The 57,671-nt window shown below is 60.2% G+C and carries 51 protein-coding genes (1 of these 51 running past the window's edge); 35 read left to right on the top strand and 16 right to left on the bottom strand.

Features of this window, described 5'->3' with window-relative positions; translation table 11 throughout:
* The 3 genes in view from araD1 to AC07V8_RS06400 are tightly spaced (at most 31 nt apart) and all read left to right on the top strand, a layout consistent with a single transcriptional unit that may run on beyond the window.
* Positions 1-79, top strand: the final stretch of a protein-coding gene (gene araD1, locus AC07V8_RS06410) for an AraD1 family protein (RefSeq protein ID WP_494679496.1). Its footprint begins 917 nt before the window's first position; only the last 79 of its 996 coding nucleotides appear in the window; its start codon lies beyond the left edge, outside the window; its stop codon occupies positions 77-79.
* Positions 80-103: 24 nt separating this feature from the next.
* Positions 104-1,684 carry an aldehyde dehydrogenase (NADP(+)) gene (locus AC07V8_RS06405; RefSeq protein WP_494679495.1) on the top strand — a complete coding sequence of 527 codons (1,581 nt, stop codon included), beginning with the start codon at positions 104-106 and terminating at the stop codon, positions 1,682-1,684.
* 31 nt (positions 1,685-1,715) lie between these two features.
* A complete protein-coding gene (locus AC07V8_RS06400; RefSeq protein ID WP_494679494.1) occupies positions 1,716-2,507 on the top strand; it encodes an SDR family NAD(P)-dependent oxidoreductase in 792 nt (263 codons plus the stop codon).
* Positions 2,508-2,523: 16 nt separating this feature from the next.
* Here AC07V8_RS06400 and AC07V8_RS06395 read toward each other — a convergent pair whose 3' ends face one another.
* Entirely contained in the window at positions 2,524-4,038 is a 1,515-nt protein-coding gene (locus AC07V8_RS06395) for an aminotransferase-like domain-containing protein (protein ID WP_494679493.1), read from the bottom strand.
* A 56-nt stretch (positions 4,039-4,094) separates the two neighbouring features.
* Between AC07V8_RS06395 and glyA the strand changes: the two genes are divergently transcribed.
* On the top strand, positions 4,095-5,471 hold the full coding sequence (glyA, locus tag AC07V8_RS06390; RefSeq protein WP_494679492.1) for a serine hydroxymethyltransferase: 1,377 nt from the start codon (positions 4,095-4,097) through the stop codon (positions 5,469-5,471).
* Positions 5,472-5,473: 2 nt separating this feature from the next.
* Here the strand turns inward: glyA and AC07V8_RS06385 are convergent, their stop codons facing one another.
* A complete protein-coding gene (locus tag AC07V8_RS06385; protein WP_494679491.1) occupies positions 5,474-6,415 on the bottom strand; it encodes a LysR family transcriptional regulator in 942 nt (313 codons plus the stop codon).
* Positions 6,416-6,604: 189 nt separating this feature from the next.
* Between AC07V8_RS06385 and AC07V8_RS06380 the strand changes: the two genes are divergently transcribed.
* The gene (locus AC07V8_RS06380) at positions 6,605-7,699 is read left to right on the top strand and encodes a porin (protein WP_494679490.1); all 1,095 of its coding nucleotides are present in this window, start codon (positions 6,605-6,607) and stop codon (positions 7,697-7,699) included.
* Positions 7,700-7,774: 75 nt separating this feature from the next.
* Positions 7,775-8,674, top strand: coding sequence for an SMP-30/gluconolactonase/LRE family protein (locus AC07V8_RS06375; protein WP_494679489.1), 900 nt, complete (start codon positions 7,775-7,777; stop codon positions 8,672-8,674).
* A gap of 28 nt (positions 8,675-8,702) precedes the next feature.
* Here the strand turns inward: AC07V8_RS06375 and AC07V8_RS06370 are convergent, their stop codons facing one another.
* On the bottom strand, positions 8,703-9,092 hold the full coding sequence (locus tag AC07V8_RS06370) for a hypothetical protein (protein ID WP_494679488.1): 390 nt from the start codon (positions 9,090-9,092) through the stop codon (positions 8,703-8,705).
* A 171-nt stretch (positions 9,093-9,263) separates the two neighbouring features.
* A complete protein-coding gene (locus AC07V8_RS06365) occupies positions 9,264-11,447 on the bottom strand; it encodes an FUSC family membrane protein (protein WP_494679487.1) in 2,184 nt (727 codons plus the stop codon).
* 341 nt (positions 11,448-11,788) lie between these two features.
* On the opposite strand from AC07V8_RS06365, the gene kdpF reads away from it, so the two are divergent.
* From kdpF to AC07V8_RS06315, 10 genes are all read left to right on the top strand, one after another.
* Entirely contained in the window at positions 11,789-11,878 is a 90-nt protein-coding gene (kdpF, locus tag AC07V8_RS06360; protein WP_038491105.1) for a K(+)-transporting ATPase subunit F, read from the top strand.
* A gap of 1 nt (position 11,879) precedes the next feature.
* Positions 11,880-13,706: a potassium-transporting ATPase subunit KdpA gene (gene kdpA / locus AC07V8_RS06355; RefSeq protein WP_494679486.1), complete on the top strand. Its 1,827-nt coding sequence runs from the start codon at positions 11,880-11,882 to the stop codon at positions 13,704-13,706.
* A gap of 70 nt (positions 13,707-13,776) precedes the next feature.
* On the top strand, positions 13,777-15,867 hold the full coding sequence (kdpB, locus tag AC07V8_RS06350; RefSeq protein ID WP_494679485.1) for a potassium-transporting ATPase subunit KdpB: 2,091 nt from the start codon (positions 13,777-13,779) through the stop codon (positions 15,865-15,867).
* 14 nt (positions 15,868-15,881) lie between these two features.
* The gene (kdpC, locus tag AC07V8_RS06345; RefSeq protein WP_494679484.1) at positions 15,882-16,541 is read left to right on the top strand and encodes a potassium-transporting ATPase subunit KdpC; all 660 of its coding nucleotides are present in this window, start codon (positions 15,882-15,884) and stop codon (positions 16,539-16,541) included.
* Between the two features lie 138 nt (positions 16,542-16,679).
* On the top strand, positions 16,680-17,432 hold the full coding sequence (locus AC07V8_RS06340) for a TorF family putative porin (RefSeq protein WP_494679483.1): 753 nt from the start codon (positions 16,680-16,682) through the stop codon (positions 17,430-17,432).
* Positions 17,433-17,631: 199 nt separating this feature from the next.
* Entirely contained in the window at positions 17,632-20,421 is a 2,790-nt protein-coding gene (gene kdpD / locus AC07V8_RS06335) for a two-component system sensor histidine kinase KdpD (RefSeq protein ID WP_494679482.1), read from the top strand.
* Positions 20,418-21,119, top strand: coding sequence for a two-component system response regulator KdpE (kdpE, locus tag AC07V8_RS06330; protein WP_211443657.1), 702 nt, complete (start codon positions 20,418-20,420; stop codon positions 21,117-21,119). The genes kdpD and kdpE overlap by 4 nt, the downstream gene beginning before the upstream one ends.
* Before the next feature lie 27 nt (positions 21,120-21,146).
* Positions 21,147-21,659 carry a cupin domain-containing protein gene (locus AC07V8_RS06325; protein ID WP_494679481.1) on the top strand — a complete coding sequence of 171 codons (513 nt, stop codon included), beginning with the start codon at positions 21,147-21,149 and terminating at the stop codon, positions 21,657-21,659.
* 59 nt (positions 21,660-21,718) lie between these two features.
* A complete protein-coding gene (locus AC07V8_RS06320; protein ID WP_494679480.1) occupies positions 21,719-22,087 on the top strand; it encodes a nuclear transport factor 2 family protein in 369 nt (122 codons plus the stop codon).
* A 102-nt stretch (positions 22,088-22,189) separates the two neighbouring features.
* The gene (locus tag AC07V8_RS06315) at positions 22,190-23,578 is read left to right on the top strand and encodes an MFS transporter (protein ID WP_494679479.1); all 1,389 of its coding nucleotides are present in this window, start codon (positions 22,190-22,192) and stop codon (positions 23,576-23,578) included.
* 266 nt (positions 23,579-23,844) lie between these two features.
* On the opposite strand, the gene cphA is transcribed toward AC07V8_RS06315, so the two are convergent.
* Entirely contained in the window at positions 23,845-26,415 is a 2,571-nt protein-coding gene (cphA, locus tag AC07V8_RS06310) for a cyanophycin synthetase (protein WP_494679478.1), read from the bottom strand.
* 117 nt (positions 26,416-26,532) lie between these two features.
* Positions 26,533-28,689 carry a cyanophycin synthetase gene (locus tag AC07V8_RS06305; RefSeq protein WP_494679477.1) on the bottom strand — a complete coding sequence of 719 codons (2,157 nt, stop codon included), beginning with the start codon at positions 28,687-28,689 and terminating at the stop codon, positions 26,533-26,535.
* A 418-nt stretch (positions 28,690-29,107) separates the two neighbouring features.
* On the opposite strand from AC07V8_RS06305, the gene AC07V8_RS06300 reads away from it, so the two are divergent.
* Positions 29,108-31,426: a cyanophycin metabolism-associated ABC transporter gene (locus AC07V8_RS06300; protein WP_494679476.1), complete on the top strand. Its 2,319-nt coding sequence runs from the start codon at positions 29,108-29,110 to the stop codon at positions 31,424-31,426.
* Positions 31,423-31,893 carry a cyanophycin metabolism-associated DUF1854 family protein gene (locus tag AC07V8_RS06295; RefSeq protein ID WP_494679475.1) on the top strand — a complete coding sequence of 157 codons (471 nt, stop codon included), beginning with the start codon at positions 31,423-31,425 and terminating at the stop codon, positions 31,891-31,893. The genes AC07V8_RS06300 and AC07V8_RS06295 overlap by 4 nt, the downstream gene beginning before the upstream one ends.
* A 136-nt stretch (positions 31,894-32,029) precedes the next feature.
* Here AC07V8_RS06295 and AC07V8_RS06290 read toward each other — a convergent pair whose 3' ends face one another.
* The 3 genes from AC07V8_RS06290 to map are packed head-to-tail and all read right to left on the bottom strand — an operon-like array spanning position 32,030 to position 36,376.
* The gene (locus tag AC07V8_RS06290) at positions 32,030-32,776 is read right to left on the bottom strand and encodes a pseudouridine synthase (protein ID WP_211463904.1); all 747 of its coding nucleotides are present in this window, start codon (positions 32,774-32,776) and stop codon (positions 32,030-32,032) included.
* A 60-nt stretch (positions 32,777-32,836) separates the two neighbouring features.
* Positions 32,837-35,389: a [protein-PII] uridylyltransferase gene (locus AC07V8_RS06285; protein WP_494679474.1), complete on the bottom strand. Its 2,553-nt coding sequence runs from the start codon at positions 35,387-35,389 to the stop codon at positions 32,837-32,839.
* A gap of 39 nt (positions 35,390-35,428) precedes the next feature.
* On the bottom strand, positions 35,429-36,376 hold the full coding sequence (map, locus tag AC07V8_RS06280) for a type I methionyl aminopeptidase (protein ID WP_494679473.1): 948 nt from the start codon (positions 36,374-36,376) through the stop codon (positions 35,429-35,431).
* Positions 36,377-36,604: 228 nt separating this feature from the next.
* Here map and rpsB point away from each other — a divergent pair, with 228 nt between their 5' ends.
* The 16 genes from rpsB (at position 36,605) to AC07V8_RS06200 (ending at position 52,480) form a co-directional block, all read left to right on the top strand.
* Positions 36,605-37,357: a 30S ribosomal protein S2 gene (rpsB, locus tag AC07V8_RS06275; RefSeq protein ID WP_014005317.1), complete on the top strand. Its 753-nt coding sequence runs from the start codon at positions 36,605-36,607 to the stop codon at positions 37,355-37,357.
* 220 nt (positions 37,358-37,577) lie between these two features.
* Positions 37,578-38,459: a translation elongation factor Ts gene (tsf, locus tag AC07V8_RS06270; protein ID WP_211443668.1), complete on the top strand. Its 882-nt coding sequence runs from the start codon at positions 37,578-37,580 to the stop codon at positions 38,457-38,459.
* A gap of 241 nt (positions 38,460-38,700) precedes the next feature.
* On the top strand, positions 38,701-39,417 hold the full coding sequence (gene pyrH, locus AC07V8_RS06265; RefSeq protein WP_038491057.1) for a UMP kinase: 717 nt from the start codon (positions 38,701-38,703) through the stop codon (positions 39,415-39,417).
* Between the two features lie 118 nt (positions 39,418-39,535).
* A complete protein-coding gene (frr, locus tag AC07V8_RS06260; protein WP_098493353.1) occupies positions 39,536-40,096 on the top strand; it encodes a ribosome recycling factor in 561 nt (186 codons plus the stop codon).
* Positions 40,097-40,210: 114 nt separating this feature from the next.
* A complete protein-coding gene (uppS, locus tag AC07V8_RS06255) occupies positions 40,211-40,975 on the top strand; it encodes a polyprenyl diphosphate synthase (protein ID WP_494679472.1) in 765 nt (254 codons plus the stop codon).
* Positions 40,975-41,799 carry a phosphatidate cytidylyltransferase gene (locus AC07V8_RS06250; RefSeq protein ID WP_494679471.1) on the top strand — a complete coding sequence of 275 codons (825 nt, stop codon included), beginning with the start codon at positions 40,975-40,977 and terminating at the stop codon, positions 41,797-41,799. The genes uppS and AC07V8_RS06250 overlap by 1 nt, the downstream gene beginning before the upstream one ends.
* Before the next feature lie 7 nt (positions 41,800-41,806).
* Positions 41,807-42,973, top strand: a complete 1,167-nt coding sequence (gene ispC / locus AC07V8_RS06245; protein ID WP_494679470.1) for a 1-deoxy-D-xylulose-5-phosphate reductoisomerase — start codon at positions 41,807-41,809, stop codon at positions 42,971-42,973.
* A gap of 29 nt (positions 42,974-43,002) precedes the next feature.
* The gene (gene rseP / locus AC07V8_RS06240; protein ID WP_494679469.1) at positions 43,003-44,376 is read left to right on the top strand and encodes an RIP metalloprotease RseP; all 1,374 of its coding nucleotides are present in this window, start codon (positions 43,003-43,005) and stop codon (positions 44,374-44,376) included.
* Positions 44,377-44,446: 70 nt separating this feature from the next.
* Positions 44,447-46,843 (top strand): outer membrane protein assembly factor BamA, encoded by a 2,397-nt coding sequence (gene bamA, locus AC07V8_RS06235; RefSeq protein WP_494679468.1) that lies wholly within the window; start codon positions 44,447-44,449, stop codon positions 46,841-46,843.
* 83 nt (positions 46,844-46,926) lie between these two features.
* On the top strand, positions 46,927-47,454 hold the full coding sequence (locus tag AC07V8_RS06230) for an OmpH/Skp family outer membrane protein (RefSeq protein WP_494679467.1): 528 nt from the start codon (positions 46,927-46,929) through the stop codon (positions 47,452-47,454).
* A 25-nt stretch (positions 47,455-47,479) separates the two neighbouring features.
* Positions 47,480-48,547, top strand: coding sequence for a UDP-3-O-(3-hydroxymyristoyl)glucosamine N-acyltransferase (lpxD, locus tag AC07V8_RS06225; protein WP_494679466.1), 1,068 nt, complete (start codon positions 47,480-47,482; stop codon positions 48,545-48,547).
* Positions 48,540-49,055, top strand: coding sequence for a 3-hydroxyacyl-ACP dehydratase FabZ (gene fabZ / locus AC07V8_RS06220; RefSeq protein ID WP_494679465.1), 516 nt, complete (start codon positions 48,540-48,542; stop codon positions 49,053-49,055). Before lpxD ends, fabZ begins: the two co-directional genes overlap by 8 nt.
* 4 nt (positions 49,056-49,059) lie before the next feature.
* Positions 49,060-49,848 (top strand): acyl-ACP--UDP-N-acetylglucosamine O-acyltransferase, encoded by a 789-nt coding sequence (gene lpxA / locus AC07V8_RS06215; RefSeq protein ID WP_211443678.1) that lies wholly within the window; start codon positions 49,060-49,062, stop codon positions 49,846-49,848.
* A gap of 1 nt (position 49,849) precedes the next feature.
* A complete protein-coding gene (gene lpxB, locus AC07V8_RS06210) occupies positions 49,850-51,016 on the top strand; it encodes a lipid-A-disaccharide synthase (protein ID WP_494679464.1) in 1,167 nt (388 codons plus the stop codon).
* A gap of 49 nt (positions 51,017-51,065) precedes the next feature.
* Positions 51,066-51,689, top strand: a complete 624-nt coding sequence (gene rnhB, locus AC07V8_RS06205; RefSeq protein ID WP_494679463.1) for a ribonuclease HII — start codon at positions 51,066-51,068, stop codon at positions 51,687-51,689.
* A gap of 5 nt (positions 51,690-51,694) precedes the next feature.
* The gene (locus tag AC07V8_RS06200) at positions 51,695-52,480 is read left to right on the top strand and encodes a TrmH family RNA methyltransferase (protein WP_494679574.1); all 786 of its coding nucleotides are present in this window, start codon (positions 51,695-51,697) and stop codon (positions 52,478-52,480) included.
* Positions 52,481-52,501: 21 nt separating this feature from the next.
* Here the strand turns inward: AC07V8_RS06200 and ppsR are convergent, their stop codons facing one another.
* The 5 genes from ppsR to AC07V8_RS06175 form a co-directional block, all read right to left on the bottom strand.
* Positions 52,502-53,350: a posphoenolpyruvate synthetase regulatory kinase/phosphorylase PpsR gene (gene ppsR, locus AC07V8_RS06195; protein WP_494679462.1), complete on the bottom strand. Its 849-nt coding sequence runs from the start codon at positions 53,348-53,350 to the stop codon at positions 52,502-52,504.
* A gap of 356 nt (positions 53,351-53,706) precedes the next feature.
* Positions 53,707-54,735 carry a tyrosine-type recombinase/integrase gene (locus tag AC07V8_RS06190; protein ID WP_494679461.1) on the bottom strand — a complete coding sequence of 343 codons (1,029 nt, stop codon included), beginning with the start codon at positions 54,733-54,735 and terminating at the stop codon, positions 53,707-53,709.
* Between the two features lies 1 nt (position 54,736).
* Positions 54,737-54,946, bottom strand: a complete 210-nt coding sequence (locus AC07V8_RS06185; RefSeq protein ID WP_098497284.1) for a DUF4224 domain-containing protein — start codon at positions 54,944-54,946, stop codon at positions 54,737-54,739.
* 49 nt (positions 54,947-54,995) lie between these two features.
* On the bottom strand, positions 54,996-55,391 hold the full coding sequence (locus AC07V8_RS06180) for a hypothetical protein (RefSeq protein ID WP_494679460.1): 396 nt from the start codon (positions 55,389-55,391) through the stop codon (positions 54,996-54,998).
* Positions 55,372-56,298 carry a ParB/RepB/Spo0J family partition protein gene (locus AC07V8_RS06175; protein ID WP_494679459.1) on the bottom strand — a complete coding sequence of 309 codons (927 nt, stop codon included), beginning with the start codon at positions 56,296-56,298 and terminating at the stop codon, positions 55,372-55,374. The genes AC07V8_RS06180 and AC07V8_RS06175 overlap by 20 nt, the downstream gene beginning before the upstream one ends.
* Positions 56,299-56,434: 136 nt before the next feature.
* Here AC07V8_RS06175 and AC07V8_RS06170 point away from each other — a divergent pair, with 136 nt between their 5' ends.
* Positions 56,435-56,710, top strand: coding sequence for a hypothetical protein (locus tag AC07V8_RS06170; protein WP_494679458.1), 276 nt, complete (start codon positions 56,435-56,437; stop codon positions 56,708-56,710).
* Positions 56,711-56,982: 272 nt separating this feature from the next.
* On the opposite strand, the gene AC07V8_RS06165 is transcribed toward AC07V8_RS06170, so the two are convergent.
* Both AC07V8_RS06165 and AC07V8_RS06160 read right to left on the bottom strand, forming a co-directional pair.
* Positions 56,983-57,396 carry a hypothetical protein gene (locus tag AC07V8_RS06165; RefSeq protein WP_494679457.1) on the bottom strand — a complete coding sequence of 138 codons (414 nt, stop codon included), beginning with the start codon at positions 57,394-57,396 and terminating at the stop codon, positions 56,983-56,985.
* An 8-nt stretch (positions 57,397-57,404) separates the two neighbouring features.
* Positions 57,405-57,635, bottom strand: coding sequence for a hypothetical protein (locus AC07V8_RS06160; protein WP_494679456.1), 231 nt, complete (start codon positions 57,633-57,635; stop codon positions 57,405-57,407).
* Positions 57,636-57,671 lie beyond the last annotated feature (36 nt).

The raw sequence follows: 57,671 nt of genomic DNA, 5'->3' as shown, positions 1-57,671 counted from the left end.
CGTCGCCGCTTTCGGTCCGCCCTTGCGCAACCGGCTGGCGCTGGAGACGGCGCCGGCGCCGCAGATCCATCAGCTGTAAGTCTTTTACATTGCCAGGAAAACCATGAATATCACAGGCGAGTCGCTGATCGGCGCCTCCAGCATCAAGGGCGGCGGCGCGGATTTTTTTGCCTTCGATCCGGCTGCCGGCAAGAATCTTGAACCGGCGTTTCATACTGCCGGCAAAGCCGAAATAGACTGCGCCTGCGAGCTGGCGCGGATCGCTTTCGATCCTTACCGCGCCACCGGTCCGGAAACCCGCGCGCGCTTCCTTGAAAGCATTGCCCACAATATTATCGGGCTGGGCGACCAGTTGATCGAACGCTCCATGCAGGAAAGCGGCCTGCCGAGGGCAAGGCTGGAAGGCGAGCGCGGCCGCACCGTAGGCCAGCTCAGGTTGTTTGCGGAAGTGCTGCGCGAAGGTTCATGGCAGGAGGCACGCATCGATCCCGCCTTGCCCGAACGCCAGCCACTGCCACGCGTCGATTTGCGCTTGCGCATGATCGGCCTGGGGCCGGTGGCGGTATTCGGCGCCAGCAATTTTCCCCTGGCGTTTTCGGTAGCCGGCGGCGATACCGCGGCGGCGCTGGCGGCGGGGTGCCCGGTAGTGGTCAAGGCGCATCCTGCTCATCCGGGCACCTCGGAATTGGTGGGCAGGGCGATTCAACGCGCGGTGGCCGAGGCCGGCTTGCCGGAAGGCGTATTTTCTTTGCTGACCGGCGTCGGCAACCAGCTTGGCGCGGAACTGGTGCGCCATCCGGAGATCCAGGCAGTCGGCTTTACCGGTTCGCGCCAGGGCGGGCTGGCGCTGATGGCGGTGGCTGCCGCACGTCCGCAGCCGATTCCGGTGTATGCGGAAATGAGCAGCATCAACCCGGTCTTCCTGCTGCCGCATGCGTTGGCGGAAAAGGCCGAGGCGCTTGCGACCGGCTTTGTCGATTCGCTGCTGCTCGGGGTCGGCCAGTTCTGCACCAATCCCGGCCTGGTGCTGGCGCTGGGAGGACCGGACCTGGAACGTTTCAGCGCAACGGCCGCCGAACAACTGGCGCAACGGCATGCCGGCACCATGCTGTCGGCGGGCATCCAGCGTGCTTATGAACAAGGTGTCGGCCGCCTGGCAGGCAATCCGCATGCACGCCAGCTGAGCCATGGCATCGCCAGCGATACCGGCACGGCCGGTGGCGTGCCGGCCTTGTTCGCCGCTAGCGCCGAGGATTTCCTGGCCGATCCGCAATTATCGGAAGAAGTGTTCGGTCCGGCTTCCTTGCTGATCGCCTGCAAGGATATGGCGCAGATGCATGAGGTGGCTGAGCGCCTGGAAGGGCAGCTGACCGCGACCCTGCAGATGAGCGACGGCGACCACGCGACGGCGCGCGAACTGCTGCCGGTGCTGGAGCGCAAGGTCGGTCGGATCCTGGCTAACGGTTTTCCGACCGGCGTTGAAGTCTCGTATTCGATGGTGCACGGCGGCCCTTTTCCGGCGACCTCGGACAGCCGCAGCACCTCGGTCGGCACTGCCGCCATCCAGCGCTTCCTGCGGCCGGTGTCCTACCAGAACCTGCCGCAGGCGCTGTTGCCGGCGGCAGTACAGGATGGCAATCCGCTGGCGATCTGGCAGCGTATCAACGGACAACTGAAAAAATAAGCGGATCTATCTGCATCACACGGGAGCACACATGTCGGCGGTAAACAATGTTGGAAGCGATAAGCTGGCGCATTTCCCCAGCTTGAAAGACAAGAGCGTATTCGTCACCGGCGGCGGCAGCGGCATCGGCGAGGCGATTGTCAGCGCCTTTGCGGAGCAAGGCGCGCGGGTGGCGTTTGTCGATATCGAGACGGCCGCCAGCGAAGCGTTGTGCCAGCGGCTGGCCGATGCCGGCTTCAGCAAGCCTTTGTTCCGTCATTGCGATATCCGCGACATCCCGGCCTTGCAAGCCACCATGCAAGCCATGGCGCAGGAACTGGGCGATTTCGATGTGCTGGTCAACAACGCCGCCAACGACCAGCGCCATCAGTGGCAGGACGTCACCGTCGACTATTGGAACGACCGCATCGCCATCAACCAGCGGCCCATGTTTTTCACATGCCAGGCGGTTGCGCCGGGCATGCAGAAAAAGGGCGGCGGTTCCATCATCAATCTGAGTTCCATCAGCTGGCACCTGTCCAACGGCGGCTATCCGGTCTACACCACGGCGAAGGCGGCGGTGGTCGGCCTCACCCGCGGCCTGGCGCGCGATCTCGGTCCGCACAATATCCGCGTCAATACGGTCTCGCCCGGCTGGGTGATGACGGAACGGCAGGTCGCCTTGTGGCTGGATGCCGCGGGCGAGGAAGACATCAAGCGCAACCAGTGCCTGCCCGGCAAGCTGCAACCCTGGCACCTGGCGCGCATGGTGCTGTTCCTGGCGGCCGACGACAGCGCCATGTGCACCGCGCAGGAATTCATCGTCGACGCCGGCTGGGCCTGATCGGCGCCGTTTGCCGTCACACCGTGGCCAGCCAGGCGCGTAATCCGGGCGTATCGTAAGCCACGTTGAAGCGCAGCCAGGCGCTGGGCCGGTGCGCGGGATCGAAGGCGCTGCTCGGCGCGAACCAGAAGCCGGCGGCGGCCGCTTCCTGCGCCAGCAGCAGGGAATCCTTGCCGGCCGGATGACGGCACCAGATGAACATGCCTTGCGCCGTCGCTGAATACATTTGCCAGCCGATATCCGACAGCAGCTGATGCAAGCCGCTCCGGCCCTTTTGCAGGCGCGCGCGCAGCTGCGCCAGGTGGCGCTCGTAATGGCCGTGCGTCAGCACCTGGTAGATCGCCTGTTCGACGAACTCCGAGGTGGTGATGCTGATCATCAGCTTGATCCTGGCCAGCGTTTGCAGCAGCGGCGGCGCCGCCGCGATATAGCCGACCCGCAGGTCGGAAGAGACGGTCTTGCTGAAACCCGAGAGGTAGACCACCCGCTGCAAGCCGTCCAGGCTGGCCAGCCTGGGCGCCTGGTCGGCGGCGAAATCGCTGTAGATGTCGTCGTCGACTATCGTGAAATCGTAATCCTCCGCCAGCCGCAGCAGGCGATGCGCCTTGGCCCAGCTGATGGAACTGCCGGTCGGATTATGCAGCAGCGATTGCATGAAAAACAGCCGTGGCCGCAGGCCGCCGCGCAGCATGTTTTCCAGCGCGTCCAGGTCAGGCCCGTCAGCCTGGCGCGGCACTGCCTGCATCGCCATCCCTGACAGATGCAGCAGGCTGAACAGATTGTAGTAGCCGGGCGCTTCCACCAGCACCGTATCGCCTGCCGCGCAGCAGCAGCGGATCAGCAGCTCCAGGCTGTGCGTGCCGCCGGCCGTCAGCAGGATCTGCTCGGCGCTGCAGTCTATCCCGCGCCGCGCCAGTCTTTGCCGCAGCACCTCGCGCAGCGGCGCATAACCCAGCGCAGAGCCGTAGCAATACACATTGGCGGCGGGGCGCGCCGCGACGCTGCGCAAGTGCCGGTGCAAATCCAGTCCTTGCAGCCATTCCTTGGGCAATGCGCCGCTGCCGCACTTCAGCAAGGTGTTGGGTTCCACCAGGCCGCGGATCAGCAGCGCCACATCCAATACCTGTTCCAGGTGCGGCGGCCTGGCCTGGCGCGGCGCCGTGGCGCTGAGCCGCACGTAGTAGCCGGAACCATGGCGCGGATTGAGCAAGCCCATCCCTGCCAGTTCTTCATACGCCGCCAGCACCGCATAGCGGCTGACGCCGAGCTGCGCCGCTTGTGCGCGTATCGACGGCATCTTGCTGCCGGCCGCGAGCCGGCCTTGTTCTATGGCCTGTTTCAGCAACCGGCACAGTTGCTGTTGCGGCGGCAGGGGAGAGTGGCGGTCTAGCGCGATCGGCAGCATGCGGCGGTCCATGGCGAGGCAGGAGATGCCTTGATTATCGAACACTTGCGCATACTGTGCGAACTGTTCGATAACAATTTGCGCAAGTGTTTGACGCCAGTGTCGGCGCCAGCGATATATTTCCATGCAGGCCGCCATGTCGTGGCGATTCCATCCACTTGAAGCACATCGAGGAGATCAGCATGCACGCCGAACAGCAAGGTCGTTTTTCCAAAGCCGAACCGACTTACCAGGTCCACGACGCCGCCACCTTGAAAAGCGCGGCGCAAGTTCTCGATGCTTGTAAAAATGTCAGGGAAATGGCGCAGGAAGTTTCGGCGGCGGTAAAACGCAACGAGATCTGGCGCGGCCAGCAGTGCCTCAACCTGCTGGCGCCGGAAGCGCCCACCAGTCCTACCGTGCGCAGCCTGTTGTCGTCCGAAATCGGCACGCGCGCGGCGGAGGGCCATATCGGGCCGGTCAACCGCTGGTTTGCCGGCACCCGCTATATCGACGAGGTCGAATCCTTGTGCATGGAGCTGCTCAAGCGTGCGCTGCGTGCCGAGTATGCCGACCACCGCCTGTGCGCCAGCATGATCGGCAACCTGGCGGTATATACCGCGCTGACCCAGCCCGGCGACACCGTGATGACGGCGCCGCAGCCGTTCGGCGGCCATTCCAGCAACCGTGCCGACGGCCCGGCCGGAGTGCGCGGCCTGAACATCGTCGATATTCCATTTACGCCGGAGCTGGAGATCGATCTCGATGCTTTCCGCCGCGTGGCGCAACAGCACCAGCCGAAGCTGGTCACGCTGGGCATGTCGATGACGCTGTTTGCGCTGCCGGCCAGGGAGATCAGCGAGATCATCGCGCCTTGGGGCGGCAAGCTGTTTTTCGATGGAGCCCATCAGCTCGGGCTGATCGCCGGCGGCCAGTTCCAGGATCCGCTGCGCGAGGGGGCGGCGGTGCTCACGGGTTCCGCCGGCAAGACCTGGAGCGGTCCGCAAAGCGGCATCATGGCCTGGAACGATCCGGCCATCACCGAGCGGCTGGCGTGGGCAGTGTTTCCGGTGCTGGCCGCAACCCACCAGGTGAACCGGGTGGCGGCGCTGGCGGTGTCGGCGGCGGAGATGATCGAGTTCGGCCAGGTCTACATGGCGCAGATCGTCAGGAATTCACAGGCGCTGGGACGCGCGCTGGAGCAGCGCGGCATCCCGGTGATCGGCGCCAGCCGCGGCTATAGCCAGACCCATCAGGTGATTGCCGACGTCCGCCAGTTCGGCGGCGGCCTGGAAGTGGCGCACCAGCTGGCGCGCGCCAACCTGATCACCAACAAGAACCTGATTCCGGGCGATGCCGCGGCCGACTGGGACCACCCGAGCGGCTTGCGCATCGGCAGCATCGAGGTGACGCGGCTCGGCATGCGGGAAGCGCAGATGGACGACATCGCGGAATTCTTTGCGCGCGTGCTGCTGCGCAACGAGCCAGTAGAACGGGTGCAGCAGGACGTGATTGATTATCGCCGTCGGTACCAGACCTTGTACTACTGCTTTGAGAACGGCTTGCCGCCAGCAGCTTAGCCTCAATAAATCTGCGCGGCGACGTCGCGTATGGTCTGCTGCAGGATGGTCGCGCCCGGCGACAGGATCTGCAGGCGCCGGGTGATGATGCCGAAGCCGTCCATCTTGCACGGCAGTTCGATCGGCAGGATCGCCAGCACATTGACCTGCACATAGAAACGCGCCACTTCGGCCGGCATCACATGCAGGAAATCGGTCTGCTGCAGCAGGCTGCTGATCACCAGGATCGCGGTGGTGTCGACCACATTGGCGGGCGGCGCCAGGCCTTCCTTGTGGAACATCATGTCGACCCGGTGGCGCAGGATGCTGCCTTTCGGCGGCAGGATCCAGCCGCTGTCGGCGATATCTTTCAACTGCAGGTTGGAGACATGGCGCAGCGGATGATCGACCCGCGCCACCACGCATACCGGCTCGTCCGACAGTTCTTCGTATTCGAGATTGCGGTTGTCGTCCTGGTCCATGATGCGCGCCACCAGGAAATCCAGCGAACCGCGCTGCAAGCGCTCCAGCAGGATGTTGCTGCTCTCCACCTCGACGCCGATGCGCAGCATGGGCGCCTGCTGCTTGAGGCGCGCAATGGCCGGCGGCAGCAGCACCATGCCGGGCGACAGGATGGCGCCGACATTGACCTGTCCGGACAGGCCGGATTTCAGCGCCGTGATGTCGTCATGCGCGTGCGACAGGCTGGTCAGCGCCATGCGCGAGTGGCGGATCATCGCTTCGCCGTAGATGGTCGGCCGCATGCCGCGCGGCAGTCGCTCGAACAGCTGCACGTCCAGCATGTCTTCCAGGTCCTTGAGCTGCTTGGACGCCGCCGGCTGGGTCATGTTGAGCGCTTCGGCGGCGCGGTGGATATTGCGTTCCTCGTCCAGCGCTATCAGCAAGAGCAGCTGGCGGGTTTTCAGGCGGGCGCGCAGGAACCAGTTGGTGTCGTTGGTGGACATGGTCGTCTCTTCAGTTGATGTTTTTATATGCCGCCGGATCGCTCTTGCCGCAAGGCAGCGCTCAAAATGATACCAAACATAGTATCGATGTGGCGCAAAAATTCATTGGATGGATATCAATCGAATCCTTACTATGAGGCCAGCCTGATCATCAGGCGCATATAAAACAAAATAAATTCAAGGAGACGTATGATGCTTTTCACTACCACCTCGGGCGCGCCTCTCAAGGCGCTGACGGCTACCGCTGCATTCGGCCTGCTAGGCCTGGCTGTCGCGCAGGCGCAGGCGCAAACCAATGTCACCATCTACGGCCGGGTCGACGCCGGCGTCGATTACCAAAGCAGCGTCGCGCTGAAAGACGCCAACGGCAACCTGACTGGCCAGACCGGCAGCAAGCTGGCGGCTTCCGGCAACCAGTGGGGCACCAGCATGATCGGCTTCAAGGGCACCGAGGACTTGGGCGGCGGTCTGGGCGCCTTCTTCCTGCTGGAATCCGGCTTCGACGCCACCAAGGGCACCACCAACGGCAGCGCCTTGTTCAATCGGCGCTCGTACGTCGGCCTGAACGGCGGCGCCGGTTCGATCAAGTTCGGCAAGAACCTGTTCATCGTCAACGACGTCTGGTATCTCGATCCGACCGGCCAGCAATTCATGGGCACGGCCAGCCTGGTCAAGGGCCGCAACTGGCCGGGCGCCAACAACGTCATCGAATACCAGACGCCGACCTGGAGCGGCTTCAACGCCACTGCCCAGACCAGCCTGGGCGAAAAAGCCGGTTCCACCAAGAATGGCCGCAGCGACGGCATCTCCCTGGTGTACACCAACGGCGGCCTGGAGCTGCGCGGCATCTATGACGTGATCCGCGACGCCAATGGCCGCTATACCGATGTCTACACGGCGTCCAAGGATCTGATCGTGGGCGGCACCTATACGATAGACGCGCTGAAGCTGTTTGCCGGCTACGAGAATATTTCTGCGCCGGACACCGCCGCGCCGACTGCGCCCGACAAGCTGAATCACTACTGGATAGGCGCCAACTACGCGGTGACGCCGGCCCTGACCCTGATCGGCGGCGCCTTCCACGCCAAGCTCAATCATGACGCCGGCAGCGCCAGCCTGTTCATGGTCGGCGCCAACTACAACCTGTCGAAAAGGACCTTGCTGTATGCGGCCGTCGGCACGGTGCGCAACAAGGGCAATGCCGACTTTGGCACCGAGTTCGACAATCCTTTGCCGGGACATGCGCAGAATGGCGGCTATGCCGGCATCAGCCATTCGTTCTGATTTTTTGCTTTAAACTGATGGGTAATGCAATAACGAGGTCGCAAGGCCTCGTTATTATTTTTTTGAGGATCTGCAATGACAACTGCCGCAGCCACCGCAAGCCTGGTATTCGACGGTCAACATCAGCTGGGGGAGGGCGTGCTGTGGTGCCGGCGCACGCAGCGCTTGCTGTGGACCGATATTCTCGGCGCCGCCTTGTGGTGCCTGACGCCGGCCACAGGCGTGACGCAGAGCTGGCCCATGCCGGAGCGGCTGGCGACTTTTGCCTTGAGCGAGGACGACGACCGGCTGCTGCTGGGGCTGGCCTCGCAACTGGCCTGGTTCCGTTTTTCCGATCGGCAGATAACGCCGATTTGCGCGGTCGAGGCCGAGCTGCCGCATACCCGGGTCAACGACGGCCGCTGCGACCGATTCGGCCGTTTCGTCTTCGGCACCAAGAACGACGCCGCCGACATGGCTGCCTGCGCTTCGTTCTACCGGCTCAATGCCGACCTGACGCTGGAGCGCCTGGCGCTGCCGCCGGTGGCGATCAGCAACAGCATCTGCTTCAGCCCGGACGGCCACACCATGTATTACTGCGATTCGCTCGCCAAGAAGATTCACTGCTGCGACTACGACACCGCAGCCGGCACGATCGGCAAGCAGCGCCTGTTTGCCGACTTGTCGGCGCAGCCGGGCGAACCGGACGGCTCTGCCATCGACAGCCAGGGTTATCTGTGGAATGCCCAGTGGGGCGGTCATCGCGTGCTGCGCCTGGCGCCGGACGGCAGCATCGAGCGCGTGCTCAAGGTGCCGGTGGCGCAACCCAGCTGCGTGGCGTTCGGCGGTGCTGAGCTGGATGATTTATATATCACCAGCGCGCGTGAATCGCTGTCGCCGGCAGCCTTGCTGGCCGAGCCTGCCGCCGGCGGCCTGTTCTTGCATCACGTGGCGGATGTGCGCGGTTTGCCGGAAGCGCGTTTCGGCGGGGCCTGATGGCCGCCGCCCGCCGTCTGTTGGCCGCTTACAGATAGCTGATGGTCATGATGACGGGGCGCGTATCGGCATCGGTAGCCGCGTTTTTGACTGACAGTCCCAGCTGCGTATTGCCCTGCACGGCCATGCGGTAGGCGCTGGCTTCCTTGTCGCCCAGCGGCTTGCCGTCGCGCGTCAAGGTGACCGTTGTCTTGGCGAAGCCGGCGTTGGAGCCGATGCGCTGGAACGAGACGTCGAAGGCGCTGCGCTGGTCGCAATGGATGTCGATCTGGCCGGCCTCGAAGCTGCCGGTGCTGCAAGGCGGTTCGACGATGCTGCCGACGAAATGGATGATGCCGCCGTTGGCGCTGGCCATGGCGCCGGAGGCTAGGGACAGCAAGGCCGAGGCGGCAGCGAGTTTTAAGACGGCGATGTTCATTGTTACCCTTTCTAAGATCGTAAAACCCGCAAATGCGTTTCCACATAGAAATAGTACTATATGGAAACTACGTATGCCAGTGTTTCGCTGTGCTTAGTCGGGGAAACGGTTTGCTTTTATTTTGAGAAAAAAACCTTTTCTTTTGAGGGTATCCCCTCTGTGATGACCTTCTTATGCCGCCAGGATGCGCCCGATCGCGGCGCTGTTGACGGCAATCTTTTCACTGTCCTGATAGAGCAATTCAGTGCGTTGTTGCAGCGCATGCCAGGCCGGCCAGTTCTCTGCTTCGGCCAGCGGCTCCGCCGCCTGCTGTGTTGCCGTCAGCGGTGCGGCGGGCGCATCGGCTGGCGCCAACGGCGCATCAGGGTTGAGGACATGCTCCGCCACTCCCAAGGTCTTGCAGACGCGCGCTGTGGCGGCATCCAGTTCCAGATTGACCGCGGCCTGCGGCATGCCTTCGGCATTCCGCCGCAGCAGCATGCGCAGCGCGGCGACATGCGCCATCACCAGGTAATTCTGGACGATGAACTGGTTCAGGTTTTCCACCGCGCGATGCTTGCTGACCGGTTCGTCGAGCATGCGCACCAGGGTCGACGCCAGCTCTGACATGCTGTCGAGGAAACGCTTGCGGCAGACGCGGTAGATGAAATCGTCCAGCGCCTTGCCCTGCATCAGCTTGTTGCTGGCGTCGAGAAAGCGCTGGTTGTTCTTGAGGACATTCTTGATCAGCTGCGGCAGCGTGCGGTATTCCCAGCTCGGCAGCACGAAACTGAAAGCGGTGGCGATGACCGCGCCGATCAGGGTATCGATCAGGCGCTCGCCGATGACGTGGCCGCTGCTGGGAATCACCAGGTTGATCTGCAGCAGGATCTGCATGCTGGCGGCAATCGCCGTATAGCGGTACTTGACGTAGATGAAGGCGGGCGCCGCCACGGTCGCCATGAACAGGATTCCGAGCAAGGCCACCGGTTCGTGCACGAAACGCAGGATCAGGGCTGTCGCCACGCAGCCGATCAGGGTGCCGATCAGGCGGTCGCCGCGGCGCTGCTTGGTCTGGCTGAAGCTGGGTTTGAGAATGATGGCGATGGTCAGCACGATCCAGTAGCCGTGGCCGGCGTAGGGCAGGGAGTCTGCCGCCAGCAGGCCGCAGGAAATCGCCAGCGCCGCCCGCACGGAAAAGCGGAAAGTCGGTGATTGCCAGCGCAGGTTGGACAGCAGCACCCCCAATTGATATTTTTGCTGGGTCAGGAACGGCGTCATGTCCTTGCCCAGCAATACCGGCAGCGGTCCTTGCACGCTTTGGGTGGCGTGGTGCAGCTGGCTGATCATGTCGATGGCGTCGACGATCTTGCCGTACGCTGCGCGCAGAATGTCGAGCGCTTCTTCCGAGACCTTGCCGGCCAGGCTGTCCTGCTGCAGCTGCTGCAATTCCGCTTCGATCGAACGCATTTCGGCCTTGTAGCTGACGCTGGCGAAAGAGGCGCGCTTGCGCGTGACGGCGTAGGCGATCGCTTCGATATCCTTGGCCGCCTTGTTGACCAGGTCGCGCAGGTAGGTCAGCACTTCGGCGTCGGCCAGGTGCTGGCGCAGGATGGCGTAGTCGGTATGGGTCGAGAGGATGTGCTCGTAGAGGTCGAACATGCCGAAGTGGACCTGCACCAGGATCGCATCCTGCTGGTTGCGCGGATCGCGCAGGATCAGGTCGCGCGAGGCCTGCTGCTTTTCCGCCAGCACGATCTGCTGCCGCACCAGGAGATTGAACTGGCTGCCGAGGTCGACGTGCATATCGTAGAAGTCGGCCTTGATATTGATATAGCGCGCCAGCTCGAACAGCGCTTCCGCCAGCACCTGCTGCTTGATGCGGCTGCGCAGGAACCACGATACCGCCATCGAATAGGCCAGGTAAGCCAGGCCGCCGCCGAGGAACAGGCCGGTGTGGAAAAACGCCTGTTCCACGTTCATGGCGTTTTCCATCGACAAGGTCATCACGAACAAGGCGGAAAACTGCAGGGGCATGGCTTTTTTGCCATACACCACCATCATGCTGGCGAGGAAGGTGACCACCACCAGCATGATGCTCAGCAGCCAGTGGAACGGCGCGCACAGGCTGATGATCAGCGTCACCACGGTGCACAGCAGCACGCTGGACAGCATCTCGTTGAACTTGTGCCGCAGCGTGCTCGGCAAATCCATCAGGCTGGTGGAGAGGGCGCCGATGCAGACCGTCATCGCGGTCGGCAGGTCGCTGAACTGCAGCACCAGCATGGTCAGCCCCACCACGCCGGTGGCGATGCGCAAGCCAGTATAGAAATAGTGACTGAATATAAAGGTGCGCAGGTCCAGGGCGTAATGCATGTAGATGTTTTTCTGCGGTAGCTGGCGAGGCTCAAAGTGTACCGCGTTTGCCTGGATAAATTAAGGCGGATGGTGCAAAAAAGACATGAAAGGAATTCACCTTCAATATGCAGGGCGTTTTCGCCGATTTTTACGGCTTTTTTACACTTTGTTTACACCCCCGTACTTTCTCTTTACGACATTTTTAGGAACTTTTCTATAGCCTGTCATTACCGAAACTAACCTGTAATGAGGGTAATGATGGACCTGGCAATAGATGGAATGTATGTCGGTGCGATCGTGGCGATGTTTGTCGTCACCTGGGCGCTGGCAGTGGGCTGCAAGAAGCTGGAGGATGGTCAATGAATCCGTTTTATGTACTCGGCGCGGTAGTCACCGTCGCGCTGTTGGTGTATCTGGTCGTGGCGTTGATCAAAGCGGAGGAATTCTGAGATGACCTCCCAATCCATCATGTTGCTGATCGCTTTCCTGGGAGTGCTGCTGGTCTTGAGCTACCCGCTGGGGAAGTACATCGTCCAGGTCGCCGCTGGCTCCTCCGACCATGCTCCGGTCACCGGCTTAGGCTGGTTTAACCTGGTCGAAAAATGGTTGTACCGTTGCGCCGGCATCCAGGCCAAGTCCGAGATGAACTGGAAGACCTATGCGCTGGCCCTGCTGCTTTTTAACACCATCGGCGCGCTGGCGACCTACGGCTTGCAGCGCTTTCAGCTTTGGCTGCCGCTGAATCCGCAGCACTTTGCCAATCTTAGCCCCGACTCTGCCTTCAACACAGCTGTCAGTTTTATCAGTAACACCAACTGGCAAGGTTATTCGGGCGAAAGCACGATGAGCTACCTGACCCAGATGCTGGTGCTGGCTGTGCAGAACTTCTTTTCAGCAGCTACCGGCATCGCGGTTGCCTTTGCCTTGATCCGCGGTTTCTCGCGCCATTCGGCACAGTCGATCGGTAATTTCTGGACCGACATCACCCGTTCCACGGCGTACATCCTGTTGCCGCTGGCGGTGATTTTCTCGGTGTTCCTGATCAGCCAGGGCGTGATCCAGAATTTCGATTCCTACAAGGATGCGACCATCGTTCAGCCGCTGACTTATCAGCAGCCGAAGGTCGGCGCAGACGGTCAACCGGTCATGGGTACCGGCGATGCCGCCGGCAAGCCGGTGCTGGAAACCATGAACACCAAGGTCCAGACCCTGGCCATGGGTCCGGTGGCGTCGCAGGAAGCGATCAAGATGATAGGCACCAACGGCGGCGGTTTCTTCAACGCCAACTCGGCCCATCCTTATGAGAATCCGACGCCGCTGTCGAACTTCATGCAGATGCTGGCGATTTTCCTGATTCCGGCGGCGCTGTGCTTCACCTTCGGCTTCATGGTGGGCGATATCCGCCAGGGCTGGGCGGTGCTGGCGGCGATGACCCTGATCTTCGTCGTCATGACCGCGGTCGTGATGTATGCGGAACAGCAGTCGCATCCCGGCCTGACCGCGATGGGCATCGACCAGGCGCATAGCCTGCTGCAGTCCGGCGGCAATATGGAAGGCAAGGAAAGCCGTTTCGGCATCAGCGCTTCGGCCTTGTTTGCAGCAGTCACCACCGCGGCTTCCTGCGGCGCCGTGAACGCCATGCACGATTCCTTCACCGCACTGGGCGGCCTGGTGCCGATGGCCCTGATACAAATGGGCGAAGTGGTGTTCGGCGGCGTCGGTTCCGGCCTGTACGGCATGCTGGTGTTCGCCATCATGGCGGTGTTCATCGCCGGCTTGATGATCGGCCGCACACCGGAATACCTGGGCAAGAAGATCCAGTCGTTTGAAATGAAAATGACCTCGATCGCGATCCTGGCGACGCCGATCCTGGTGCTCGGCGGCACCGCCATCGCCGTCATGGCGACTGCCGGCGTGGCCGGTATCGCCAACCCGGGTGCGCATGGCTTCAGCGAGATCCTGTACGCCTTCTCGTCGGCCGCCAACAACAACGGCAGCGCCTTCGGCGGCCTGTCGGCCAACACGCCGTTCTATAACGTGATGCTGGCGATCGCCATGTGGTTCGGCCGTTTCATCATCATCGTCACGATCCTGGCGATGGCTGGCTCGTTTGCCGCCAAGAAGCGGCTGGAACCGAACTCCGGCACGATGCCGACCCATGGGCCGCTTTTCATCGTGCTGCTGATCGGTGTGGTGGTGCTGGTAGGGGTCTTGAACTATGTACCGGCCCTGGCGCTTGGTCCGGTGGTTGAACATTTGCAGATGTTTGCACATTAAGCCGGATGGGGTGGGTCTCAAGGCCCACCCCGGGTTTACAGAATAATTTCAAACGAAAGTAGAAAAAATCATGTCTCGCACCAATCTGACGCTCTTCGATTCCGCGCTGATGGGCCCGGCCATCGTCGCGTCGTTCAAAAAACTGGCGCCGCAAACGCAATTGCGCAACCCGGTCATGTTCGTGGTCTATGTCGGCAGCATCCTGACCACCCTATTGTATTTCCAGGCCCTGATCGGCAAGGGCGAGGCCAGTGCCGGCTTCATCCTGGCGATCTCGGTGTGGCTTTGGTTCACTGTCTTGTTCGCCAATTTTGCCGAAGCGCTGGCAGAAGGCCGCAGCAAGGCGCAGGCGGAATCGCTGCGCGCCCTGAAGCAAACCGTTTCCGCCAAAAAGCTGGAAGCCGGCAGCAAGTCCAAGGGGCAGCTGAGCAACTGGACCTCGACTCCAGCCAGCAACCTGCGCAAGGGCGACGTCGTGCTGGTGGAAGCCGGCGACGTCATTCCGGTCGACGGCGAAGTCATCGAAGGCGTAGCCTCGGTCGACGAAAGCGCGATCACCGGCGAATCCGCACCTGTGATCCGTGAATCCGGCGGCGACTTTTCCGCTGTCACCGGCGGCACCCGTATCCTGTCCGACTGGCTGGTGGTGCGGGTCAGCGTCAACCCAGGCGAAGCCTTCCTGGACCGCATGATCTCGATGGTGGAAAGCGCCAAGCGTCAAAAGACGCCGAACGAAATCGCCCTGACCATCCTGCTGGTGGCGTTGACTATCGTGTTCCTGCTGGTGACCGTGACACTGCTGCCGTTCTCGCTGTTCAGCGTGGCTGCCGCCAAGTTCGGCACGCCGATCACCATCACGGTATTGGTGGCTCTGCTGGTCTGCCTGATCCCGACCACCATCGGCGCCTTGCTGTCCGCCATCGGCGTGGCCGGCATGAGCCGCATGATGCAAGCCAATGTGATCGCCACTTCCGGCCGCGCAGTGGAAGCTGCCGGCGACGTCGACGTGCTGTTGCTGGACAAGACCGGCACCATCACGCTGGGCAATCGCCAGGCTTCGGCCTTCATACCGGCGCCAGGCATCACCGAGCAGCAACTGGCCGATGTGGCGCAACTGGCCTCGCTGGCCGATGAAACGCCGGAAGGCCGCAGCATCGTAGTGCTGGCCAAACAGCGCTTCAACATCCGCGAACGCGAGATGAATTCCCTGCATGCCACCTTCGTTCCGTTCACCGCGCAAACGCGCATGAGCGGCATCGATATCGGCGACGCCGGCAAAATCCGCGCGATCCGCAAGGGTTCGTCGGAAGCGCTGAAGAACTACATGACCGAGCTAGGCCAGCCGTTTCCGGCCGAAGTGGCGCATAGCGTCGACGACGTCGCCCGCCGCGGCAGCACGCCGCTGGTGGTGGTGGACGAAGGCGTGGTGATGGGCGTGGTTGAGCTGAAGGACATCGTCAAGGGCGGCATCAAGGAGCGTTTCGCCGAGCTGCGCCGGATGGGCATCAAGACTGTCATGATCACCGGCGACAACCGTCTGACGGCTGCCTCGATTGCAGCGGAAGCAGGGGTCGACGACTTCCTGGCGGAAGCGACGCCGGAAGACAAGCTGAAACTGATCCGCAGCTACCAGTCGGAAGGCCGGCTGGTGGCGATGACCGGCGATGGCACCAACGATGCGCCGGCGCTGGCGCAGGCCGACGTGGCGGTGGCGATGAACAGCGGCACCCAGGCGGCGAAGGAGGCCGGCAACATGGTCGACCTCGATTCCAATCCGACCAAGCTGCTGGAGATCGTCGAGATCGGCAAGCAGATGCTGATGACGCGCGGCGCCTTGTCGACCTTCTCGATCGCCAACGATATCGCCAAGTACTTCGCGATCATCCCGGCTGCCTTCATCACCACCTATCCGCAGCTGGCGGCGCTGAACGTGATGCGCCTGGCCAGCCCGTCGTCGGCGATCATGTCGGCGGTGATCTTCAACGCCCTGATCATCGTGGTGCTGATCCCGCTGGCATTGAAGGGCGTGCGCTACCGCGCTGTCGGTGCGGCCTCGCTGCTGCGCCGCAACCTGCTGATCTATGGCCTGGGCGGCATCGTATTGCCCTTTATCGGTATCAAGCTGATTGACATGATCCTGTCAGTCATGCACCTGGTGTAATTAGGAGTATGAAAATGAAATCCGCCGCATCTTCCACATCTTCTACAACGCTGCCGCCGGCAAAACTGGCTGTCAATTCGAAAGCCGCCTCGCAAGGCGTGCTGCGCCCGGCGCTGGTGCTGTTCGTCGGCCTGACCGTCCTGTGCGGCGTGATCTATCCGCTAGCCGTGACCGGCATCGGCAAGGCTGTGTTCCCGGACCAGGCCGCCGGCAGCCTGATCACGCACAATGGCAAGCTGATCGGCTCACGCCTGATCGGCCAGGAGTTTTCAGCGCCTAACTACTTCTGGGGACGCTTGTCGGCCACCAGCCCGATGCCTTACAACGCCCAGTCTTCCGGAGGCTCCAACTTCGGCCCGAGCAATCCTGCCTTGATCGATGCCGTCAAAGGCCGGGTCGACGCCCTCAAGGCGGCTGATCCTGCCAACACGCTGCCGATTCCGGTGGACCTGGTGACGGCCTCCGGCAGCGGCCTCGATCCCGAGATCAGCCTGGCCGCCGCCTACTACCAGGCCGGCCGCGTTGCACGCGAGCGCAAGCTCGACGTCGACACCGTGCGCAGCCTGATCGCCAGCCTGCAACTGCAGCGCAGCCTGGGCTTCCTCGGCGAGCCGCGCGTCAATGTCATGGCATTGAACCTGGCGCTGGATCGCCAGCATCCCGCTGCAAACTAAGTTTCACCCCCGTTTCAACCTAGAGTGATAGTGGCCTGGAGGACTGACCGTGCATAGTACGGTCAGCTTCTGTACGTCTCTATCTCTTGAAAATTGAAATACAACATCGTCACACTACCTTTGTTTCACTTGGAACTCATGAAGAAAATATTCTATTTCGCTGGCCTGATGACTGTCATCGGCGTGACCGCTTTTACCGCAAACTGCTCGCAGGCAGAAGAGGCGGCCGCGGTTCCCGACAACGCGCTGACATTCAACGCCAGCCTGGTATCCGACTATCGCTTCCGCGGCATTTCGCAAACGCGCCTGAAGCCGGCGCTGCAAGGCGGCGCCGACTATAGCAACAACCCGACCGGCATCTATGTCGGCACCTGGCTGTCGACGCTGAAGTGGATCAAGGATAGCGGCGGCAACGGCAATATCGAATGGGATATCTATGCCGGCAAGAAGGGTAACTTCACGCAAGACCTGAGCTACGATTTCGGTGTGCTCACTTATGTCTATCCATCCAACGATTTGCATCCGAACGCCGATACCACCGAACTTTACGGCCAGCTTGGCTACGGCCCGGCCTACATCAAGTATTCGCAGTCGGTGACCAATCTGTTCGGCTTTGCCGACAGCAAGAACAGCGGCTACCTGGATATCGGCGCCAATATCGATGTGACCAACGGCTATACGGTCAACCTGCACGCCGGCCACCAAACCGTGAAGAACAATTCGGCGTCCAGCTATACCGACTGGAAAGTCGGCCTGACCAAGGATTTCGGCTTCCTGTCCGGCGGCGTTGCCGTGATCGGCACCGACACCAAGAATTATGTCGGACCATCGCCTGACCGTAAAAACCTGGGCAAGACTGCATTGGTGATTGCTGCAACAAAGACATTTTAAATATTGTTGATGGGCTGTTCCTGCAGCAGTGGCCGGCAAGGGTAAAACCTTCCGGCCCGTTGCCATTTATGGCAGCTGCGGGACAGGAGTGTGAAATAGCATGCGATAGTGACAATGGCGGATGAATTCAATCTACAATTGGCGTACAACTTCAACCCCTCTTGCAACGGCAGCTCCTACCGGATCCTGAGTTAACTATATGCCCTCACCCAATTCAAGCGGCGACCTGCGTCCCGATCCGGATGCTCTGCTGGCGCAACTGCAGGTGCAGGAGAGCCTGGCCGGACGCGGCAAGCTGCGCATCTATTTCGGCGCCTCCGCCGGCGTCGGCAAAACCTACGCCATGCTCAGCGCGGCGCATAAATTGCATAGCGAGGGGCGCGAGGTATTGGCCGGCGTTATCGAGAGCCATGGCAGGGCGGAAACCGCGGCCTTGCTGAACGGCCTGGAGCTGCTGCCGCTCAAGCAGGTCGAGTATCGCGACAAGCAGCTGCCGGAATTCGACCTGGACGCGGCGCTGCAGCGCAAGCCGTCGCTGATCCTGGTCGACGAGCTGGCGCATTCGAACGCCTCCGGCTCGCGCCATCCGAAGCGCTGGCAGGATGTGGAAGAACTGCTGAACGCCGGCATCGACGTCTTCACCACGCTGAACGTCCAGCATCTGGAAAGCCTGAACGACGTGGTCGGCGGCATCACCGGCATCCGCGTGGCGGAAACCTTGCCCGATACGGTGTTTGATGCGGCCGACGAAGTGGTGCTGGTGGATTTGCCGGCCGATGAGCTGCTCAACCGGCTCAAGCTCGGCAAGGTATACAAGCTGCCGCAGGCCGAACGCGCTTCGCGCAATTTTTTCCGCAAGGGCAATCTGATCGCCTTGCGCGAACTGGCCCTGCGCCGCACCGCCGACCGCCTGCAGGGCGATGTCCAGGCTTATCGCATAGAAAAATCGATAGGAGCGGTGTGGCAAACCGATGCCGCGCTGCTGGCTTGCGTCGGGCCGTCTCCCAACGCGGAACATGTGATACGCAGCACGGCCCGGCTGGCGACCCAGCTGAATGCCGAATGGCATGCGATCTATGTCGAAACGCCGAAATTGCAGCGGCTGCCATCGGCCAGGCGCGAGCGCATCCTGAAGACGCTCAAGCTGGCGCAGGACCTGGGCGCCACTACGGCGGTATTGGCGGGCAACGATGTCGCCGGCGTCATGGCAGGCTATGCGCGCAGCCACAATTTTTCCAAGATCATCATCGGCCGCAGCCAGCGCCAGTTTCCCTGGCAGCCGAATCATGCCGCGCGCATCGCGGCGCAGGCCAGCGATATCGACCTGATCGAAATCGGCGTGCCGCCGGCCAGTGCGGCGGCCAAGGCGGAGGACGCCGTCGGCCGCAGTTTTCCGCGCCATCTGCCCAAGCAAAGCCGGATCGAATGGTGGGGCTACGGCTGGGCGCTCGGCGTATGCGCATTGGTCACCTTGCTGGCGACGCCGATACTGCCGTTTTTCGACCTCGCCAACATCGTCATGCTGTACCTGCTGGCCGAGGTGCTGATCGCCATTCGCTACGGCCGCGGGCCGGCGATTTTCGTGGCGCTGCTGAGCATTGCTTCCTTCGATTTCTTTTTCGTGCCGCCGCGCTTTTCCTTCGCTGTCAGCGATTTCCAGTATTTGCTGACTTTCGGCGTGATGCTGGCGGTGGGCTTGACGATCACCCATCTGACCACAGGCCTGCGCTACCAGGCCCGCATTGCCTCCGATCGCGAGGCCCGTTCGCGCGCCTTGTTCGAGTTCGCCCGCGCCTTGTCCGGCGTCCTGCAAACCGAGCAGATATTTGAAACCAGCCGCCAGTTCCTGCAACGCAGTTTCCAGGCCAAGACCTTGCTGCTGATTCCGGACGATGCCGGCCGCTTGCAACTGCCGGCGGTGATTCCCGAGGACGTCGCCAATGTCGCCGCCGCGCTCGACATGGGCATCGCCCAATGGGCCTTCGACAATGCCAGCAGCGCCGGCATCGGCACCGACACGCTGCCGGCCAGCAATTACCTGTATCTGCCGCTGGTGGCGCCGATGCGTACCCGCGGCGTGCTGGCGATCCTGCCGCACAGCCGGCGCTGGATCCTGATCCCGGAACAGCAGCAACAGCTGTATACCTTCGCCACTTTGACCGCGATTGCGCTGGAGCGGGTGCACTATGTCGAAGTGGCGCAGGACGCGCTGGTGCGGATGGAATCGGAGCGCTTGCGCAATTCCCTGCTGTCGGCGCTGTCGCACGATTTGCGCACGCCTTTGACGGCGCTGATCGGCTTGTCCGAATCGCTGGTGCTGTCGAAGCCGCCGCTGCAGGAAAACCAGCAGCTGCTGGCCGGCGCGTTGCACAGCGAGATGCTGCGCATGAGCGCGCTGGTCACCAATCTGCTGGACATGGCCAGGATCCAGAGCGGCGAAGTCAAACTGAACCTGCAATGGCAGCCGTTTGAAGAGGTGGTCGGCAGCGCGCTGCGCGCCAGCGGCTCGGCACTGCTGGGACACCGGATCGAGATCCGGGTGGCGCATGAGCTGCCGCTGATCCGTTTCGACGCAGTCCTGATCGAACGGGTGCTGTGCAATCTGCTGGAAAACGCCGCCAAGTACACGCCGCCCGGTTCGCACATCGTGCTGGCGGCAGTGGTCAACGGCCGCTACCTGGCGGTCACCGTGTCGGATGACGGCCCCGGCCTGCCGAGCGGCATGGAAGACGCCATCTTCGAAAAATTCACGCGCGGCGAACGCGAATCGGCCAAGCCCGGCGTCGGTCTCGGACTGGCGATCTGCCGCGCCATCGTGGAAGCGCATGGCGGCACCATCAGCGCCCGCAGCGCCGGCGCCGGCGCCGAATTCGTATTTACCATCCCGCTCGGCAGCCCGCCCAGCATGCCCGACCTGGAAGAGCACGAATTCAGAATGGATGCCGCCGGCGGCAGCGCCGGCAATACCGGCAATACGGAGAAAACATGACGACGCAACCAACCCCGATCGCATTACTGGTCGAAGACGAACCGCAGATACGGCGCTTTGTGCGCGCTGCGCTGGAAGATGAAGGCTGGCAGATCTTTGAAGCGCAGACCATGCAGCGCGGCCTGATCGATTGCGGCACCCGCAAGCCAAACCTGGTGATTCTCGACCTCGGCCTGCCGGACGGCGACGGCGTCGATTTCATCCTGGATGTCAGGAAGTGGTCGCGCGTGCCCATCATCGTGCTGTCGGCGCGCGTCAATGAGGCCGACAAGATCAAGGCGCTGGATGCCGGCGCCGACGATTACCTGAGCAAGCCGTTTGGCGTCGGCGAGCTGCTGGCGCGGGTGCGCGCCACGCTGCGCCGGCAGCACCAGCCGCTGGCCGGCGACGACGGCCTGATCCGCTTCGGCGACGTCACGCTGGATTTGCAGGCGCGGCTGGTGACCAAGGCGCAGCAGCCGGTGCACCTGACGCCGACCGAGTACCGTTTGCTGACGGTGCTGGTAGCCAATGCAGGACGGGTGGTGACCAATCCGCAATTGCTGAAAGAAGTGTGGGGGCCGTCGCATTCCGAGAGCGGCCACTACCTGCGGATTTATATGGGACACTTGCGGCAGAAACTGGAAGACGATCCGGCCCAGCCCAAGCACCTGCTGACCGAGACCGCGGTGGGCTACCGCATCCTGCTTTCCCAGTAAGATCGTTGCAGACAAGTGGAGAAGAACATGGCACGACCTGAATGCATCAAGCACTGGCAAGAGATCCAAGGCGCGGACGATTCGCATTATCCCGGCAGCGCCGAGCTGATGACCATCGGTTCGCCGTTCGGCTGCAGCTTCGGCTTGAAAAGGATAGGGATCCACCATGAGGTGCTGCCGCCCGGCCGCCGCACTTCCTGGCCGCACGCCGAGAAGACCGAGGAAGAATTCGCCTACGTGATCGAAGGCACGCCGGACGTCTGGCTGGACGGTCATCTGCACCGGCTGGCGCCGGGCGACGGCGTCGGTTTCGCTACCGGCACCGGCCTCGCGCATACCTTCATCAACAACACCGAAACCGATGTGCGGCTGCTGGTGGTGGGCGAGTGCTTCCGCGCCGACAATCAGGTGATCTATCCTTTGCATCCCGCGCGCAATGCCGCGATCGGCAGCCAGTACTGGAGCGATGCGCCGCAGGATCCGCTGGGTCCGCATGACGGCTTGCCGGATAAATTGCGGCAGTCGAACGGTCCTTTCTGAATTGTGTATAGTGCTTGGGCAACAAGCCCTAGAACCACACACCATCACAGGATCAATTCATGCCAAATCGAGAACGTGTTGAAAGTTTTATAAAACTGGTTGTGCAAGGCAAATACGTGGAAGCGATCGAGGAGTTTTATACCGAGGACGCTTCCATGCAGGAAAACCAGGAACCGCCGCGCAAGGGGATGCAGCTGCTGGTGGCGGGCGAGCAAAAGGCAATGTCGGCGGTCAAGGAAATCCGCACGCTGGCGGTCAAATCCTTCCTGATCGACGGCGACCGCGTCGCCATCAACTGGCTGTTCGAGATCGAACTGCCGGACGGCCGCAGCTTCCGGCAAGATGAAATCGCCTACCAGGTCTGGCGCGGCGACAAGATCGCGGAAGAACAGTTTTACTACGATCCGGGCCAGCGCAAGCCGGCCTGACCCTGCTGTCCTGCCGGTTTTCCGAAATAGGTGTAAACTAGCCGCCAGACAGATGCATCACTGCGTGCATCTGTCTTTTTGTTTACCCTACGGTTATCGGCAGTGCAACGTACTCTCCTCATCCCGCTGATTGTTGCTTGTGCGCTGTTCATGGAAAACATGGACGCGACGGTGATTGCCACCTCCTTGCCGGTGCTGGCGCGCGACCTCGGACAAGATCCGCTTACCCTGAAACTTGCCTTGACCTCGTATGTGGTCGGCCTCGGCGTCTTCATTCCTGTCAGCGGCTGGGTCGCAGACCGCTTCGGCGCGCGCACCGTGTTCCGTTCGGCGATCCTGGTATTCCTGTGCGGTTCGCTGATGTGCGCCGCCTCCAGTTCGCTGGCGGCATTTGTCGCCGCCCGTTTCTTGCAGGGCATAGGCGGCGCCATGATGGTGCCGGTCGGCCGCATCGTGATTTTCCGCGCGGTGCCGCGCACCGAGCTGGTCAAGGCCATCAGCTACCTGACCATTCCATCGCAGCTGGGACCGGTCATCGGGCCGCCGCTGGGCGGCTTCATCACTACTTATTTCCATTGGCGCTGGATCTTCCTGATCAACGTGCCGATCAGCATCCTGGGCATGTACCTGGCCAGCAAATACATCGAGAACTACCGCTCCGACGATTTGCAGCCGCTCGACATGAAGGGCTTCGTGCTGTCGGCGGTCGGCAGTACGCTGCTGATGCTGGGCCTGTCGATGATAGACGGCGAGCTGCTGGCGTCGGAATGGGCGTTTGCCATGTGCGTAGTGGGCGGCCTGACCTTGTATGTGTATCTGCTGCACGCGCGGCGCGAGCCGTTTCCGCTGCTGGACCTGCGCCTGCTGCGGATCCCGACTTTCCGCGCCAGCGTGCTGGGCGGCTCACTGTTCCGCATCGGCCTTGGCGCGGTGCCGTTCCTGCTGCCGCTGGCCTTGCAGGTCGGCTTCGGCATGAACGCCTTCCACGCCGGCACCATCACCTGCGCGTCCGCCTTCGGTGCGATCTTCATGAAAGCCATCGGCACCTCGGTGCTGCGCCGTTACGGCTTCCGTTCGGTGCTGATATGGAATGCGGTGCTAGCCGGACTGGCGCTGGCGTCGTATGGTTTGTTTACGCCGACGACGCCCTATCTGGTGATGATGGCGGTGGTCCTGCTGGGCGGCTTTTTCCCGTCGATGCAGTTCACCTGCCTGAACACCATGGCTTACGCCGACCTGGACAGCGCCGACGTCAGCCGGGCTACCAGCCTGGCCAGCGTGGTGCAGCAGATTTCCTTGGGATTGGGAGTCACGATAGGCGGCCTGGCGGTGCATCTCTCCAGCCGCCTGCAAGGGCACGAGACCATTGTCGCCGGCGATTTCTGGCCGGCCTTCATCGTCATCGGCCTGTTCTCGATGGCTTCGATTCCGGTGACGCGCCGCTTGCCTTTGAATGCCGGTGCGGCGTTGACCGGGCATAAGCCGGCGTAGATCCCCGCCACGCGGCACTCCGCTGACAGAGTCATCTGGGGTCAGAGTCGACTTTCGCGGTGCTTTATCGCGAAACTCGACTCTGACCCCACATGACGGATTCGGAGAAAGACAGAACGCGCTACATGGTTTTGCTTTCTAACGACGCGGCATGCACTCCGTAGCCCGCTAAGTGGGGTCAGAGTGAAGTTTCTGCAAAAAGCGCGCAGAAAGTTCACTCCGACCCCAGTTAGCTAAGCGTGTTCAGCGCGACGAAAGACCGTTGATCAGACTTCCGCAATGCGCTTGGCGATATGCGCCAGCGCTTCCTCAACCTGGTCGACCAGGATCAGGCACAGATCGCCCGGCGACAGGTGCGAGAGGGCGGTGTCGATGGCGATGAATTCGCCGTTGATTTCCTCGGTGGCGGTGGTGCGGCGGGCATTCTTCAAGCCCTCGCGCAACAGGCCCAGCACTTCGCCGTCGGCGCGGCCGCGCTGGCACTGGTCCTGGTACAGAATCACTTCATCGAAGGCGTCGCCGAGGATTTCAGTCTGCTGGCGGATATCGATATCGCGGCGGTCGCCGGCGCCGCTGATGACTACCGAGCGGCGTTTGGCGGGCATGCCGTCGATCGCCTTCACCAGCGCCTGGATGGCGTCCGGATTGTGGCCGTAGTCGGCGATCAGGGTGGCGCCGCGATACTCGAATACATTGAAGCGGCCGGGTGCGGTAGCGGCATCGTTGACGAAGCTGGCCAGGCCGGCGCGTATCACATCCCAGTCCAGGTTCAGGGCCCAGGCGGCGGCGATGGCGGCCATGGCGTTCTCGATCTGGAAGCCGATGCTGCCGTTGCGGGTCAGCGGGATTTCCTGCAGCAGCAGGCGGTGTTCCTGCTTGCCTTTGGCGGCGACGATGGCGTTGCCGTCCTGGTACACCACCCGATGGCCCTGGGCGCGATGGGTGGTCATCAGCGGGTGATGGAAATCGTGGGCGAAGAAGGTGATCGAACCCGGGCAGGCTTTGGCCATGCTGGCCACCATCGGATCGGCGGCGTTCAGGACCGCATGACCGCCAGGCGCGACGTTCTCGACAATGACGCGCTTGACCACGCTCAGGTCTTCCACGGTGCTGATAAAGCTCAGGCCGAGATGGTCGCCCATGCCGATGTTGGTGACCACGGCGACGTCGCAGCGGTCGAAACCCAGGCCTTCGCGCAGGATGCCGCCGCGCGCAGTTTCAAATACCGCGGCGTCGACGTCCGGATGCATCAGGACGTTGCGGGCGCTGCGCGGACCGCTGCAGTCGCCGGTGTCGATGCGTTGCTTTTCGATGTAGACGCCGTCCGAATTGGTCATGCCGACGCGCAGTCCCTTGCGGCCCAGCAGGTGGGCGATCAGGCGCACGGTGGTGGTCTTGCCGTTGGTGCCGGCGACCGCCACCAGCGGGATGCGGCCGTTGTCGCCGTCTTCAAACATGGTCGACATGATGGCGGCGCCGACTGCGCGGCCCTTGCCGTAGGAGGGGCTGATATGCATGCGCAAACCGGGCGCGGCGTTGACTTCGACCACGCCGCCTTCCTGTTCTTCCAGCGGCTGGTGGACGTTGTTGCAGACCACGTCGACGCCGCAGATATCGAGGCCGACCATCTGCGCGGCCGCGACCGCGCGCGCCGCCAGTTCCGGATGCACATCTTCGGTGACGTCGGTGGCGGTGCCGCCGGTGCTCAGGTTGGCATTGTTGCGCAACACCACGCGGGTGCCTTGCGGCGGCACCGAGTCGGCCGCGTAATTCTGTTTCGCCAGCGTCGCCAGGGCGATCGCATCGAAGCGGATCTTGGTCAGCGAGGTGGCATGGCCTTCGCCGCGCAGCGGATCGCTGTTGACATGGTCCACCAGCTGGCCGATGGTGCGCACGCCGTCGCCGATCACTTGCGGCGGATCGCGGCGGGCGGCGGCCACCAGGTGGTTGCCCACCACCAGCAGGCGGAAGTCGTGGCCGGGCAGGTAACGTTCGACGATCACTTCCGAGCAGATTTCGGCAGCAACCTCGAACGCCGCCATGACCTGTTCGCGCGCAGCGATGTTGACTGCCACGCCCTTGCCCTGGTTGCCGTCGCGCGGCTTGAGCACCACCGGACTGGCGATTTCCTGGGCCGCGGCCCAGGCTTCTTCGGCAGTGGAAACCACGCGGCCCATAGGCACCGGCACGCCGGCGGCGTTCAGCAGCTTCTTGGTCAGGTCCTTGTCTTGCGCGATCGATTCGGCGATGGCGCTGGTGTGATTGGTTTCCGCGGCCTGGATGCGGCGCTGGCGGCTGCCCCAGCCGAACTGCACCATGCTGCCGCCGGTCAGGCGGCGGAAGGGAATGCCGCGTGATACCGCGGCTTGCACGATGGAGCCGGTGCTAGGGCCGAGGCGGATGTCTTCATCCAGTTCCTGCAGGCGCGCCAATGCGCTTGCCAGGTCGAAGGGCTGGTCCGCCAGCGCCGCCAGGCACAGCTCCTCCGCCAGCTGGAAAGCCAGCCGGCCGACTTCTTCTTCGCTGTATTCGACGATCACCTGATAGACGCCGGCTTCCAGCGTCGGCACGGTGCGGCTGAAGGTGACCGGGCAGCCGGCTTCGGACTGCAGCCCGAGCGCAGCGATTTCCAGGGCATGCGCCATGGACACCACTTCATTTTTTCCGGTCGCCTCCAGGAAGCCGATTTGTGGAAAGCGTTCACGTAGCCTGGCCTCGAAACCTGCGATGCCGGCAATGGCGCGCTCGACTTCGGTGCAGGACACGATGGCTTCAATAGCGGTATGTCGACTCCACAGATTGGGGCCGCGAAGTACTCGGATACGTGATACGTCCATCAATAATTTCCTATTTATTCCGTAGGGCGGGTACTTGTGCCCACGCGCTATGTTAAATTTTTCACGTTGCCTGTCTCGGCAACGCGTGGGCAAGCAAGCTTGCCCACCCTACATTTTTCAAGCCATCTCGAAAGTTTCAATCCCGGCGCGCATCAAGTCGTGCGAGATGTCCAGCGCCCATGCCGCGGCAACTGCCGCCAGCACGTTTTCAATCTGGAAGCGGTCCTTGCTGCGGGTAATCAGCGGCACGGTGGTGATGTCCGCCAGCAGCAGTTCGCTCTTGCCGGTGGCCAGCATGATCTGGTCGTTATGGATGAACACCGCGCGCTTGTTCTTTTCGAGATGCTCGGCGATCACCGGCAGGGCAGGATCGATGCCGAAGAAAATCACTTCGCCGTCGCACAGCGAAGCCATGTCGGCCACCAGCGCATCGGCCGCGTTCAGCACGGCGACGCCGGTCGGCAGCACGACGTCGACCTGGGTGCGGGTGACTTTCACCATTTCCTCGGCGTCGCCGATGTAGTACTGGGGCAGGCTGTCGTCGGCGGCGATGTTGGTGACCACGCCAACCTGGCAGCGGTCATACACGAGGCCTTCCGACAAGATGGTGTCGTGGCTGTTTTCGAAGACTGCCGCTTGCACCGCGCGGTTGATCAGCACCCGTTGCGCCGATTCCCAGTTGGCGCAGTCGCCTTTTTCAACCTGGCGCTGGGCGAAAAAGAGGCCGTCGCCGCAAGCCAGGCCGACATGGTTGCCGCTCAGGTGCAGCTGCCATGCGATCAGGCGCGAGACGGTGGTTTTGCCATGGGTGCCGGAGACGCCGACGATAGGGATGCGGCCGTTGTCGCCAGCGGCGAACAGATGTTCGATGATGGCCCTGCCGACCGGGCGTGGCCGGCCTTCCGCGGGCTTCAGGTGCATCAGCAGGCCGGGGCCGGCGTTGACTTCGACGATGGCGCCGCGCTGTTCTTCCAGCGGACGGGAAATGTCTTCCGCCACCAGGTCGACGCCGGCAATATCCAGGCCGACTACGCGCGCCGCCAGCGAGGCGGCAGCGGCGACGCTCGGATGCACCAGGTCGGTGACGTCGATAGAGACATTGCCGTTGCGTTGAATCAGGACTTGCTTGCCGGCCGGCGGAATCGAATCGCCGCTGTAGCCCTGGCGTTCCAGTTCAACCCGCACCACCGGTTCCTGGTCCAGCAGCACCAGGCTGAGCGGGCATTCTTCCAGTTCGCCGCGGCGCGGATCGGAATTGATCTGGCTTTCTATCAATTGCAGGATGGTCGAGCTGCCGTCGGCTGTTACCGACAAGGGTTCGCCGCGGGCAGCGGCCGCCAGGCGGCCGCCGACGATCAGCAGGCGGTGTTCGTTGCCGCGGATGAAGCGCTCGACGATCACGCTGCTGCCTTCTTCCAGCGCCAGCGTGTAGGCGGTTTCGATTTCTTCGCGGGTGTTGAGGTCGATGAAGACGCCGCGGCCATGGTTGGCGTCGGAAGGCTTGACCACCACCGGCAAGCCGATGTCTTCGGCGGCTTCCCAGGCTTCCGCCGGGCTTTCCACTACCTGGCCTTCCGGCACCGGCACGCCGCAGGCTTGCAGCAGGGTCTTGGTCAGGTCCTTGTCGCTGGAGATGCTTTCGGCGATGGCGCTGGTCTGGTCGGTTTCGGCGGTCCAGATGCGGCGCTGGCGGATGCCGTGGCCGAGCTGCACCAGGTTGCCGTCAGTCAGGCGGAAAGAGGGGATGCGGCGTTCGTCCGCGGCTTCGACGATGCAGGCGGTGCTGGGACCCAGGCAACGCGAGTCGACCATGGTGCGCAGCGAAGCGATAGTGGCGGGGACGTCGAACGGCTTGTCTTCAATTGCGGCCATCACCAGGTCGCGCGCAGCGTGCAGGGCGGCGCGGGTGACTTCTTCGTGGCGCGCCCGCACCGCTACTTTATAGACGCCGCGCACTGAAGTGCTGCGGGCCTTGCCGAAACCGCCCGGCATGCCGGCCAGGTTTTGCAGTTCCAGGGTGACGTGTTCGAGGATGTGGCCGGGCCAGGTGCCGTCTTGCAGGCGCTGTACAAAACCGCCGCGTTCGCCGTAGCTGCAGCGGTGTTCAATCAGGGATGGCAGCCAGCCGGTCAGGCGCTGGTTGAAGCCGGGCAGGGTATTGGAGGGGAAGTCTTCCAGTTCGCCTATGTCGATCCACGCCTCAAGGGTTGATCTATACGTCCATATATTCGGTCCGCGCAGGGACATGATACGGAGAATTTCAATGTTTTTCATGAGTCAGCAATGAGGCTATAGGCGTGTGCCAAAAAGGGCTGGCCAAATGGCCATTCGTGGATCCGGAACGATTGCGCGTGCCGGTTTCAACACCCTGCAATAACTTGTAACGCGCTAAAGCGCGGTTTGGTTTACATCGGCTTACTAAATAATAATGCCCAAAAAGATAGTGTTATTTAGTAACGAAGAGTAACGTTTCCAGAAAACCCGATAGGATATAATACTTGCGGCAGACGATGTGCGCCATTTTTGGTCTGTTCTCACAATGTGTTGGCAGTGCGAGCGTGCGCTAAGCGACGCCTGCAGTCGCTCCAGAAGGAGCGCTTCAAATAATTGTCATCATGTTCCAAGGCGGTTTCACACAAAATTCCATCCGGTCCGTTAGCCATTATGCGCGCGGACACACCATGCCGTTTAGATGAAAAGCAATCCAATATCCCCAATATCCCGAGCCGGTAATTATTTATCACATAATTTGCCCGCTGCTTTACCTGCCACTTTACGTGCCGAAGTGACAACTCAGCTTGCCCCGGCCGAGGAAATCCTTGCGTCCCTGGCAATCGATCTCAACGCCTCGCTGCATTTTGCGCAAGGGCTGGTGCTGGTCACCAATCAGCGCGTGCTGGCCAAGATGGCCGACGACAGCAGCTGGCGCGACTGGAGCTACCGTTCCGGCCTCAAGCTAGGTCATCACGATCATGCCGGCGTCGGCAGCCTGGAGTTATATGATGAGCAACAGCAGCTGGCAAGCTGGCGCTATACGCTCGGCCTGAATCTCGATGCGCTGCGCCTGATCAAGGTCTTCGAGCAGCAGCGCGACGACCGGCTGGCGGGGCGTTCAGCCTTGCGCGAAGAGCAGGCCACTTGCCCGCAATGCGACGCGCCGCTGCCCGCGGACAGCGAGGAATGCCTGATCTGTCCCGAAAAAGGCGCGGCGCCTTCGTCGACCTGGGCCCTGTTCCGCCTGGCGCGCTTTGCCAAGCCCTACAAGGGCATGCTGCTGCTGGGTTTCGTGCTGATGCTCATTTCCACCGCCGCCACCCTGGTGCCGCCTTATCTGATGGGGCCTCTGATGGATAATGTGCTGATTCCTTATCAGAACGGCAAGCCCATCAATACCGACCTGGTCAAGCTGTATCTGTCCGGACTGCTGGCTTCGGCGCTGGTGGCCTGGAGCCTGGGCTGGGCCCGCACCTATATTCTGGCGCTGGTCAGCGAGCGCATTGGCGCCAATCTGCGCACCACCACCTATGAACACTTGCTGCGCCTGTCGCAGGAGTATTTCGGCGGCAAGCGCACCGGCGACCTGATGGCGCGCATCGGCTCGGAAAGCGACCGCATCTGCGTGTTCCTGTCCCTGCATCTGCTGGATTTCGCCATTGATGTCCTGATGATCATCATGACCGCGGTGATCCTGTTCTCGATCAATCCGTGGCTGGCGCTGGTGACCCTGGTGCCGCTGCCGTTCATCGCCTGGATGATCCATCTGGTGCGCGACCGCCTCAAGCACGGTTTTGAAAAGATCGACCGCATCTGGGCCGAAGTCACCAATGTGCTGGCCGACACGATTCCCGGCATCCGGGTGGTCAAGGCCTTCGCCCAGGAAAAGCGCGAAGCCACGCGTTTCCGCGACGCCAACCAGCACAACCTGCTGGTCAACGACCGCGTCAATAAGATCTGGTCGCTGTTTTCACCGACCGTGACCCTGCTGACCGAAGTCGGTCTGCTGGTGGTCTGGGTATTCGGCATCTGGCAGGTTTCCAAGAACCAGATCACGGTCGGTGTGCTGGCCTCGTTCCTGGCTTACATCAGCCGCTTCTATACCCGCCTCGATTCGATGAGCCGGATTGTCTCGGTGACGCAAAAGGCAGCGGTCGGCGCCAAGCGCATTTTCGAGATTCTCGATCACGTCTCCAGCGTTCCTGAGCCGGCCAACCCGGTCCATCTGGAAAACGTCAAGGGCGCCATCGAATTGCGCGACATCGGTTTCCGCTACGGCAACCGGGCCGTGATGCGCGGCGTCAATCTGGACATCAAGCCGGGCGAGATGATCGGCCTGGTCGGCCACAGCGGATCCGGCAAGAGCACGCTGGTGAACCTGATCTGCCGCTTCTACGACGTCTCCGAAGGATCGATACGCATCGATGGCGTCGATATCCGTTCGATGCCGATCTCGGAATACCGCCGCAATATCGGCCTGGTGCTGCAGGAACCCTTCCTGTTCTTCGGCACCATCGCCGAGAACATCTGCTACGGCAAGCCCGAGGCCACGCGCGAGGAAATCGTCGCCGCCGCCCGTGCCGCCCACGCCCATGAATTCATCCTGCGCCTGCCGCAAGGTTATGACTCGCTGGTCGGCGAGCGCGGCCAGGCGCTGTCGGGCGGCGAACGCCAGCGCATCTCGATCGCGCGCGCGCTGCTGATCGATCCGCGCATCCTGATCATGGACGAGGCCACTTCATCGGTGGACACGACAACCGAGAAAGAAATCCAGAAAGCGCTCGACAACCTGGTCCAGGGCCGCACCACAATTGCGATCGCGCACCGCTTGTCGACCCTGCGCAAGGCCGACCGCCTGGTCGTGCTGGACCGCGGCCAGATCGTCGAAGTCGGCAGCCATGACGAACTGATGCTGCGCGAAGGCGCCTACTACCGCCTGTACCAGGCGCAGTTGCGCAATCCCGAAGGCGAAGGCGAGCCGCAACTGGTCGACGAAGATAGCGAAGAGAACGTATGACGACACATGATTTCAAATTAAGCCGCAACGCTTTCGGCCGCCTGGTGTATACCGCCGCCAATGGCGAGGTGCATGAAGGGGTGGTGCCGGTGCGGGCATTTCCGATTGGCGCGCCGGACGACGGCCTGTCGCTGGTCAGCGCCGACGGCCACGAACTGTCCTGGATCAGCCGCTTGTCGGACCTGCCGGATGAGACCCGGGCGATGGTCGAAAAAGAACTTGCCAGCCGCGAATTCATGCCGGAAATCAAGCGCATCCAGAGGGTGTCCAGCTTTACCGCGCCTAGCATCTGGTATGTGGAAACCAATCGCGGCGATGCTTCTTTCACGCTCAAGGGCGAAGAGGATATCCGCCGTATCGTGGCGACCAGCCTGCTGATCGCCGACAGCCACGGCGTGCAGTTCCTGATCCGCGATACGCAGGCGCTGGACAAGGCCAGCCGCAAGATACTGGATCGTTTCCTTTAATTGTTTTTCCGCGTGGGCACAGGTGCCCACCCTACATGTCTGTAATTCCTGTCACGCGTGGGCACTGGCTCCCACCCTGCGTTTGCAGCGGGGTAGGGTGGGCAGGCTTTTCTGCCCACGCAGTACTTCCAAATTACTAGAACTGCTCGTCGGCGCCCAGGTAGCGCCACTGCCCCTCTGGCAGATTCCCCAGTTTCACGCCGCCGATCCGCACCCGCTTCAAGCCCAGCACCTTCAGGCCGACCATGTCGCACATGCGGCGGATCTGGCGCTTCTTGCCTTCGCGCAGGGTAAAGCTCAGCTGATCCTCGTTCTGCCATTTGACGATGGCCGGCTTGAGCCGCTTGCCGTCCAGCGTCAGGCCGTGGTTGAGGCGGCGCAGCTCGGCGTCGGGCAGCTTGTCGCCCTTGGTGTAGCGCACCCGCACCAGGTACTCCTTGTCGACGCTGGTTTCTTCGCCGATCAAATGCTTGGCGATGCGGCCGTCCTGGGTCAGCACCAGCAGGCCGACCGAGTCGATGTCGAGGCGGCCGGCGGGCACCAGGCTGCGCAGCTGGGTCGGGTGGAACAGGGTGGGCGAGCGGTCTTCGCTCCAGCGGTTGGCTTCCTTGATCAGTGCTACTGCCGGCTGGTAGCCGTCTTCGGCCTGGCCGCTGACGTAGCCGACCGGTTTGTTGATCAGGATGGTGACGCGCTTCGATTGTTCGGCGGCGGCCTGGCGTTCGACGCTGATGCGCTGGCTCGGCAGCACCTTGCTGCCGAGTTCCGAGACGACGACGCCGTCGACCCGCACCCAGCCGCGCGCGATCCATTCGTCGGCCTCGCGGCGCGAGCATAGCCCGAGTTCTGACATGCGTTTGGAAAGGCGTAATGGTTCAGTCATGGCATGCTAAAAAAGAAAATTAAAAAAATATCGTCGGCTATATAAGCCATATCAACCAGGTCAGATATGCAGGGCGTCGAGCAGATCGGTCTCCAGCTGGATCTGCATGCGCGCATGGTTGAGCGCATTGCCGTCCACCAGGAAGACGTCTTCGACGCGCTCGCCGAGGGTCATGATCTTGGCGGTATGCAGGTTGATCTTGTGCTTGGCCAGCACGCTGGCGACCGAAAACAGCAGGCCGGTGCGGTCGTTGGCGGTGATCGACAGCAGGTAGTACTGGCCGCGGTCGTCCGGCCGCAGGTCGACCGTCGGCGTCAGCGGGAAGGTGCGTGAAAGGCGCGACAGGCGCCCGCGCGAGGCCGCCGGCAAGGCGCTGTCGGTTTGCAGCAGGGCGGTGAGTTCATGCTCGATCAGGTTGATGATGTCGCGGTAGTGCTTGGCGAACAGCGGTGCGCTGATCAGGAAGGAGTCGAGCGCATAGCCGTGACGCGTGGTCTGGATCTTGGCGTCCAGGATGCTGAAATTCTTGCTGTCGAAATAGCTGCAGATGCGGATGAACAGGTCGCTGCGGTCCTTGGTGTAGACCGCCACCTGCAAGCCTTCGCCGATCGGCGCCAGGCGGCATTTGACGATAGGCGCCGGGTTGTCGATCTGGTTATAGAAGGAGCGGGTTTGCCAGGCGATATCGGAGGCGTCATGGCGCAGGAAGTAAGCGACGTCGAGCTGCTGCCACAGCGCTTCATGGGCGTCCGGCGGCAAGCCGTACAGGCGCAGGGTTTTCAGCGCTTCTTCCTGGCGGTTCTTCAGCTCGCGGTCGGCCGACGGCGTTTCGCCGCCCAGCACGCGCAAGGTCATGCGGTACAGGTCTTCCAGCAGCTTGCCTTTCCAGGCGTTCCACACCTTGGGACTGGTGCCGCGGATATCGGCCACCGTCAGCAGGTAAAGCGCGGTCAGATGGCGCTCGTCCTTGACCGTGCCGGCAAAGTGCAGGATCACGTCCGGGTCGGACAAGTCCTGCTTTTGCGCCACTTGCGACATGGTCAGGTGATGCTCGACCAGGAAAACCACCAGCGCAGTGTCCTGCGGCGCCAGGCCATGCTGCTGGCAGAAATGCAGGGCGTCGGTCATGCCCAGCTTGGAATGGTCGCCGCCGCGGCCCTTGGCGATATCGTGGAACAGGGCGGCTACATACAGCAGCCAGGGGCGCGGAAAATTGGCGATCAGCTGGCTGCAGAACGGATACTCGTGGGCGTGTTCGCTCATGGTGAAGCGGCGCACGTTGCGCACTACCATCAGGATGTGCTGGTCGACCGTGTAGACGTGGAATAGGTCGTGCTGCATCTGGCCGACGATGCGGCGGAAGTTCGGCAGGTAGCGGCCCAGGATGCTGGTCTGGTTCATGCCGCGCAGCGCATGGGTAATCCCTTGCGGCGCCTGGATGATCTGGATGAACAGCGAGCGGTTGACCGGATCGCGGCGGAAGGCGTTGTCGATCTTCACGCGCGCATGCCACAGGGCGCGCCGGGTGCGCGCGGTCATGTCGCGCAGCTCGCTGTGCTGGGCCAGCAGCAGGAACAGCTCCAGCATGGCCGACGGCGTGGTCTTGAACAGGTCGTCGTGGGCGATGTCGATCAGGCGGTTCAGGTGGTTGAAGCGCTCGTTGATACGCTGCGGCACCATCGGCTGCGGGAACAGCTGCACTTCGATGTTCTGCAGCAGGATGGTGTTGAGCTGGGTCACTGCCTTCGCTGCCCAATAATAACGCTGCATCAGGTATTCGCTGGCGCGCCGCGTTTCGGTGGTCTGGAAGCCGAGCGCTTCGGCGATCGGCGTCTGCACGTCGAACACCAGGCGGTCTTCGCGCCGGTTCGTGTAGATGTGCAAGCGGATGCGGATATCCTTGAAGGCACGCTCCTGGCGCGACAGCTGGCGCGCTTCCGCAGCCGTGATCAGGCCGTGCTTGGCCAGCTTGGGCCAGGACTCGCCCAGTCCGGCAGCCTTGGCCACCCACAGGATTACCTGCAGGTCGCGCAGGCCGCCTGGGCTTTCCTTGCAGTTCGGTTCCAGGCTGTAGGGCGTGTCTTCATATTTGACGTGGCGCTGGCGCATTTCCAGGATTTTTTCCTGGAAAAAGGCGCAGGGATCCATCGCCGCGCTGCAGCGCTCCTGCAACTGGTGGAACAAAGCGTGATTGCCGCTCACCAGGCGCGCTTCCAGCAAGCTGGTCTGCACCGTGATGTCTGCCGCCGATTCGCTCAGGCACTCGTCGACGGTGCGGATGCTATGGCCGATTTCCAGGCCGATGTCCCAGAACAGCTGGACCAGTTGCTCCAGCCGCGGCTTCAGTTCGGCATCGGGGGCCGCGCCGAGCAGGATCAGCACGTCGACGTCGGAGTGCGGGAACAGTTCGCCGCGGCCATAGCCGCCGACCGCCACCAGCGCCGCCGATGCCGGCATGCCGAGCATTTTCCAGGCCTGGGTCAGGGCAAGGTCGACGCTGCGGCGCAGCGCCGTCAACAGTTCGCCGGGTTTGCCCTCTGCCAGGAAGGCAGAGATGATGACTTGCCGCTCGGTTCTAAGCTGCTGTTTCAGGGTCGCGGCAAGTGTCGTCATGTACGGCGTTCAGTGCTTAAGATATAGATGCAGATGTGATCAGGCGGCAGCCGCTGCTTGCTGGACGAATGCCGGCGGCGGCGGCGTGCCGGCCGAGACGGTCAGCACTTCATAGCCGGTTTCGGTCACCAGCACGGTATGTTCCCACTGCGCGGAGAGGCTGCGATCCTTGGTCTTGATGGTCCAGCCGTCGCCCATTTCGCGGATGTCGCGGCGGCCGGCGTTGATCATCGGCTCCACCGTGAAGATCATGCCGGCTTCCAGCCGCTCCAGCGTGCCGGGACGGCCGTAGTGCAAGACTTGCGGTTCTTCGTGGAATACCTTGCCGATGCCGTGGCCGCAGAACTCGCGCACCACGCTGTAGCCGGCTTTCTCGGCGTGCTGCTGGATAACGTGGCCGATATCGCCCAGGTGTGCGCCGGGTTTGATCTTGGCGATGCCCAGCCACATGCACTCATACGTGATATCACCCAGGCGCTTGGCCATGATCGACGGTTCGCCGACATAGAACATGCGGCTGGTGTCGCCGTGGTAGCCGTTCTTGATGATGGTGATGTCGAGATTGACCACATCGCCGTTCTTCAGCACCTTGTCGCCCGGAATGCCGTGGCAGATGACATCGTTGACCGAAGTGCAGATGGCTTTCGGATACGGGGTATAGCCGGGCGGGCAGTAGTTGAGCGGGGCCGGGATCGAATCTTGCACGTTTGTCATGAACTCATGGCACAAGCGGTCCAGCTCGCCGGTGGTCACGCCGGCTTTGACGAAGGGCGTGATGTAGTCGAGCACCTCGGAGGCAAGCTTGCCGGCGATACGCATGCCGGCGATGTCCTCGGCGGTTTTGATGGAGATAGTGGTCATAGGTAAGGAATAATTCTGAGAAATAAGGGCAAATCCGCGTTCAAGTGCACAATAAGCACACAAAACAGCCGTAAAAACAGACGAAAACGGCCGGGATTCATTCAGGTAACGATTATAGACGAGCATCACAAGATGCGCTGAAAGATATGCCTGCCGGGACTTGAAGAAGTCATGGGTTTTGGGTTACAATCTTGGGTTAGCTCAAATTGCTATCGGGCTATACCGTAGTTCTTAGTCTTAATTGTAAGTAGGTTTTTTAAATACGAAACGCGAATCCGCTCGAAAAGGGTGCTGTTTCCGCCGTCAGGCAAAACAGTGACTGAGCAGATTCCAGACCCAACCCTGGAGAAAATTATGTCCGTAACAATGCGTGAAATGCTGGAAGCCGGTGTCCACTTCGGTCACCAAACCCGTTTCTGGAACCCAAAGATGGCGCCGTTCATCTTCGGTCACCGCAACAAGATTCATATCGTCAACCTGGAAAAAACCCTGGGCATGTACCAAGAGGCGATGAAGTACATCCGCCAATTGTCGTCCAACCGCGGCAACATCCTGTTTGTCGGCACCAAGCGCCAGGCGCGCGAAATCGTTGCCGCTGAAGCAGCGCGTTCGGGTTCGCCTTTCGTCGACCAACGTTGGTTGGGCGGCATGCTGACCAACTTCAAGACCATCAAGACATCGATCAAGCGCCTGAAAGAAATGGAAGCTTCGATTGAAGACGGTTCGGTTGAGAAGCTGAGCAAAAAAGAAGGCCTGATGTTCCAGCGCGAGCTGATCAAGCTGCAAAAAGCTATCGGCGGCATCAAGGACATGGGCGGCATTCCTGACGCCATTTTCGTGATCGACGTCGGCTACCACAAGGGCGCCATCACTGAAGCAGCCAAGCTGGGCATCCCGGTGATCGGCGTGGTTGACACCAACCACTCGCCAGACGGCGTGACTTATGTCATTCCTGGCAACGACGACTCGTCCAAGGCTATCGCTTTGTACGCTCGCGGCGTAGCCGATGCGATCCTGGAAGGCCGTGCCAATGCAGTGAACGACGTAGTTGAAGCCATCAAGGGCGCAGCTGGCGACGAATTCGTTGAAGTTAACGATCAGGCTTAAGCCCTGCATCTGAGGTTTTATACTCAGAAGAAAAAGGGGGCGTGGTTGCCCCTTTTTTTGTATCACTTGCTGGTGTTGCATTTGCGTTACACCAGAGTTGAACCGACGAAGTTACACCGAATTTACCTGAATATTTTGAATGACGGCGCACCGGTTGTTGGCCGCACTGCATGGCAGTAGCGGATCGCCGGTACAGCGTCAACTGAGCTAGGAGAATAGTATGGCGGCAATTACAGCAGCACTGGTAGGCGAACTGCGCGCAAAGACTGATGCGCCAATGATGGAATGCAAGAAGGCGCTGACCGAAGCCGGCGGCGACATGGACAAGGCAGAAGAAATCCTGCGCGTCAAGCTGGGCGGCAAGGCTTCCAAGGCTGCGTCCCGCGTGACGGCTGAAGGCGTTGTGGCAGCATACATCGCCGGCGGCGTCGGCGCCCTGGTCGAAGTCAACTGCGAAACCGACTTCGTCACCAAGAACGACGACTTCCTGGCCCTGGCGAACGCCTGCGCCAAGCTGGTTGCCGAAAACAACCCGGCCGACGTGGCTGCCTTGTCGGCCCTGCCGCTCAACGACAGCACTGTCGAAGCAACCCGCGCTGCCCTGATCGGCCGTATCGGCGAAAACATGTCGATCCGCCGTTTCACCCGTTTCGACACTGCCGCCAAGCTGGTTTCCTACCTGCACGGCACACGCATCGGCGTGATGGTTGAATTCGACGGCGCTGACGAACAAGTCGGTAAAGACGTGGCCATGCACATCGCTGCGATGAAGCCGGTTTCGCTGTCGTCCGAGCAAGTGCCGGCCGATCTGATCGAAAAAGAGCGTTCGGTGGCAACCCTGAAGGCAGCCGAGTCCGGCAAGCCTGCAGATATCGCCGCCAAGATGATCGAAGGCTCGGTGCAGAAATTCCTGAAGGAAGTTTCCTTGCTGAACCAGACTTTCGTCAAGAACGACAAGCAGACTGTTGAACAAATGCTGAAAGCTACCAACACCAGCGTGAAAGCGTTCACCATGTTTGTGGTCGGTGAAGGCATCGAGAAGAAACAAGATGACTTCGCTGCAGAAGTTGCAGCGACAGTTGCTGCGGCCAAGCAGGCGTAAGCAAGAATACGGGCCGAAAGGCCCGTTTTTTTGGCTCTGCGGAATTTTCTTCCCAGGCCACGGACTAAGGAATGCCTTGCCGTATCCTTGCTCTCAAGAGGGTGGGGAAGCGGCAGGAACCGGCTCCGATTATCCAAAAAGAGCCTGATAGTGGATTTTGCTGCAGTTTGGCCTGACAATGGCGCTGCAGTGCACTAGATAAAACACAATATCAATCGGAAAGCCACAAGGGGCCCAGACCATGACAAAACCAGCTTACAAGCGTGTTCTCCTGAAACTCTCCGGTGAAGCCCTGATGGGCGATGACGCCTATGGCATCAATCGTGCAACGATTGAGCGCATGGTGGCCGACGTCGCCGAAGTCGCCAAGCTCGGCGTCGAACTGGCGATCGTGATCGGCGGCGGCAATATTTTCCGCGGCGTCGCACCCGGCGCCCAGGGCATGGACCGCGCTACCGCAGACTACATGGGCATGCTGGCGACGGTGATGAATTCGCTGGCGCTGGCGGACGCAATGCGCCAGATCGGCCTCACCGCACGCGTCATGTCGGCCATCAGCATCGAACAGGTAGTAGAGCCATACGTGCGGCCTAAGGCGCTGCAATATCTGGAAGAAGACAAGGTTGTCATTTTTGCAGCAGGCACCGGCAATCCGTTTTTCACCACCGATACTGCAGCGGCGTTGCGTGGTTCGGAAATCGGCGCCGAAATCGTGCTGAAGGCGACCAAGGTCGACGGCGTCTACAGCGCGGATCCAAACAAGGATCCGACCGCGACCCGTTATTCGCACATCACCTTTGACGAAGCGATCACCAAGCACCTGCAGGTCATGGACGCCACGGCGTTTGCCCTGTGCCGCGACCAGAAACTGCCGATCAAGGTGTTTTCCATCATCAAGCCGGGCGCGCTGAAGCGCGTCATCCTGGGTGAGGATGAAGGCACCCTGGTGCACGTATAGGATATTTATCCGATTTGTCGATTTGCAATCAATAATTGCGCACATTCGTTGCGCAATTCTGTTACGCGAATAAGATTCAGCCAATTTAATATAATTTGTTTTCGTAGAGGAGAGCAGCATGAGCATTGCTGACGTCAAGAAGAATACCGATCAAAGAATGCAAAAGTCGCTGGAGACTTTGCGGGCCGATCTGGCCAAGGTACGTACCGGCCGCGCCCACACCGGCATTCTCGATCACATCATGGTCGATTACTACGGTAGCCCCGCCAATTTGAGCCAGGTCGCCAACGTGACGCTGATCGATGCGCGCACCATCGGTGTGCAGCCGTTTGAAAAGAAAATGATTGCGGTGGTGGAGAAAGCCATCCGCGAATCGGACCTGGGCCTGAACCCATCGACCCAGGGCGAACTGGTGCGGGTGCCGACGCCAGCGCTGACGGAAGAGCGCCGCAAGGAAATGGTCAAGCTGGTCAAGGGCGAAGCGGAAGATGCTAAGATTGCAATTCGCAACATCCGCCGCGACGCCAACGAAGGCTTGAAGAAGCTGGTCAAGGACAAGGAATGTTCGGAAGACGACGAGCGCCGCGCGCAGGACGAAATCCAGAAGCTGACTGACAAGTTCGTTGCCGAAATTGACAAGCAAGTGGTCGATAAAGAAAAAGAGATCCTGACGGTTTAAGCCATTCCCTGTGTAGGGTGGGCACAACGTGCCCACGCTGTCTGTACTTCGCTTATCGCGGTAACGCGTGGGCACGCTGTGCCCACCCTACGCATTCTTTCTTACTCATTATTTATGGCCCATTCAAGTTCCACGCAAACCCTGCCTGCCAGCCCGACAGTGCCAAAGCACGTAGCCATCATCATGGACGGCAACGGCCGCTGGGCCACCAGCCGCTTTCTGCCGCGCGTCGCCGGCCACGGCAAAGGTGTCGAAGCGGTGCGCACCGCGGTAGAAGCCTGTGCCGCGCGTGGGGTTGAATACCTGACGCTGTTTGCTTTCAGTTCCGAGAACTGGCGCCGGCCGGCCGATGAAGTATCGCTGCTGATGCGCCTGTTCATGGTGGCGCTGGAACGTGAAGTCGGCAAGATGCACGCCAACGGCATACGCCTGAAAGTGGTGGGCGACCTCAGCCGTTTCGACGACAAGCTGCAGCAGATGATCGATAACGCCGAGCGCAAGACCGCCGGCAATACCGCGATGACGGTCACCATCTGCGCCAACTACGGCGGCCGCTGGGATGTCATGCAGGCGGTGCAAAAGATGCTGGCTGCCCGCGCCGCCAGCGGCGCGCCGGCGGATGCGTTTTCCGAGGACGAACTGGCGCAGCACCTGGCGATGGCCTATGCGCCTGAGCCGGACCTGTTCATCCGCACCGGCGGCGAGCAGCGCATTTCCAATTTCCTGTTGTGGCAACTGGCCTACAGCGAGCTCTACTTTACCGATACCTACTGGCCGGATTTCGGCGCCGACGAGCTGGACAAGGCGATTGCCTCTTACCAGCAGCGTGAGCGGCGCTTCGGGCGCACCAGCGCGCAACTGGTTGAACAGGCTTCCTGATGCTAAGAACACGTGTCATCACGGCGTTACTGTTATTGGCGGTACTGCTGCCAATCTTGTATTTCAATTATTACCCTGCATTTGCCGTGGTCTCGACGCTGTTTTTCGGCGCCGCGATCTGGGAGAGCGCCCGCATATTCGGCGCCTCGGCGAAAGCCGCGCTGGCATGGGGGCTGGCTGCCCTGATCCTGTTCGGCGCCGTGCTGTATGCCGGCAGCGGCCCCAATATACGTCTGCTGTTCGCGCTGTGCGTGGCAATCTGGTGCTTCCGGTTTGTGCCGTCCCTGGCGTTTGGCTTGCCGGCCTTGCCCAGCTTGGCCAACCGGCTGATTGCGGCGACTTACGCCATCGCCATATTTGGCTGTTTCCTCGCAATTGTCGTATTGTTCCATCATTCGCCCATGTATTTGCTGTCGGTGCTGGTGATCGTCTGGGCTGCCGATATCGGTGCTTACTTTTCCGGCAAGGCTTTTGGCCGCCATAAGCTGGCGCCGTCGATTTCCCCCGGCAAGTCCTGGGAAGGCGCCGTCGGCGGCTGGGTCCTGGTGCTGCTGATGACAGCGGGCTTCAGTTTCACGCCGGCGCTGGCCGATACTTTCCCGATGCGCCTGCTGGCGACCTGGGGCTGGGCAGGATTGCTGGCAGCCATGACTGTATTGGTGGCCGCCAGCGTCGCCGGCGATTTGTTCGAGTCCATGCTCAAGCGCCGCGCCGGCATCAAGGACAGCAGCAACCTGCTGCCGGGCCATGGCGGCGTGCTGGACCGGGTCGATGCCCTGATCCCGGTGCTGCCGCTGGCGGCTTTGTTGAGTTTCTGGTTCTAGGTCGGGTATGCAAAATATTACTATTCTCGGCTCCACCGGTTCGATCGGCATGTCGACGCTGGATGTACTGGCGCGCCACCCGGAGCGCTATTCGGTGTATGCACTGACGGCCCACAGCCGGGTGGCACAGCTGGCGCAGCAATGCCTGCAGTTCAAGCCCCAGGTGGCGGTGGTCGGCAGCGCCGCCGCTGCGCAGCAGCTGAGCAATCTGCTAAAAGAAGCGCCGGAGATCGAGGTGATGCACGGGGCCGCGGCTTTATGCCAGGTTGCCAGCGCCTCCGCTTGCGATGCTGTGATGGCTGCAATTGTCGGCGCCGCCGGCCTGGAGCCGACCCTGGCTGCCGCCAAGGCCGGCAAGAAGGTCCTGCTGGCGAACAAGGAAGCTCTGGTCATGTCGGGCCAGCTGTTCATCGACGCCGTCAAGCAGAGCGGGGCAGTGCTGTTGCCTATCGACAGCGAGCACAATGCGATTTTCCAGTGCCTGCCGCATAACTATCAGCGTTCGCCGGCGGCGCTCGGGGTCGAAAAGATCCTGCTGACGGCATCTGGCGGTCCGTTCCTGACGCGGCCGCTGGAGACCATGGATACGGTCACGCCGGCAGAAGCGATTGCCCATCCCAAATGGGTCATGGGCCGCAAGATTTCGGTCGATTCCGCCACCATGATGAACAAGGGCCTGGAAGTGATCGAAGCGCACTGGCTGTTCGGCGCCGCAGCCAGCCAGATCGAAGTGGTGATCCATCCGCAAAGCGTGATCCATTCCATGGTGTCGTATATTGACGGTTCGGTGCTGGCGCAGCTCGGCAATCCCGACATGCGCACGCCAATCGCCCATGCGCTGGCCTATCCTGAGCGCATCGCCTCCGGCGTCAGCCCGCTCGATCTGACAGTGATCGGGCAATTGCAGTTCAGCCGGCCTGACCTGCAGCGCTTTCCCTGTCTGAAACTCGCGTATGATGCATTGCTGGCCGGCGGTTCGGCCGCAACTATATTGAACGCCGCGAATGAAGTCGCGGTCCAAGCTTTTCTGGATGAAAAAATCGGATTCGGCATGATCGCTCAATTAATCGCTCGCACCATGGACAGCCTGCCGCTGTGCGCGGTGACCGATATAGATATGTTGCTTGAGCAAGACCGCCTGGCGCGCCAGACTGTCAATGCCCTGATATCCTGACCATACCTATCGCACACTTATATACGGCAATGGCCTTTCTGCAAACTATCCTCGCATTTGTCGTCGCCCTTGGTTCGCTGGTGATCATCCACGAGCTTGGCCACTATTGGGTTGCGCGCTTGTGCGGCGTCAAGGTGCTGCGCTTTTCGGTTGGCATGGGCAAGATTGTCTGGTCGCGCCGTTTCGGCCCGGACCAGACCGAGTGGGCGCTTTCCATCCTGCCGTTGGGCGGCTACGTCAAGATGCTGGATGCCCGCGAGCAAGATGTATCGGGCATTTCACCGCAAGACATGAAGCGGGAATTCACCAGCCAGTCGGTATGGCGGCGCATCGCGATTGTCGCCGCGGGTCCTCTGGCGAATTTCATTCTTGCTATTTTGCTATTCGCCGGCTTGTACAGCTATGGCGAAATGGAGCCGACCCCGAGGGTGCGGGCGGTGCCGGAGCAAAGCGCGGCCTACCAGGCCGGCTTGCGTGCCGATGACCTGATTACCGGCGTCAACGGCGAAGCGGTCCAGACCTGGAACGAATTGCGCTGGAAAGTGATGCAGGCGGTAGTCGACAAGGCGCCGGTGAAGCTAGACGTGCGCCATGCAAATCCAGCTGCCGCGGGCGGCAACCACCTGCTCGATACGGTCAACCTGTCGACCGACGGCGTGTCGACCAAGGACCTGGAAGGCGATTATCTCGGCAAGCTGGGCATCAAGCTGGCGCTGGGCAAGGCGATCGTCGGTAAAGTTCAGCCTGACGGACCAGCCATGAAAGCGGGTTTGCAGAATGGCGACCTGATCACCGCGATCAATGGCGAGACCATTGCCGATAGCGCGGCTTTCATCGCCAAGGTGAGCGCCTCTCCCGGCAAGCCGCTGACGTTGACCGGACTGCGGAACGGCAATGTGTTTAACATGGATATCACGCCGGAGGCACAGCAATCCAAAGACGGGACGATCGGCCGCATCAAGGTTGAATTGTTACCTACGATGCCGGAGATGGTGCTGTCCAGCAGTCCGCCCCTGCAGGCACTTGCCAAAGGAGCAAAACGGACCTGGGACAGCAGCATCCTGACCTTGAAAATGCTGGGCAAGATGATTGTCGGCGAGGTTTCCTGGAAAAATATCACCGGACCGATCACGATTGCCGACTACGCCGGCCAGACCGCGCGCATCGGCGCATTCAGCTATTTGAGCTTTATCGCCTTTATCAGCATCAGCCTGGGCGTCATGAATTTGCTCCCCATTCCGGTTCTAGATGGTGGTCTTTTGCTGTATTATTCGCTGGAAGTTTTGACCGGACGCCCCATTCCTGAACGGGTTGGTGCAATTGCACAGCGCGCAGGCATCGGCATTTTGATGACGTTGATGATGGTCGCCATGTTTAACGACATCGTTCGGCTCCTATTTTAAACTCCTTTAAGTTCGGCTCTCTTGTCTGACAATCGTGGCGGACAAGGACATTGATAAAAAACGATCGCTAATGAAATTACATTCCGAGCACTTCCCTTTGTCGATTCTTCCCCGTCGTTTGATTGCTGCCGCCGCCTTCGCCCTCTGTTCGGGCCAGGTCATGGCGGTGCAGCCGTTTGTGGTCAAGGATATTCGCATTGAAGGTATCCAGCGCACGGAGGCCGGTACTGTGTTCAGCTACCTGCCGGTGCGTGTCGGCGAACAGTTCACCGACGAAAAAGGTACCGCGGCGATCAAGGCCTTGTATGCCACCGGCTTCTTCAAGGATGTGCGGATCGAGTCCGAAGGCGACGTGCTGGTGGTGATGGTGGAAGAGCGGCCGTCGATCGCCGCTGTCGACTTCTCCGGCATCAAGGAATTCGATAAAGACCAGCTAACCAAGGCGCTGAAGGAAATCGGCGTCGGCGAATCACGCATTTTCGACAAGGCCCAGGTCGATCGCGCCGAACAGGAACTGAAGAAACAGTACCTGTCGCGCGGCCTGTACGGCATGAAAGTGACGACCACCGTCACGCCTATCGAACGCAACCGCGTCAATGTCACGTTTGCCGTCGACGAAGGCGAAGTATCGCGCATCAAGGAAATCCGCTTCGTCGGCAACAAGGCATTCTCCGATGGCGACCTGCGCGACCAGATCAAGCTGCGCTCGCCGGGCTGGTTCACCTGGTATACCAAGGCCGACCAGTACGCCAAGGAAAAGCTGTCGGGCGATATCGAAACCCTGCGTTCCTACTACCTGAACCGCGGCTATATCGAGATGCAGGTGGAATCGACCCAGGTGTCGATCACGCCGGACAAGAAAGATATCTACATCACCATCAATATCAACGAAGGTGAGAAGTACAAAGTTTCCGACATCAAGATGGAAGGCGAGATGTTCGGCCGCGAAGATGAACTCAAGTCCTTGCTGGAACTGAAAAAAGGCGACGTGTTCAACGGCGAAAAGCTCAACAACAGCACCAAGAAGATATCCGAGCGCCTGGGCAATTTCGGCTATGCGTTCGCCAACGTCAACGCCAATCCGGACCTGAACCGCGAAACCAAGGAAGTAGCGTTTACCATCCTGGTCGATCCGGGCAAGCGCGTCTACGTACGCCACGTCAACGTCACCGGCAACACCAAGACGCGCGACGAAGTGGTGCGCCGCGAATTCCGCCAGTTCGAAGACTCGTGGTACGACGGTTCCAAGATCAAGCTGTCGCGCGACCGCGTCGACCGCCTCGGCTATTTCAAGGACGTCGGTATCGAAACGCCGGAAGTGCCGAACACCTCCGACCAGGTCGACATCAACATGGCGGTCACCGAGAAGCCTACCGGCAACATCCAGGTCGGCGCCGGTTTCTCGCAGACCGACAAGCTGAGCCTGTCCGGTTCGATCCAGCAGCAGAATGCTTTCGGCAGCGGCAACACCATCGGCCTCGATGTGAACACCAGCAGCTACTCACGGGTGATCGCGCTGTCCCAGACCAATCCTTACTTTACCGATGACGGCATCAGCCGCACCTACAACGTGTATCTGCGCACCGTGCGGCCGTCGCCATACACCACCGGTGACTATCGTGTCCGCACCATCGGCAGCGATATCAAGTTCGGCGTGCCGTTCTCGGAACTGGATACGGTGTTCTTCGGCGTCGGCATTGAAAACACCAACGTCAAGGCTGATAGCTCCAGCCCGTTGCTGTACCAGCAGTATGTCCATGATTTCGGCAACGGCGTCCTGGTGCCAAGCGGTCAGACCTTGCCTAACGGCCAGAGCTATGACGTTTTGCAAAATCCTGCCGCCGCCACCACCAACAGCTTCCCGCTGACGGCTGCCTGGCAGCGCGACAGCCGCGACAGCGCGCTGGTGCCGACCAAGGGGCGCTACCAGCGCGCCACGCTTGAAGTGTCGGCAGTCGGTACCCTGCGCTATTACCGCGCAAGCTATCAGCATCAGTACTTCCAGCCATTCTGGGGCAATGCGGCAACGCTGGCCTTGAACGGTGAAATCGATTACGGCCGCGGCATCGGCGGCAAGCCGTATCCGGTGTTCAAGAACTACTATGCCGGCGGTATCGGCACCGTGCGCGGTTTTGAGGGTTCGACACTGGGCGTCGGCACCAACGTCGACCAGTACGGCGATTCGATGGGTGGCGCCTCGCGCGTGTTCGGCAACATGGAATTGCAGTTCCCGTTCCCGGGTTCCGGCAGCGACCGTACCCTGCGCTGGTTCACCTTCCTCGACAGCGGCCAGGTCTATGCGGACAAGAAACCGATGCAGTTGAGCGAGTTGCGGTATTCTACCGGTCTCGGTTTGAGCTGGGTTTCGCCTATCGGTCCTTTGAAGATCAGCTACGGCAAGCCGCTGAATGCGAAGCCGACCGACAAGACGCAGTCCTTCCAGTTCCAGTTGGGCACGGGCTTCTAAACCCGCCGGGGTCTGCGCCGTGCAGATTCTGGCAAGAATGGCATAATGCACAAGTTGCATCATTTGAATTGCGGAGAATAGTGTTGAAATCTCTAATTAAATCATTTACATCCTTACCGTCGGCCGCTGTGCTGGCTATGTGCGCACTGTCGGCGGCCGCGCCGGTGCATGCGGATGAGGGCTCGAAAATCGCCTTCGTCAGCAGCGAGCGCATTTTGCGCGAGGCCAACCCGGCCAAAGTGGCGCAAACCAAGATCGAAAGCGAATTTTCCAAGCGCGACAAGGAATTGCAGGACCAGGCAGCTACCTTGAAAGCCAAGGCGGACAAGCTGGACAAGGATTCAGCCGTGATTTCGGATTCCGAGCGCAACAAGCGCCAGCGCGAACTGAGCGATCTGGACAAGGATTTCCAGCGCAAGCAGCGTGAATTCCGCGAAGACTTGAACCAGCGCCGCAACGAAGAGCTGGCGATTGTCCTGGAGCGTTCCACCAAGGCGATCAAGCAGATCGCCGAAGCGGAAAAGTACGATATGGTGTTTCAGGAAGGCGGCGTGTATGTGAGCCCGCGCATTGATATCACCGATAAAGTGCTGAAGATCCTCAATAAATAAGTACATTCTGTTAAGGCCAATCAGTATGAGCATTCGGCTAAAAGAATTGGTCGAAAGCTTAGGTGGCCAATTGACCGGTGATGCGGATACCCAGGTATCCGGCATTGCTCCGCTGAGCGATGCCACCGCATCACAGATCACCTTCCTCTCGAATCCAAAATTCCGCCCCCAGGTGTCGCAAACGCAGGCTGCTGCTGTCATCCTGTCCGCCGCGGATGATGCGGCGGTCGGCGCCGACTATCATGGCGCGCGCATTGTCGCCGCCAATCCCTATGCGTACTTTGCCCGGGCGGCGCAGTTTTTTGCTGCCAGGAATGCAATTCCCGTGATTCCCGGAATTGATCCGGCCGCCAGCGTCGATCCTGCCGCCGAGGTCGCGGCCAGTGCCTGCATCGGCCCCAATGTGGTCATCGGCAGCGGCGCGGTCATCGGCGAGAATGTCCGTATCGATGCCGGTTGCGTGATTGGTGCTGGCGTCAGGATAGGCGCGGGCAGTTATCTTTATCCTAATGTTACCGTCTATCACGGCTGTGAGATCGGCCAGCGCGCCATCATTCATTCCGGCGTGGTGATCGGCGCCGACGGTTTCGGATTTGCCAACGATGGCGGAGCCTGGATCAAGATTCCGCAAACCGGGCGCGTGCTAATCGGCGACGACGTCGAAATCGGCGCTAATACTACGATTGACCGCGGCGCCCTGGCCGATACCGTGATTGAAGAGGGCGTCAAGCTGGACAACCAGATCCAGATCGCCCATAACTGCCATATCGGCGCCCATACCGCGATTGCAGCGTGCGCGGGAATTGCCGGCAGCGCCCGGATCGGCAAATACTGCTCGATAGGCGGCGCCGCCATGATCCATGGCCACATCACCATTGCCGATCACGTGCATGTGTCGGCCGGAACGCTGGCTTTGCGCTCGATTTCCGAACCGGGGCAATATACCGGGTTTTATCCGATTGCCAAGCATGGCGACTGGGAAAAATCTGCCGCCCTGGTACGCAATCTGAATGCAATGCGTGAGAAAATCCGGTCTCTGGAGAAATCCATTAAACAGTTATCACAACAGCTTACCCAAGAAGATAATGAATAGTCCAAACCAAACGCTAGATATCAATCAGATCAAAACCTACCTGCCGCATCGTTATCCGCTGTTGCTGGTTGATCGCGTATTGAATTGGGAAAGCGGCAAGTCGATCACTGCGATCAAGAATGTCACGATCAATGAAGAATTCTTCAACGGACATTTTCCGAACAAGCCGGTGATGCCGGGCGTATTGACGATTGAAGCGCTGGCGCAGACCGCCGCGCTGTTGTCATTTTTGACTGAAGGCCGCAAGCCGGATGAAAATACCGTGGTGTATTTCCTTGGCATCGACAAGGCGCGTTTCCGCCGCCCGGTTGAGCCAGGCGACCAGATCAAGCTGCAAGTCGAGATCGTGCGCGTAGTGCGCGGCATCTGGAAATACAAGGCCATCGCCAGCGTCGACGGCGAACTGGCGGTAGAAGCCGAATTCATGTGCACCATGCGCACCGCGGTCAGCCCCGGCGCAGCGTCCACTCCTGCGGCGACCATCGCCGACGCCACTCCATCAGCGTGATCCGATGACGCGCATTCATCCTACCGCCGTCATCGATCCCAAGGCCAGTCTCGATAGTTCAGTAGAAGTCGGCGCTTACACAGTCATTGGGCCGGACGTCGTGATCGGCGCCGGCAGCAAGGTCGGCCCGCACGCTGTGATCGAAGGCCACACCACCATCGGCCGCGACAATTCGATTTTCCAGTTCGGCTCGATCGGCGCCGTGCCGCAGGACAAGAAATACGCCGGCGAACCGACCCGTCTGGAGATTGGAGACCGCAACACCATCCGCGAGTTCGTGACCCTCAACCTGGGCACCGTGCAGGACGGCGGCGTCACTCGTATCGGCGATGACAACTGGGTCATGGCCTATGTGCACGTGGCGCACGATTGCCAGATCGGCAGCAACACCACGATCGCCAACAATGCCACCTTGGCCGGCCATGTGCATATCGGCGACTGGGTGCTGCTCGGCGGTTTCACGACCGTGCATCAGTTCTGCCGCATCGGCGCGCATGCAATGACGGCATTCACCGCGGCCGTCAGCCAGGACATTCCGCCCTTCGTGACGGCGGCCGGCAACCGCGCCGAACCTGCCGGCATCAACAGCGAAGGCTTGCGCCGCCGCGGTTTCAGCAGCGAGCAGATCATGGCCATCAAGCGCGCCTACCGCACCATCTATCGCGCCGGCCTGCCGCTCGAAGAAGCCATGGCTGCGCTGGCGCTGGAAGAGGCCAAGACGCCGGACTCGGCTGCCTACCTGAAGCAGATGCGTGAATTCATCGCATCCTCGACGCGCGGCATCATCCGCTGACATGGCGGACAGCAACGCCAATGTCACCATCGCCATGGTCGCCGGCGAAACTTCCGGCGATCTGCTGGCCGCGCGCCTGCTGTCAGGATTACGGCCGCATTTGCCCGATGCGCGCATGCACGGCATCGGCGGCGCCAGGATGGCTGAATACGGTTTTGTCAGCGATTGGCCGATGGAAAAGCTGTCGGTCAACGGCCTGTTCGAAGTACTTGCTCACTATCGCGAACTGAAGGGCATCCAGAACACGCTGCGCGATCGGCTGCTGGCGGAGAAGCCGAACGTCTTCATCGGCGTCGATGCGCCGGATTTCAATTTCGGCCTGGAAGCGCAGCTGCGCCAGGGCGGCGTTCCCACCGTCCACTTCATCGGGCCGTCGATCTGGGCATGGCGCGGCGGCCGCATCAAGAAGATCGCGAAGGCGGCTTCGCACATGCTGGTCATCTTCCCGTTTGAAGCCGAGATTTATCGCAAGGCCGGCATCCCCGTCACCTATGTCGGCCATCCGCTGGCGCAGGTGATCCCGATGGAGCCGGATGTGGCGGCGGCGCGCAGCGCGCTCGGCTTGCCGGCTGCAGGCCGGGTAGTGGCGATCATGCCCGGCAGCCGCATGGGCGAACTGAAGCACAACACCATCGCTTTTGTGGAAGCCGCCAGGATACTGGCGCAGCGTGATCCCGGCATGCGCTTCATCGCGCCCATGGCGGGCGAGAAGCAGCGCAAGTTCTTTGGCGAGCTGCTCAGCCAGGCCGGTTTGAAGGACCTGCCGCTGCAGATCCTGGATGGCCAGTCGCACACCGCAATGGCCGCCGCCGACGGCGTGCTGGTGGCTTCGGGCACGGCTTCGCTGGAAGTTGCTCTGTACAAGAAGCCCATGGTGATCGCCTACAAGATGATGCGCGCCAGCTGGGAAATCATGCGTCACATGAGCTACCAGCCTTGGATAGGCTTGCCGAACATCCTGGCGCGCGAATTCCTGGTGCCGGAGCTGTTGCAGCACAATGCTACGCCGCAGGCGCTGGCCGATGCACTCTGGAAGCAGCTGGAAGATCCAGCGCATCAGGCGATGCTGAGGCAGCGCTTTACCGACATGCATCACAGCTTGTTGCGCGACACCGCCAATGAAAGCGCACAAGCCGTGCTGCAGGTGATTGCGCAGAACAAACGCTGATCCTGATTTGCGCCGGCCTGGTCCGGCGTCCCCTATTTTGTGGAATGCCGTGACCGATCCTAATCTTTCTCTTTTTTCCTACGACGGCGAAACCATTTGCGGCGTCGACGAAGCTGGCCGCGGCCCTTTGGCCGGTCCGGTGTTTGCCGCTGCAGTGATACTCGACCCGGCGCGGCCGATCAGCGGCTTGCGCGATTCCAAGAAACTGACGGCGGAACGGCGCGAGCTGCTGGCCGGGCAGATCAAGGCCAATGCGCTGGCATGGGCGATTGCCGAATGTTCTGAGGCCGAGATCGACAGCCTCAATATATTGCAGGCTACCATGCTGGCGATGCGCCGTGCGGTGGAGGGCTTGGCGGTGTTGCCGACGCTGGCGCTGATCGACGGCAATCGCTGCCCGGTGCTGAGCATTCGTTCCGAGGCCATCATCAAGGGCGACGATAAGGTGCAAGCCATTTCGGCTGCCTCGATCCTCGCCAAGACCGCGCGCGACGCCGCGCTGGAAGTCTTGCATCAACAATATCCCCACTATGCTTTCGATCAGCATAAGGGCTATCCGACAGCACTGCATATGGAGCGGCTGCGGCTGCATGGGGTTTCGCCGGTGCACCGCAAATCGTATGCGCCAGTGCGCGCCCTGCTGGCGACCAGCGCTGCAACGGGGAAGGCATGAATCAGATGAAAAGCATCACATCCGCCGCCAATCCTTTATACAAGGAGCTGAAACTGCTGGCGACCAGCGCGCAGGCCCGCCGCAAGGCCGGCCGTACTTTGCTGGACGGAATTCACCTGGCGCAAGCGTATCTGCAACATGCCGGCCAGCCGGCATTGTGCGTCGCCAGCGAGAGCGCGCTGGCGCATGACGAGGCCGCCGCCCTGATCAGGCAATGCCAGGCTGGCAAGGTGCAGTGCATCGTGCTGCCGGATGCGCAATACCAGGTGCTGAGCCAGGTCGAGCATGGCGTTGGCCTGCTGTTCGTCATCGAAACGCCCAAGTTCGAGCTGCCGCCGGCGTTGACGCAGTCTGCCGTTCTGCTCGACAATTTGCAGGATCCGGGCAATCTCGGCTCCATCCTGCGCAGCGCCGCCGCTGCCGGCATCAGGCAAATCTACTGCTCCGAAGGCAGTGCATCGGCATGGTCGCCGAAAGTCCTGCGGGCAGGGATGGGCGCTCATTTCATACTGGATATTTTTGAGGGCGTCGATCTGGCTGCGCTGATGACGGCGGCGCGGGTGCCGGTGCTCGCCACCAGTTCCTACGCAACGCAAAGCATCTATCAAGCTGATCTGAGCGGATCGCTGGCGTGGCTGTTCGGTCACGAAGGCCAGGGCGTGGCAGAAGATTTGCTGCAGCTGGCCAGCCAGCAAGTGGTGATTCCGCATCGCGGCCAGATGGAGTCGCTAAACGTTGCCGCAGCGGCGGCGGTTTGTTTCTTTGAGCAGCTGCGCCAGACCGGTCCATAAGATCTGCCGCTGCTCCGGTGTCTAGAACGTCCGTATATCCGGCTTGATATCCTGCAAAATCGTCGCTGCGATTTCTTCAATCGACTTGGTGGTCGACGACATCCAGCGTATCCCTTCGCGCCGCATGATCTTTTCCGCTTCATTCACTTCATAACGGCAGTTCGCCAGCGCCGCATATTTGCTGCCTGGACGGCGCTCGTTGCGGATTTCCGACAAGCGATCGGCGGCGATGGTCAGGCCGAATATCTTTTGCTTGAACGGCAACAGGCCGCTCGGCAGTCTGTCGCGCTCGAAATCTTCCGGAATCAAGGGATAGTTGGCGGCCTTTACGCCGAACTGCATGGCCAGGTAAAGGCTGGTCGGCGTCTTGCCGGAACGCGAGACGCCAACCAGGATCACATCGGCATCGGCCAGGTTCTTGTGCGACTGGCCGTCGTCATGCGCCAGCGAAAAGTTGATGGCCTCGATGCGGTTCTTGTATTCGTCGGTGTTGGCGGTGTTGTGGCTGCGGCCTATGGTGTGGGTAGACTTGACGCCCAGCTCCTTTTCCAGCGGTTTCACAAAGGTCTGGATCAGATCCATGTGCATGGCCTTGGCCTGCTGGATAACTTTCGACAGGTCGGCTTTCACCAGCGTGGAAAAAACGATAGGCAGTTTACCGTCTGCGGCAGACGCCTCATTGATTTTGCGGGTCGCCTCGTAGGCTTTGTCCAGGGTGTCGATGAAAGGTAGGCGCACCTGCTTGAAACGTAGCTCGAACTGGGTCAGCACCGAATGGCCGAAAGTCTCGGCGGTGATGCCGGTGCCGTCGGAAACGAAGAACACAGTGCGATTGGCGGGGACCAGCGGGGCGGGAGCAGCATTGAGCATAATATTATCAAAAAAAGAACAAATAAAACCAACGAAAAAATCAAGGCTAGCCCAGTAGCCAGGCCGGCGCGGAAATTTTTACCGAGCCTGCGTTCTAGCTTGCTGTGAAGTGCCTGCCGCCTTGTACGCCTTTCGGCGTTAAATTGGCATAAAATGGCAGCCAACTGAATATTTAAAGCTGTCCGACGAAGAATAACAAAAAGCCAAGGATGGCGAAGGCAATTGTGAAGATTTCTTATCTTCTACATAACATAATGAAATCAATAGCTTAACTTAAAATCCGTTCCGCAAATGAGTAAACTTTGCGCAGCTACGACCCAATGCTGGCGCGGCCCTCATTTTTTTGCGGAACTGTTTTATTTGGTCGGATCGATCAATTTCCCGCGCCGATGCCTGACATATCGGGCCGTCATTGTAGCGGTTGAATGCCCTAGTTGATCTTGCGCAGCTGCAATTCCGCTCGTTTCTTCTTTGTCCGTCCCGGCCTTGGCGCGCAAGTCTCGAAACTGGAATACTGCAATTTGATCGGCGATTTCTGGATTAGCCGCGATTGCAGTCTCACGTGCTGTCTGGAACGCGCTACGAAGCGTTGATGATGGCAAGCCTTGACCCAATGCGTCTTGAATGAGATGTTCGCCTGTGGGGCCTCTGTCGTTGATCCGTTGAATGACTTTGGCAAGTTCTCCGTTGACTTTGATGCGTAGCCGTTTGCCGCGCTTGTTTTGCTGAATGTTCAACTCGTCATCAATGATGTGGGAGTGCAGGAACTTCAAAACATCCGCAGGTCGCTGGCCGGTTAAATATGCAAGATCCATCGCATCCCGCAGTGGACTATCGGCGGCGTTCCAGACGGCGGAAAAGACTGCATTGTCGATGTACACGTCGCGTCCCTTTTCCTTATTGCCTTTGATCCCTGCGCATGGGTTCGGATTACTTGTAAGTCCTTTTTCCCTGGCAAAGTTAAAAATGTGGCTGAACAGAGCCTTCTCACGATTTGCTGAAACGGGACTACCTTTGCGCAGGTCCATATACATGCGGATGTTCTTTGGCTCAATCGTATTGATCGGTGCCGGCGGAGTATCGAAATACACGTATAGGCGCTTTAATTCAGAGAGGTTGATTCGTTGCGTCGCAGGCGCTTTAGTTGGCAACACTTCCCTGATATATCGCTCCGCAACGTATCGGAACGTGATTAGATCAGGCTGCGCAGCTTTGCTGACGGTCAGCTCAGCCCATTTTTGTACTGCTAGCGCATAGTCGGCCCCCAACGGAATTTCCTTACGAGGTTTCGCGCCGCTGTCCAGATAGAAATATGTTTTGGCGCCGCGATGTCTGGCACGCATTCCAGAGGGTAAATTTTTGTTTCTCGTTGGAGTGCGCCCCATATCAAAATGCCTTCACTATGCTGGAGGTCCATGATGTACGCTGTGGCTTAGATTCTTTTCGCCCATCAATGGCTGATCGAGCAACTACAGCGTGTCCAGTTGCATTGACGAAAAATGGCAATCCCATTTTTCGTAGCGTATCGATTTGCTGCCCTTTCATTTTTCGGCCCGTCAGCTTGATTACTTCGTCGTCGTCTAGAAAAGTACTCATCATTTAGTCCCATCCGTATATCTTTGATAGTTCACTTTCTTCATCTGCCTTACCTCGCTTGACCTTGCATGGCCGCATCAATGGCATGGCGTAGCGATATTCCTTCTGCAATCAGCACATAATTTTGATCGTAGAAGCTAGTCTTTATTGGAGTACCTCGCGGACCGCGCTGCCATTGATGTGCGTGGATATGCTCCTGCGCATCTAGCCAATCTATGCGCAAAGTGTCATCGCTACCTAATCCGGTTACCGGATAATTTCCGTGCTGCATGACGGCTCGGCCGAATTCAGTAAACTCATAGTGCTGCGCATGCGTTCTACGGATCAGGCCGATACATGCAAGACGCTGGACCATCGGCGCGGCGACATTGTGACCGTCGCCATCTTCGAAGCAATCCTTCATGCGCTGCAGCGCTGCGAATTCGTCAGGCAAAATTGTAATCATCGTGCTTTTCTTTCTCCGCTTGGGATTGCATAGCTACGTCAATGGCTGCTCGGGGATTCTCAAAAATACCAGGCTGCGTTTCATCAATATTCGGCCACAATAGCCAGAACCCCTTTTTGTCTTCGCCAGACACCGTTTTCCCGCCATGGAAAACAACAGCTTTCTGATCGATCAGATAGTCGAGGCGCTGTGTATCCAGCAGGTCACCGTAAATTGGTCGAGGCGTAGGTTGTTCGGTAGGCGTTACTGTTTTTTTTGTGACCTTGGTTTTACCCGCAGACCTAGCCGTCTCTAAGTGCCCTGCGAGTACTTTTCCCGCGCCGCTGCCATGTTTCTTGACGACTTCAAGGGCCACATGGGCAGCAACCTCTTTGCGCGCCACCATGCCTTGCACGTCACTATTGGACTCTGCCAATGTCAGCATCTGCGACACGTAGTTCGTGGATTTTCCGACCTTCGACGCGACCTCTTGATTCGTCCAGCCGAAGCCGATCAGTTTGCGATATTGCAGGCCTTGTTCAAGAGGTGTCAGCGGCTTGCCTTGAGCACTGGTGAGCATGTGGGCAATGCGTTCGGCATCATTGCCACGGAACTGCCGTGCATCAATGCGGAGGATTTCAAGGCCCTCGGCGATCAATTGCAGGATGGCTGTGAGTCGATGGTGGCCATCAACCAGGATGATGCGACCGTCCTCGACCCGAACCACCAACGCATCCAGTTCTGCACCGGCCTTAATTGATGCCTTGATCGAATCGACATGTTCTTGATCGATTGGGCGCCCATTGAATCCAGGCTCAATTTCGATGATGCATGGATCAACCTGGAATCGCGTGGTTTTTTGGACGCCGTCGATTTTTCGTTCGGCTAGCACCTTCAATGACACCGCTCCTGACATATTTTCTGTCATTTTCTGTTCCTTATTTTTGAATAAATGCGAACGAGTTAGGTTCGCTTTATGGCTTAATACACTCGACGAAGAGGGATTTGTTACACATTTCTGGTATATGGTCATGTTAGGATTGCTTATCCTTTTTGGAGGACTTATGGCTGAACGGGTGAATATTATTTACAGTGGATTTGAGCTCTCTGTGCTGCCCATACTGGAATTTGGGTCTCCGGCCAATAGTCCGAAATTTTCATACAGCGCGTTCATTTGCAGGCCAGGCGATGCTGAATCGAAAGAAGGCAGTAAGAAATATTTTTTCTCGCACCCGCTCCCAGATTTTCTCAACGAGGCTGCTGCTGTCGCCGCAGGACTTCAACGGGCAAAATTAATTGTTGACGGAAATGACCCGGTTCATTCAGTTCTGTCTTTATAATGAAGTGCGGCACTTGCTGTGCATATTCGCTAGTCAATCCTCCCAGTTTCGAGAGCATGACCAATAACGGTTTGCATCAGACTCAGCTGGAATTGCTTGTATTTTTACCAGTATGAAATGGCTATTTATCGTGATAAATTTTCCTTATGGAAACTATTTATGGGAAATAAATGCCACAATTCGAGACGGAACATGAAGGGCACAAGATCAAAGTCGCAAGCACGATAACTAATAGTGGTAAGTATCGTTGGGCTGCTTTGATTGACGGGGTGTTACTGCAGCCGCCAGCGGTTGAACCCTCCGATACCTGGGACGCTGCTCGTGATCAGGGAGTCGCATTCGCCAAAGATCTTGTCCATGTTTGTAGGTGATTTCATGCTCGCATCGCAATCTGGCAAGGTTGCTTGCGGAAGAAGCGCCTTTTCGGCAGCGGGGCGGGCATGAGACATAATTTTGAGTACAAAGGCATCTATTACTCGGTCGACGTTTATGAAGGCGAAAAAGGGGAATGGACTTGGTCTTATCAAATTGCGAGCGGGGCGATTTATACATGTAGAGATCTGCCAATGGATAGAAAAGAAACCGCGCTTCGCGGAGCTAAACGTAAAGTTAGATGGATGATTGATCATGAAAAATGATTTCGCCGTCCTCTCGATTTTGCGCTTCTGAGCGAAGTTAGATTTCATGTCAGTACTTATTCGATACCTGCCAGCGCCTTGATTTCCTTGGTGGACTTGCCGGTGGCCTCATGCAGCTTCACCAGCAGTGTGGAGCCGAGTGGTTGTACCTCGTTGCGTACCTTGCTGATGACCGGCGGCGCGACTTCAAGTGTGCGGGAAAGGGCGGCATCATTCTTCAGCTGCAGCAGCTCCAATACGGTATCCAGCATGTGAGCGACGGTGTTAGTTGATTCGTTGGTATTCATTGCGGTCCTTATAAGTAGAGTCGTTCAATCGGAAAT

This window comes from Collimonas sp. GW821-FHT02H07 (assembly GCF_059421505.1).
The sequence above is the reverse complement of the archived record's forward strand: the minus strand, read 5'-3'. Positions and strand labels throughout refer to the sequence as shown.

Coding starts and splice junctions, on each gene's coding strand:
- AC07V8_RS06405 (WP_494679495.1), top strand. CDS start 104: ATGAATATCACAGGCGAGTCGCTGATCGGCGCCTCCAGCATCAAGGGC.
- AC07V8_RS06400 (WP_494679494.1), top strand. CDS start 1,716: ATGTCGGCGGTAAACAATGTTGGAAGCGATAAGCTGGCGCATTTCCCC.
- AC07V8_RS06395 (WP_494679493.1), bottom strand. CDS start 4,038: ATGGAAATATATCGCTGGCGCCGACACTGGCGTCAAACACTTGCGCAA.
- glyA (WP_494679492.1), top strand. CDS start 4,095: ATGCACGCCGAACAGCAAGGTCGTTTTTCCAAAGCCGAACCGACTTAC.
- AC07V8_RS06385 (WP_494679491.1), bottom strand. CDS start 6,415: ATGTCCACCAACGACACCAACTGGTTCCTGCGCGCCCGCCTGAAAACC.
- AC07V8_RS06380 (WP_494679490.1), top strand. CDS start 6,605: ATGATGCTTTTCACTACCACCTCGGGCGCGCCTCTCAAGGCGCTGACG.
- AC07V8_RS06375 (WP_494679489.1), top strand. CDS start 7,775: ATGACAACTGCCGCAGCCACCGCAAGCCTGGTATTCGACGGTCAACAT.
- AC07V8_RS06370 (WP_494679488.1), bottom strand. CDS start 9,092: ATGAACATCGCCGTCTTAAAACTCGCTGCCGCCTCGGCCTTGCTGTCC.
- AC07V8_RS06365 (WP_494679487.1), bottom strand. CDS start 11,447: ATGCATTACGCCCTGGACCTGCGCACCTTTATATTCAGTCACTATTTC.
- kdpF (WP_038491105.1), top strand. CDS start 11,789: ATGAATCCGTTTTATGTACTCGGCGCGGTAGTCACCGTCGCGCTGTTG.
- kdpA (WP_494679486.1), top strand. CDS start 11,880: ATGACCTCCCAATCCATCATGTTGCTGATCGCTTTCCTGGGAGTGCTG.
- kdpB (WP_494679485.1), top strand. CDS start 13,777: ATGTCTCGCACCAATCTGACGCTCTTCGATTCCGCGCTGATGGGCCCG.
- kdpC (WP_494679484.1), top strand. CDS start 15,882: ATGAAATCCGCCGCATCTTCCACATCTTCTACAACGCTGCCGCCGGCA.
- AC07V8_RS06340 (WP_494679483.1), top strand. CDS start 16,680: ATGAAGAAAATATTCTATTTCGCTGGCCTGATGACTGTCATCGGCGTG.
- kdpD (WP_494679482.1), top strand. CDS start 17,632: ATGCCCTCACCCAATTCAAGCGGCGACCTGCGTCCCGATCCGGATGCT.
- kdpE (WP_211443657.1), top strand. CDS start 20,418: ATGACGACGCAACCAACCCCGATCGCATTACTGGTCGAAGACGAACCG.
- AC07V8_RS06325 (WP_494679481.1), top strand. CDS start 21,147: ATGGCACGACCTGAATGCATCAAGCACTGGCAAGAGATCCAAGGCGCG.
- AC07V8_RS06320 (WP_494679480.1), top strand. CDS start 21,719: ATGCCAAATCGAGAACGTGTTGAAAGTTTTATAAAACTGGTTGTGCAA.
- cphA (WP_494679478.1), bottom strand. CDS start 26,415: ATGGACGTATCACGTATCCGAGTACTTCGCGGCCCCAATCTGTGGAGT.
- AC07V8_RS06305 (WP_494679477.1), bottom strand. CDS start 28,689: ATGAAAAACATTGAAATTCTCCGTATCATGTCCCTGCGCGGACCGAAT.
- AC07V8_RS06300 (WP_494679476.1), top strand. CDS start 29,108: ATGAAAAGCAATCCAATATCCCCAATATCCCGAGCCGGTAATTATTTA.
- AC07V8_RS06295 (WP_494679475.1), top strand. CDS start 31,423: ATGACGACACATGATTTCAAATTAAGCCGCAACGCTTTCGGCCGCCTG.
- AC07V8_RS06290 (WP_211463904.1), bottom strand. CDS start 32,776: ATGACTGAACCATTACGCCTTTCCAAACGCATGTCAGAACTCGGGCTA.
- AC07V8_RS06285 (WP_494679474.1), bottom strand. CDS start 35,389: ATGACGACACTTGCCGCGACCCTGAAACAGCAGCTTAGAACCGAGCGG.
- map (WP_494679473.1), bottom strand. CDS start 36,376: ATGCTCGTCTATAATCGTTACCTGAATGAATCCCGGCCGTTTTCGTCT.
- rpsB (WP_014005317.1), top strand. CDS start 36,605: ATGTCCGTAACAATGCGTGAAATGCTGGAAGCCGGTGTCCACTTCGGT.
- tsf (WP_211443668.1), top strand. CDS start 37,578: ATGGCGGCAATTACAGCAGCACTGGTAGGCGAACTGCGCGCAAAGACT.
- pyrH (WP_038491057.1), top strand. CDS start 38,701: ATGACAAAACCAGCTTACAAGCGTGTTCTCCTGAAACTCTCCGGTGAA.
- frr (WP_098493353.1), top strand. CDS start 39,536: ATGAGCATTGCTGACGTCAAGAAGAATACCGATCAAAGAATGCAAAAG.
- uppS (WP_494679472.1), top strand. CDS start 40,211: ATGGCCCATTCAAGTTCCACGCAAACCCTGCCTGCCAGCCCGACAGTG.
- AC07V8_RS06250 (WP_494679471.1), top strand. CDS start 40,975: ATGCTAAGAACACGTGTCATCACGGCGTTACTGTTATTGGCGGTACTG.
- ispC (WP_494679470.1), top strand. CDS start 41,807: ATGCAAAATATTACTATTCTCGGCTCCACCGGTTCGATCGGCATGTCG.
- rseP (WP_494679469.1), top strand. CDS start 43,003: ATGGCCTTTCTGCAAACTATCCTCGCATTTGTCGTCGCCCTTGGTTCG.
- bamA (WP_494679468.1), top strand. CDS start 44,447: ATGAAATTACATTCCGAGCACTTCCCTTTGTCGATTCTTCCCCGTCGT.
- lpxD (WP_494679466.1), top strand. CDS start 47,480: ATGAGCATTCGGCTAAAAGAATTGGTCGAAAGCTTAGGTGGCCAATTG.
- fabZ (WP_494679465.1), top strand. CDS start 48,540: ATGAATAGTCCAAACCAAACGCTAGATATCAATCAGATCAAAACCTAC.
- lpxA (WP_211443678.1), top strand. CDS start 49,060: ATGACGCGCATTCATCCTACCGCCGTCATCGATCCCAAGGCCAGTCTC.
- lpxB (WP_494679464.1), top strand. CDS start 49,850: ATGGCGGACAGCAACGCCAATGTCACCATCGCCATGGTCGCCGGCGAA.
- AC07V8_RS06200 (WP_494679574.1), top strand. CDS start 51,695: ATGAAAAGCATCACATCCGCCGCCAATCCTTTATACAAGGAGCTGAAA.
- ppsR (WP_494679462.1), bottom strand. CDS start 53,350: ATGCTCAATGCTGCTCCCGCCCCGCTGGTCCCCGCCAATCGCACTGTG.
- AC07V8_RS06190 (WP_494679461.1), bottom strand. CDS start 54,735: ATGGGGCGCACTCCAACGAGAAACAAAAATTTACCCTCTGGAATGCGT.
- AC07V8_RS06185 (WP_098497284.1), bottom strand. CDS start 54,946: ATGAGTACTTTTCTAGACGACGACGAAGTAATCAAGCTGACGGGCCGA.
- AC07V8_RS06180 (WP_494679460.1), bottom strand. CDS start 55,391: ATGATTACAATTTTGCCTGACGAATTCGCAGCGCTGCAGCGCATGAAG.
- AC07V8_RS06175 (WP_494679459.1), bottom strand. CDS start 56,298: ATGACAGAAAATATGTCAGGAGCGGTGTCATTGAAGGTGCTAGCCGAA.
- AC07V8_RS06170 (WP_494679458.1), top strand. CDS start 56,435: ATGGCTGAACGGGTGAATATTATTTACAGTGGATTTGAGCTCTCTGTG.
- AC07V8_RS06165 (WP_494679457.1), bottom strand. CDS start 57,396: ATGAAATCTAACTTCGCTCAGAAGCGCAAAATCGAGAGGACGGCGAAA.
- AC07V8_RS06160 (WP_494679456.1), bottom strand. CDS start 57,635: ATGAATACCAACGAATCAACTAACACCGTCGCTCACATGCTGGATACC.